Consider the following 57,671-nt stretch of genomic DNA (forward strand, 5'->3'; position numbering starts at 1 on the left):
CTGTCTCCAGCCCGGTCTTTGCCTCGGCCGATAACTGATCGACCGATACCGCCCCATCGAGCGCCCGGTGTTACGACCGCCATCGCAGGTAACGTAACTGAGTGATACGGAAACAGCTCAGGCGTATTTTTCCTGGGAGAAAATCCAAGATAAATGCTAAGCAATTGATTTTAAATGATATTTAAAAGCTGGCACGAGCTATGCTTTCTTAATGGAATAACAACAACAAAAACAGCAAAAAGAAAAACATCTCGACTCTGGTAAAACAAAAACAAAACGGCAGAGAAGTAGCAAACAGATTTTTTTGGACAGGGTGTGCTTTTTCGGGATCAACCCCGACAACCAGTTTTAGAAGAATAAAACTACCTTGAGGTAGCTCGTTCTGGTTGGATCACCTAGTGACAATGGCAGTACCAGCAACCAAAAAAATACGTTTGCCCTTGATCCCTCCTGGGGATCTGATGAAAAGCTTGTCGATCACCAATAAAAACAACAGATCGTTAAACAAAAAAAACAAAGCACGCGTAACTTATTCGAGGGGAGCCTAGGCTCCCCTCAGTGCTTTCTGGCTTCCCCATCTCCAGCAGGGGCAGGCTTTCCTACTCGTCTAATCGGCCCCCCACGTTCTGCACTGCTATTTTGCCGAACAGGCTGGCAACTAAACCTGTGGGCTTACCGAAGCCCTCCTGCACTGCACACAAACGCTCGTTAGCCCGTCGGATCTCTCCAGCGTTGCGTGAAAAACACTCAGTTTGTTGAACCCGCGCGGCGCTGCTACACCGGCTGAGCCGCTTCCGGCGCTCTGACCTGTCAATCAGCATCCAAAACGTTTCAGGTAACACTCCTAGTCGTTACCGATTCAATCCATGGCGCTGATTGGGCCATAAGCTGCCGCTCGAAGCGGTCTATGAAACCTGGGGCTATTCAGATTGATCCTGAGCCGATGATCCACATGCTGATCCTGGGCTATTGCGAATACTCTCGCTCAGCACGCTTGCCCCAGAACAGCGCTGCAACTAAACGCTCAGCCGTGATGGCTCTCTATCAGCGCGTTAAGTCGCTGGCAGCACTTATCCAAGCCCGCATCGGGCAGGTTGGTGACGCCCAGCAGTAGTCCTGATTGCGCCGTGCTTGCTTGCGCATACCACGTGGAAAGCGGCGTCGGCGCCAGGTTGTATTCGGCTGCCTGGTTTGCAATAGCAACGTCATCAATCCCCGCTGGCAGTTTCAGCAGGAGTGCAAGGCCGGCCATGGCATCGGTGGTGCTGGATAGCTGTAGCGACTGGCGCAAGGCTTCAAGGCGACTCCTGTAGGTGCGTTTCATACGCCTTAAATGGCGCAGGTAGTGGCCCTTGCGCAAAAACTCGGCAAGGGCTAATTGCGTGACAATAGAAGAGGCGGGGGCCAGTGCTGCGGCGGCATCGGCAAACCGATTGGCATGTTCTGCGGGCACCACAACAAATCCCATACGCAGCGACGGGCTGATTGTCTTGCTGAATGTACCGACATGAATGACTCGGCCATATCGGTCGAGTGACGCTAGTGCAGGCGCAGCACGACCGGATAATTGCAACTCACTCAGGTAATCGTCCTCGACGATCCAGCTGCCATTTTGCTGGGCCCACTCCAGCAACTCATGGCGCCGCGCCAGCGATAAGGTCATCCCAAGCGGCGCCTGCTGCCCCGCCGTAACGACAGCCAGCCGCGCCTCGGGAGCTTGGCCAATGCCAGTGTTGACGCAAAGCCCTTGGTCGTCCACGTTGACTGCTACGACGCGCAGGCCTGCTATGTTTAACGCCATGCGCGTTAGCGGGTAACAGGGGTCTTCTACCCATGCTGTTGCGCGGGTTAAGCCAAGCGCGTGGATGATCAAACCCAGCGCGCCGGTATAGCCATTGGTGATGATGACTTGAGCGGACGAGCAGTTAATCCCGCGTGCAACTGCTAGATACGCGGCGATTTCGCTACGCAAGGTTAGTTCGCCACGCGGATCGGGATAGCTGACCGACGCACCTATCGCCGCTTGGCGCGAAGCCGCAGAGGTGATTCGGCTCCACAGCTTTGATGGGAATACGTCTTGGGCGGGGACACCCATCTGAAATACCAAGGGCAACTGGCTAAACGGATGGACAAAAAAATTGGGCAGCGGACTGCGAAAACCCTTGCCTTCATTTTGTTTGGCCACGGGCAGTTGATGCACGACGAAAGTTCCTGCGGCGCCTCGCGATACAACCAGTTGCTCATCAGTCAGGCGTTCATACGCGACACGCACCGTGCCCCGAGCGACCCCGAGTTGAGCGCTGAGATCACGCCACGAAGGCAGGCGCGCCCCCGCATATAAGCGGCCGTCGCGGATAGAGGCGCCAATTGCTGCGCTGATTTGCTCGGCAATCGGTGTGCTCGCAGTACGGTTTAACTCTATGCGTAAATCTTCCATGACCTATGGTACAGCATAAAGAGTAAATCTTGGTTCTTTATGCTGAACCTTTAAGGGCGGATCATGGCGCTAATCTCTCCGCAAAACCATTGGCCTGCGTAACACTTGGCTAGCGTGACGATGGGCGCGGAGCTTTTGGGTATCACGATTTAAAGGAGTTTATCCGTGCGGTTTTCTATTTTTTCGACGCGTGCTACGCAGTTAGTCGCATTAGTTGTACTGGCGAGCATTTGCCATTTTTCTTATGCGGACAGCAGTTACGACGCTGAAGGCCAGCGTCGTGCACAAAGCGCAGGCGCCTTGCTGCTCGGTAAGCCGGGGCCGGCAGCTGTATTAAAAACCATTGATGGCCAAGAGATCGATCTGTCGACGCTGTACGGTAAAAAGCCCATCTATTTAAAATTTTGGGCGACGTGGTGCGTGCCCTGCCGCCAGCAGATGCCCGCCTTTGAAAAGACTCAGCAGACGCTGGGTGACAAGATTCAAGTCATTGCTGTCAATACCGGCTTTAGCGATGACAAAGAATCGGTCATTGCCTACCGCAAGGAGCATGGGTTGAGCATGCCAATTGCCATCGATGACGGCAGTTTGGCTGCAGACCTCAATTTGAGAGTTACGCCGCAACATGTGCTGATCAATCGCAGTGGGCACATAAGCTATGTCGGCCACTTGGACGACCAACAACTGCATGATGCACTGCAGAAGCTATTACTGCCCGAGACCGAAACAGCCGCCCCCCCAAGGGATGAGAAATCCGCTGCAGAAGCTCGCTTTGCCGTGGGCGATCAAGTCGCTGGACTGAAAGCAACGACCATGGACGGCGCCAATGTTGACCTTGCCGCAGCGGCCACCGGCAAGCCGCGTGCGTTGGTGTTCTTTGCGCCGTGGTGTGAATGGTATCTAGAAGAGAGCCGTCCGCAGACCTCAAAAGCCTGCGTTAGGGTGCGCAAAGAAGTCGATCACTTGCTCACTCAGGGTGATGTTGAGTGGCTGGGCATATCGTCAGGCTTATGGGCCACTCAGGACGATCTGCAAGACTACCTAAACACCAGCAAAACCAAGCTACCGTTGGCCCTGGATGCCAACGACGAGTTGTTTCGTGCATTCGGTATCCGTGAGATCCCAAGCGTCGTATTGCTCGATGCCAACGGCCGCGTGAACAAGATTCTAGGGCCGCAAGACGCGCAACTGTCCAGCGCAGTACAGGCGTTACGCTAAGCGTTACAACTACGGGGCTGGTGTTCGTGCATCGGCCCTGCATCGTTGTTTACTCACCTAAAATCGAGTTCTCCATGCCCACCTCATCCATCGAGGCACTGCTTATTTGCCTGTGCCTGAGTGTCGCCTCTTTCGTTTCTGCTGCCCCCCAAATGCCCGGAAATGATGAGGTGTTGATTGCTTCAGCGTTAGTCGCCGAAAGCCAGACGCCTGCGCCTGGCACGCACACCACCTTAGCCATTGTCATGGAGCCACAAGACGAATGGCACGGTTACTGGAAACAACCGGGCGATGTGGGTTTTCCACCTAAATTAAGCTGGCGCCTACCCGAAGGCGTGAGTGTGGGGGAGGCAGAATATCCGGTGCCGCAAACGCTGCTTATCGATGGTTTGATGAACCATGTGTACGAGCATCCCTATGCGCTGTTGGTGCCGTTGCAGGTGCCGGCGGGTATGCCCGTTGGCAGCCAATTACCGATTCAGTTGGACATGCAGTATTTGGCCTGCCGCTATGATGCGTGCGTGCCCGAGCGTGCCTCCTTAAATACCAGGCTGACAGTGGGCGATGGAACCAGTGATGCCGCCGTACAACAGCGCTTTGCACAGTGGCGTCAGGCGTTGCCGCGCCCACTCGGTTCAAAGGCCAGCTTCAGCGTGGATAAAGGCATTTTCCGCCTGATGGTGCCGCTGCCGGCGGCGATGGCAATCAAGCAGCCCCATCTCTTCTCCGCTTCTAAGGGCGCGATCAACAATGCCGCCGAGCAACGCTTTGAACGTAAGGGTGACGTGCTGGTGGTTGAAACCGAAGCGGGTGATAAACCAGCAGATTTTTTCAGCGCAACCTTATCCCTCGGTGATGGTTTAGGGCTGGACTTGCAGGCAGGGCCTGCCGCCGTACAAGCCGCCGGAGGAAGCACGTTGAGCGTAACCTTGGTGGCTTTGGCCGGCGCGGTACTGGGTGGCTTGCTGCTTAATCTGATGCCGTGCGTGTTTCCTATCCTCAGTCTAAAGGCGCTGAGCATCGCGCGCTCCAGTAGCAATGCGGCAAGTGCACGCAGCGAGGCAGTCGCCTATTCGCTGGGTGTGATTATGGTGTGCCTATTGTTGGGCGGCATACTCCTGGCTTTACGGGCAGGGGGCGCACAAGTCGGCTGGGCATTTCAGTTGCAAGATCCGCGGGTGATCTTCGTCTTGCTGTTGCTCAGCTGCGCTATCGCTTTCAACCTGACGGGGTTGTTTGAGCTCTCTTCAGTAAGTTCGGGTTCTGGCTTAACTGAACGCAAGGGGGCTGGCGGTGCCTTCTGGACTGGCGCGTTGGCCGCGTTTGTGGCCACCCCATGCACCGGCCCTTTTATGGCTGCAGCGTTGGGCGCGGCGCTGGTGCTTCCGCCTGCGGCGGCCTTGCTGGTTTTTGCCGGTTTGGGCTTGGGCATTGCACTGCCGTTTTTATTGCTCGGGTTTATTCCAGCCTTGCAGCGCTGCTTACCCAAACCCGGTTCGTGGATGCAAACACTGCGCAACATACTTGCAGTGCCCATGTTCTTGACCGCCTTGGCGTTGCTCTGGGTACTTAGCCAGCAAGTGACCGCCAGCGCATTAGTGGCGGTAATCGGCTGCAGCATGCTGTTTGCATTTGGTTTATGGATCACTGGATTACGTCAGCGCGTGTTTAAAAAGGCCGCGTGGATGCCCGCGGTATTGGCCGCCTTGTTGGCGTTTGGGCTTGGGCTTAGCCAGACCCATCAGCAACCAGAACCAACCCCAAACGGCGATCAACTGGCGTTCGATCAAGCCAAGCTATCCAGCTTACGCAAAGCGGACAAACCGGTATTTTTGTACTTCACGGCAGACTGGTGCGTGACCTGTAAAGTGAATGAGCAAGTGGCGATTGATCGTGACGAAACCCATGAAGCCTTCGCTAAAGCGGGTGTGGTGAGCATGCGTGGCGATTGGACCGATGGCGATTCTGAAATCACGGCGTTTCTTGAACAGCATGGCCGTTCCGGTGTGCCGTTTTATCTGTGGTACACACCGGGGAAAAGTGAGCCAACGGTGTTGCCCCAGGTGCTTACGCCCAGTGTGTTTGTAGAGCAACTCGCCAATTAAATTGGCCTGATTGGTCGATGGAGCTTCAATGAAAAATGTTTTAGTGATCAATGCCAGCCCGAACCAACACGGCTCACAAAGTCGCTTGATGACCGAGCGATTTGTGCGCTTATGGATGCAACATAATCCGGCCGACACATTCACCTTTCGTGAGTTGGGCAATGCAGATATCCCGCACGTGAATCAGCAGTGGGTTAAGTCTGCTTTCACCCCAGACGAGGCGAGAAGCGCGGGCGAGAAACAAGCCATCGCGTTGAGTGATGCGCTAGTAAAAGAGCTGCAAAACGCCGACGTGATTGTTTTGGGTAGTCCGATGCATAACCTATCTGTACCTAGCACCTTGAAGGCCTACATCGACCAGATTATTCGTATGAGCATCACGACCACGCTGGTGCCCGGAACACCCAACAGCCCCTATGTGGGGCTGTTGGAAAACAAGAAGGCTTATCTGCTTTTGGTGCGCGGCGGTTATGGCTTTGGCAAAGGAGAAATCTATGAGCACATGGACTTCCAGGAACCGTATCTAAAGGCTGTCCTGCAAATGTTGGGGGTGACAGACGTGACGAGCGTGAAAATGAATCACACCGCCATGAGCGAAGAACAGCGCTCGCGTTCTTACCATCAAGCTCACGCGCAAATTGACGCATTGTTCAACTGAACGATGCGGCCGTAGTCCCCAGCAGATCAGCATCAGTCATCGCATCGAGGCAACAACCTTCTGTCAGGCGCAGGAAAACCACTGCTGCGCTGCTTGATCTTGTAGCAATCGGGTAGTGAGTGCAGGCGATTAGCCTCGTCGTGGGCTTACCAGAATCTCGGCCAGCATCTTTTTAAACTGCCGGCGGACGGTATCAGCCTAGCTTGCGCCATTCCTTCAGTGCCCGCGCATCGAACTCAAGGCTATAGGTCATCCAGCGCAACCTTCACGCACAGGGGAGCTGCCAAGCGCTCGCGCACGGCGGCGATCAAGGCCTCGTCTTCCTCGGTCATCAGTACCGGGCGAAACGGCAGCTGGCCGCGCTCGGCCACATACTGCAAGGCCTGGCGCATCAGTTCGGAAGGGGTAACGCCGAGCCGATCCAACTCGCGGTAAGCGCGAGCTTTTAGATCATCGTCGATGCGGATATTGATGGAAGCCATGGCAACGCCCAACAAGGTAATGACGCACGTCATTACCTTGCTAGTCTGGCGCCTGTTTAGCAACCGCTGACGATCAGAAGTCCAGGTTGGACACCGCCAGGGCATTGGCTTCGATAAACTCGCGGCGTGGCTCCACGGCATCGCCCATCAGGGTGTTGAAGATCTGATCCGCGCCAATGGCGTCCTCGATCGTCACCTTGAGCATGCGTCGCACTTCGGGATCCATGGTGGTTTCCCACAGCTGGTTTGGGTTCATTTCACCGAGACCCTTGTAGCGCTGGATGCTGTGGCGCTTGGTGCTTTCGGTCATCAGCCAGCCCAAGGCGTCCTTGAAGGTGGTAACGGCCTTCTTGCGCTCGCCGCGCTGCACGTAGGCGCCTTCTTCCAGCAGACTGTTCAGTTGGTCGCCCAGGCTGGTGACGGTCTTGTAGTCGTTGCTGGCGAAGAAGTCGCGGTTGAAGGTGATGTAGCTGGAAACTCCGTGGGAAATCAGCTCGACTTGCGGTAACCACAGGTGCCGTTCCTGGTCTTCGTGCAGGCTGGTCTTATACACCAGGCCGGACTTTTCCATACCCTTCAGGCGGGCATCGAGCTGGCCCAACCAGGCGTGCATGGCATCCTTGTCCGCCAACTGTTCCGTACTGACGCGCGGGATGTAGACGAAATGTTCGGTGAGCTCGATCGGGTACAGGCGCGACAAGCGATTGAGGGTTTTCATCACCAGGCGGTAGTCGTTGACCAGGCGCTCCAGCGACTCGCCGGACAAGCCGGGCGCGCTTTCGTTGACGTGCAGGCTGGCGTCTTCCAAGGCCGACTGGGTCATGTATTCCTCCATGGCCTCGTCGTCCTTGATGTACTGCTCCTGCTTGCCCTTCTTGACCTTGTACAGCGGCGGCTGGGCGATATAGATGTAGCCGCGCTCGACCAGCTCCGGCAACTGGCGGAAGAAGAAGGTCAGCAGCAGGGTGCGGATGTGCGAACCGTCGACGTCGGCGTCGGTCATGATGATGATGTTGTGATAACGCAGCTTGTCGATGTTGTACTCATCGCGGCCGATACCACAGCCCAGCGCGGTGATCAGGGTGCCGACTTCCTGGGAGGAAATCATCTTGTCGAAACGGGCTTTCTCGACGTTGAGGATCTTGCCCTTGAGCGGCAGGATGGCCTGGGTCTTGCGGTTGCGGCCCTGCTTGGCAGAACCGCCCGCGGAGTCCCCTTCCACTATGTAGAGTTCGGAAAGGGCTGGGTCTTTTTCCTGGCAGTCGGCCAGTTTGCCCGGCAAGCCGGCGATATCCAGGGCACCTTTGCGCCGGGTCATCTCGCGCGCTTTGCGCGCGGCTTCACGGGCGCGCGCCGCATCGATCATCTTGCCGACCACGGCCTTGGCTTCACCCGGGTTCTCCAGCAGGAAGTCGGAGAAGTACTTGCCCATTTCCTGCTCGACCGCGGTTTTCACCTCGCTGGAGACCAGTTTGTCCTTGGTCTGCGAGCTGAATTTCGGGTCTGGGACTTTCACCGAAATGATCGCGGTCAAACCTTCGCGGGCATCGTCTCCGGTGGTGGCAATCTTGTGCTTCTTGGCCAGACCTTCCTGCTCGATATAGGCATTCAGGTTACGGGTCAGGGCCGAGCGGAAACCCGCCAGGTGAGTACCGCCGTCACGCTGGGGAATGTTATTGGTGAAGCACAGCAGGTTCTCGTTGAAGCTGTCGTTCCACTGCAAGGCCACTTCGACACCGATACCATCCTCACGCTGGGTGGTGAAGTGGAACACCTGGTTGACTGCGGTCTTGTTGACGTTCAGGTATTCGACGAAGGCGCGCAGACCGCCTTCGTACTTGAACAGCTCTTCCTTGCCGCTGCGCTCATCCTTGAGCACGATGCCGACTCCGGAGTTGAGGAACGACAGTTCCCGGAGGCGCTTGGCCAGGATGTCCCAGCTGAAATGAATATTGGCGAAGGTAAGCGCCGAAGGTTTGAAATGAATCTGGGTGCCGCTGGTGTCGGAATCGCCGACGATGCGCATCGGTTCTTGCGGCACGCCATGCACGTAGGTCTGTTCCCAGATGTGGCCGCTGCGGCGCACGGTGAGCAGCAGATGCTCGGAAAGGGCGTTGACCACCGAGACACCCACGCCGTGCAAGCCACCGGATACCTTGTAGGAGTTGTCGTCGAACTTACCGCCCGCGTGCAGCACGGTCATGATGACCTCGGCGGCCGACACACCTTCCTCTTTATGAATATCCACCGGAATGCCGCGGCCATTGTCGCGCACGCTGATGGATTCATCCGGGTGAATGGTGATGGTGATGTCGCTGCAATGACCCGCCAGAGCTTCGTCAATCGAGTTGTCGACCACCTCGAACACCATGTGGTGCAGACCGCTGCCATCATCGGTATCGCCGATGTACATGCCAGGGCGCTTGCGTACGGCATCCAGGCCTTTCAAGACCTTGATGTTAGTGGAGTCGTACGTTTGGTTTTCGCTCATGCTTCACTCCCGGTGGTCGTGGGTCTGGGTGATACGGCCATGTTCCACGTGGAACATGGCGACGGGCGTATCCGTGCGCCAGCCGTCCCTCAACAGTTCATGGTCTACACAGGTGATGAACACCTGGCAGTGCAAATCTTCTAACAAACGGCACAAGGCGCGACGGTGCTGTTCATCCAGTTCTGACGGCAAGTCATCCACCAGATAGATGCATTGGCCGCGCTTGGCCTGATTAACTAAATGGCCCTGAGCAATACGCAGGGCACAAATGACCAACTTCTGCTGGCCTCGCGACAATACCTCTGCGGCACTGTGGGCTGCCAAGCGCAATCTGAGATCCGCCCGCTGCGGGCCTGCTTGGGTGTGGCCAATTTGCTGATCGCGGAGAAGGGAAGTGGCCAGCACCTCGTTTAGCTCGCGCTCTTTATCCCAGCCGCGATAATAACTGAGGGTCAATCCTTCCAGCTCGAGCAGCTCGCTTAGCGTGCGCTCGAAGACCGGTTTCAAGGCCTGGATATAGGCTCTTCGGTAACCATCGATTTCGTCGCTGGCAAGGCATAGCTCACGGTTCCAGGCCGCCTGCGAAGCGGCGTCAAGTGTACCATGCCGCAGCCATGAGTTCCGCTGCCGCAGGGCTTTCTGCAGGCGTTGCCAGGCTGGCATAAAGCGCGGTTCCACGTGGAACACTCCCCAATCGAGAAACTGCCGACGAACCTTGGGCGCCCCCTCGAGCAAGCGAAAACTATCCGGATTGATCAATTGCAGCGGCAGCGCTTCCGCCAGCTGGGCCGCACTGCGCGCATTCTGCCCATCGATGCGAATCTGCAACTCGCCCTGACGGTCACGGGAAATCCCCAGACTGCTTTGCCGACCATCGGCTAATCGCACCTCACCGAAAACCGTACAAGCCAGTTGCTCGTACTGAATCATGGGCAGTAAGCGTGTGCTGCGAAATGAGCGCGCCAAGCCGAGCAGGTGAACGGCCTCCAGGACACTGGTTTTGCCGCTGCCATTGGCGCCGTGAAGGATATTGATACGCGGGGAGGGGGAGAGGGTCACCGGGTGCAAATTGCGCACCGCGGTGACCATGACGCGGGTGAGGGACATTTAGCGGTTACAGACGCATGGGCATAACGACATAGGCGGAATCGTCGTTATCGGCCTCCTGCACCAGGGCACTGCTATTGGAGTCGGACAGAATCAGGCGTACCTGTTCAGTCGTCATCACTCCCAGAACGTCGAGCAGGTAGCTGACATTGAAGCCGATCTCCAACTGATTGCCGTTGTAATCCACGGCAATCTCTTCTTCGGCTTCTTCCTGCTCCGGGTTGTTGGCCTGGATTTTCAGCAGGCCGGCAGCCAGTTGCAAACGAATACCGCGGTACTTTTCATTGGAGAGAATCGCGGTGCGGCTGAACGCCTCGCGCAAGCCCTGGCGATCGGCGACCACCAACTTGTCGCCGCCGCGCGGCAATACGCGCTCGTAATCCGGGAACTTGCCGTCGACCAGTTTCGAGGTGAAGGTAAACTCACCGGTGGTTGCACGAATATGATGCTGGCCCAAAACGATGCTGACATTGGCATCCTGCTCGGTGAGCAGGCGCGCCAACTCGAGAATGCCTTTACGCGGCACTATTACCTGGTGCCGTTCGGTGTGTTCGATGTCGGCTGCCATCGAGCACATGGCCAGGCGGTGACCGTCGGTGGCGACGGCGCGCAGCACACCGGTCTGCACTTCCAGCAACATGCCGTTGAGGTAATAGCGCACGTCTTGTTGCGCCATGGCGAAACTGGTGCGTTCAATCAGGCGGCGCAGCCTGCTCTGGCTCAGGCTGAGGGTCAGCGAACCCGGGCCTTCCTCGACGGTCGGGAAATCATTGGCCGGCAGAGTCGACAAGGTGAAGCGACTACGTCCAGCCTTGACCAGCAATTTCTGCTCGTCGACGCGGATGTCGATCAGCGCATCACTCGGCAAGCTCTTGCAGATGTCCATCAACTTGCGCGCCGGCACCGTGATTTCGCCGGGCTCGGCCGCGTCTTCCAGGCTCACCCGGCCAACCAGTTCGACCTCGAGGTCGGTACCGGTCAGCGACAGTTGCTGGCCTTCGACCACCAGCAGCACATTGGACAACACCGGCAAGGTCTGGCGGCGTTCCACGACGCCGGCGACCAGTTGCAACGGTTTCAACAAGGCTTCGCGTTGAATAGTGAAATGCATGGTCTAGTCCCTTGCCCTAGTGGAGTGGCGTATTCAAGTGGTCAACGTACGCAGCAGGTTTTTGTAATCCTCGCGGATGTCCGCGTCGGATTCTTTAAGTTCAGCAATCTTACGGCAAGCATGCAATACCGTGGTGTGATCGCGGCCGCCGAAGGCGTCACCGATCTCCGGCAGGCTGTGGTTGGTCAATTCCTTCGACAAGGCCATCGCCACTTGCCGCGGCCTTGCCACCGAGCGCGAGCGTCGCTTGGAAAGCAGATCGGAAATTTTGATCTTGTAGTACTCGGCGACCGTACGCTGGATATTGTCGATGCTGACCAATTTGTCTTGCAGCGCCAACAGATCCTTCAGCGATTCGCGAATCAACTCGATGGTGATGTCGCGGCCCATGAAGTGCGAGTGCGCAATCACCCGCTTGAGCGCCCCTTCCAACTCACGCACGTTGGAGCGAATGCGCTGGGCAATGAAGAAGGCCGCATCGTGGGGCAGATCGACTTTGGCCTGATCGGCCTTCTTCATCAGGATCGCCACCCGGGTTTCCAGCTCGGGCGGCTCGACGGCCACCGTCAGCCCCCACCCGAAGCGCGATTTCAGGCGCTCTTCCAGACCTTCAATTTCCTTCGGATAGCGATCGCTGGTGAGAATCACCTGCTGGCCACCTTCAAGCAAGGCATTGAAAGTATGGAAGAATTCTTCCTGAGAGCGCTCTTTCTTGGCAAAAAATTGAATATCGTCGATCAGCAGCGCATCCACCGAGCGGTAGAAACGCTTGAACTCGTTGATCGCATTCAACTGCAGCGCCTTGACCATGTCGGCAACGAAGCGTTCCGAATGCAGGTACACCACCTTGGCATTCGGATTTTTCTGTAGCAGGTGATTGCCCACCGCATGCATCAGGTGGGTCTTGCCCAACCCTACGCCGCCATAGAGAAACAGCGGGTTGTAACCGTGCTTGGGATTGTCTGCCACCTGCCAGGCCGCCGCGCGAGCCAGCTGGTTGGACTTGCCCTCGACGAAATTATCGAAGGTGAAGGTGCGGTTCAGGTAACTGGTGTGCTTGAGCCCACCCTCTACTTGTACCGAGCGCTCGGTGCGCGCAGGGGCGGCCTGGCTGGCAGCCCCCGCCATAGGATCGAAACTGGAGCGCGATGGTTCTGCCTGGGCAGGTGCGACCTTGGGCGCTTGCGCAGGAGTATTGCTCACGACTGGAGCGGGCGCTGCAGCCACTCGTGGAGCGCCGCTGCGTTTACTGCCGATTAATAAGGAGAGTGCCGGCACCATGCCGTTGGTACGTTCGGCGAGCAATTCCAGCAAGCGAGTCAGGTACTTTTCATTGACCCAGTCGAGCACGAAACGATTCGGCGCGTAGACGCGAAGCTCATCGCCTGCGGCTTCGACCTGCAGCGGTCGGATCCAGGTATTGAATTGCTGGGCAGGCAGTTCATCGCGCAGAAGCTCCACGCACTGCTGCCAAAGTTCAACGGACACGGATAACCCCTAAATAGGAAAGCGGCGAGGCAAAAAACAGCCCTCATTGTAGCTGTCGAGGGCTGAGTTATCCACATGTAAAGGCCGCTACGAGGACATGCCGATGGCCATGTATCAGCCCTGGCCGTCATTACTGACCAGCAATTTAACCCTGTGGGTAACCCTGCCTGAACCCAGCGGATAAGCCTGGGCATAACTGGTGCGTGAACCCTGCTGTGGATAACATCGCATTCCATCCCCAGCTTATCCGCTGCCTTCACACAGCCGCCGCACCTCTTCCCGACAGACTTACCCTGCCGTGAAAGTCTCATGAAACCTGGCCTAGAGGCACTTATACACAGAAAGGTGGCTCGCTAATAGTTATTAACATTACAGAAAAGCTTTAAATATTCTCTTCTCTATATTTCTTTATTAACGAAAATGCTGGTTGGAAATTGACCTGACCCTCACGATTCTCTAGAATCGCCGGTCTCTTAAAACGGGGGCCATTCCGGCCCGTAGTCGACAGCCAGGTAACACGCCATGAAACGCACTTTCCAACCCAGCACTATCAAACGCGCTCGCACTCACGGTTTCCGTGCTCGTATGGCCACCAAAAACGGCCGTGCTGTCCTGTCGCGTCGCCGCGCCAAGGGCCGTAAGCGTCTCGCCGTCTAAATATCGGTATTGTGGTGAGTCGAGACTTCAGTCGGGAAAAGCGTCTGCTAACCCCCCGACAATTCAAGGCAGTCTTCGACTCCCCTAGCGGCAAAGTTCCGGGCAAAAATGTCCTGCTGCTGGCGCGCAACAACGAGCTCGATCACCCCCGCCTGGGTTTGGTGATTGGCAAGAAAAGCGTCAAGCTCTCGGTTGAGCGCAATCGTCTGAAGCGTCAGATCCGCGAATCGTTCCGCCTCAACCAGGACAACCTGGTCGGTTGGGACATCGTAGTGGTTGCCCGTAAAGGCCTGGGCGATCTGCAGAATGCCGAACTGGCTCATCAGTTTGGCAAGCTCTGGAAACGCCTGGCACGCAACAAGCCAAGCCCGGAAATTGCTCCCCCGATCGGGATAAGCGACAGCCCCCATGCGTAAACTGGCCTTGGTTCCAATCCAGTTCTACCGCTATGCCATCAGTCCTTTGATGGCCAGCCACTGTCGTTTTTATCCAAGCTGCTCCTGCTACGCGCATGAGGCCATCGAACAACATGGCCTCATGCGTGGTGGCTGGCTGGCATTGCGCCGGCTTGGCCACTGTCACCCGTGGAATCCCGGTGGCTACGACCCGGTTCCCCCCGCGAAAACCTCCCGTTCCTCTTCGATGGCCGAATAATCATGGATATTCAACGCTCGATCCTGATCGTCGCCCTGGCAATCGTGTCCTATATGATGGTTCTCCAATGGAACCAGGACTACGGTCAAGCTGCCCTGCCGACTCAGACTGCAGCAGTCAGCAGTACCGTTCCGAGCTTACCGGACACCACTGCCGGCGCAAAAACTGCCAACGGCGACGACATACCGACCGCAGCGCCTGCCGTCGAACCAGGTTCTATCAGCGTTGCCCCTGTGGCCGTCAGTGAGCAACTGATTCGCGTGAAAACCGACGTACTGGATCTGGCTATCGATCCGCGCGGCGGCGATGTGGTGCAACTGCAATTGCCGCAGTATCCCCGTCGGCAAGACCATCCTGATGTGCCTTTCCAGCTGTTCGATAACGGCGGCGAGCGCACCTACCTGGCGCAAAGCGGCTTGATTGGCACTCACGCGCCGGACAAATCCAGCGGTCGTGCCCTGTGGAGCAGCGACAAGCAAAGTTATGCATTGGCTGAAGGCCAGGACGAACTGCAGGTAGACCTCAAGCTCAGCGAAGACGGCGTCAATTACATCAAGCGCTTCACCTTCAAGCGCGGCCTGAACCCCAAGTGCTCGGGCAAAGAACAACAGCTGAAAAAAACCGGCTGCGTAGACCCTGCGTCTTACCAGATGACCGTCAGCTATCTGATCGACAACCAGAGTGGCCAGGCGTGGAGCGGCAATATGTTCGCTCAGCTCAAGCGCGATAGCAGCGACGACCCCTCGTCGACCACTGCCACGGGCACCGCTACCTACCTCGGCGGCGCGCTCTGGACAACCGAAGAGTCGTACAAAAAAGTGTCGATGAAAGACATCGACAAGCAAGCCTTCAAAGAAACCGTTCAAGGAGGCTGGGTTGCCTGGCTGCAGCATTATTTTGTCACTGCCTGGATTCCTGCAAAAGACAGCAGCAACCAGGTACAGACCCGCAAAGACAGCCAAGGCAATTACATTGTCGGCTTTACCGGCCCGGCCGTTCAGGTTGCTCCCGGCGCCCAAGGCGAAATCAGTGCGATTCTGTATGCCGGCCCGAAACTTCAGGGTCACCTGAAAACCCTGTCCCCCGGGCTGGAGTTGACCGTCGACTACGGCATTCTGTGGTTCCTCGCCCAGCCGATCTTCTGGTTGCTGGAACATATCCACAGCATCCTGGGTAACTGGGGCTGGTCGATCATCGTGCTGACCATCATCATCAAACTGATCTTCTTCCCGCTCTCTGCCGCCAGCTACAAATCGATGGCACGCATGCGGGCCGTCGCGCCGAAACTGGCTGCGCTGAAAGAGCAGTTCGGTGACGACAAGCAGAAGATGTCCCAGGGCATGATGGAGCTGTACAAGAAAGAGAAGATCAACCCGCTGGGCGGCTGCCTGCCGATCCTGGTGCAGATGCCAGTATTCCTCGCCCTGTATTGGACGCTGCTGGAAAGCGTGGAAATGCGCCAGGCACCCTGGATGTTCTGGATTACCGACCTGGCGATCAAGGATCCGTTCTTCATCCTGCCGATCATCATGGGCGCCACCATGTTCATCCAGCAGCAACTCAACCCGACGCCGCCGGATCCGATGCAGGCCAAGGTGATGAAGCTGATGCCGATCATGTTCACCTTCTTCTTCCTCTGGTTCCCGGCCGGCCTGGTGCTGTACTGGGTGGTCAACAACTGCTTGTCGATCGCCCAGCAGTGGTACATTACCCGCAAGATCGAAGCGGCGAGCAAGGCGGCTGCGGCCTGATCAGTCAGGGCGTCTAAGCTCAAGCAAGCCGTACACAAGACGCCCCCATCGTGGGGCGTCTTGCTATCCAGCGTTTGGAGTCCAGCATGTCAGCAGTCCGTGAAACCATTGCCGCCGTCGCGACAGCCCAGGGCCGTGGCGGCGTCGGCATCGTGCGGGTCTCCGGTTCCCTGGCCGGGCAACTGGCCCTGGCGATTTGCCAACGTGAACTGAAACCCCGCTATGCCCATTACGGCCCTTTTTTTGCCGATGCCGAACAGGTGCTGGACGAGGGCCTGGCCCTGTACTTTCCAGGGCCGAATTCCTTTACCGGCGAAGACGTGCTGGAACTGCAGGGGCACGGCGGCCCGGTGGTGCTCGACTTGCTCCTGCGTCGTTGCCTGCAACTCGGCGCTCGCCAGGCCCGTCCCGGCGAGTTCAGCGAGCGTGCATTCCTCAACGACAAACTCGATTTGGCCCAGGCCGAAGCGATTGCCGACCTGATCGAAGCCAGTTCCGCACAGGCTGCACGCAATGCCCTGCGCTCGCTGCAAGGCGAGTTCTCGCGGCGCGTGCATGGCCTGACCGAACGCTTGATCAGCCTGCGGATCTACGTCGAGGCCGCCATCGACTTTCCCGAAGAGGAAATCGACTTTCTCGCCGACGGCCACGTGCTCGACCTGCTGGAGGGCGTGCGCGGCGATCTGGCCGGCGTGCTGCGCGAAGCCGGCCAAGGCGCGCTGCTGCGCGACGGCATGACGGTGGTGATCGCCGGCCGGCCGAATGCCGGCAAATCCAGCCTGCTGAATGCCCTGGCCGGACGCGAAGCGGCCATAGTCACCGAGATCGCCGGCACCACCCGCGACGTGCTGCGTGAACATATCCACATCGATGGCATGCCGTTGCATGTGGTGGATACCGCCGGCTTGCGCGCTACCGAGGATCAGGTGGAGAAGATCGGCGTCGAGCGCGCTCTGAAAGCCATTGGCGAAGCGGATCGTATTCTCCTGGTGGTCGATGCCACCGCCGCCGAAGCCGACGACCCGTTTTCGCTATGGCCGGAGTTTCTCGATCAGCGCCCCGTGCCGGCCAGGGTCACCCTGATCCGCAACAAGGCCGATCTGTCGGGTGAAGCCATTGCCCTGGAAGTCGGCAACGACGGCCATGTGACCATCAGCCTCTCGGCCAGCTCCGGCGATGGCCTGGAGCTGCTGCGCGAGCACCTGAAAGCCTGCATGGGCTATGAGCAGACGGCCGAGAGCAGCTTCAGTGCCCGCAGGCGCCATCTGGAGGCATTACGCCTGGCCGCCAGCCATCTCGAGCATGGCCACACTCAGCTGACCCGGGCTGGGGCCGGTGAGCTGCTCGCCGAAGACCTGCGCCTGGCGCAACAGGCATTGGGCGAGATCACCGGAGCGTTCAGTTCCGACGACCTGCTCGGGCGGATATTCTCCAGCTTCTGTATCGGCAAGTAGGTCTCCAGCAGATTGTATCGGGTGGCGCGGCGCCCCCCTTTTTGCATCCAGACGACCAACCTATCGCCGCTCGGCGCAGGTTGAGCGTAACTATTCTCGGCGCCAAGCAAATCGAGCCATGCGCCGCATCTTCCTGATCGATTAAGGCCATCCCTTCCCTCTCGAAGGCACAATCGCCTGTCCTGTGCCTGCCCATCCTGCGACTTGCATGGCCTGGCCTACCCAAGGTTTTTTCGATTCTGCCATTACAGACGGCTCTGCCCCGAGCAAAACGCTGTCTGAAATTCGGCTATTTCCCCCGTCTAAGCCCTGTGGAAAACCGGGCCTGAGCCTTGCTCATAAGTCGGTGATAAAACTGAGGATAAACGCACCTGTGGATAAGTATCGCTTTCATCCACAGGCTGTCTACGGCTAGCGAACAGGCTAACGGCAGGATCAGCACAGCCTTTTGAAACGCTGTAAGCCGCGTCGCTATTGTCCTCTATCAATCTATCCACAGAAATGCGCGGCATACTTAATAAACATAAAAACAAAGATCTATATAAATTCATTCTTTTATTTTTTATTAACCGACAGCGCTGAGCAGCGCCAGGACGGCTGGCTATTTTTTGTGCAAAAGGCTTCTTTCACAGGGGCTAACTGCCTATACTTGCCGGCTTTCCAGCTTTTCAAAGCCAAAAGCCCCCCATTTCTCAACAGGCACGAGGTGCGTGGTGGATTTCCCTTCCCGTTTTCAGGTGATCGTGATTGGCGGTGGTCATGCCGGCACCGAAGCTGCATTGGCAGCGGCACGCATGGGGGTAACAACCCTGCTGCTGACCCACAACGTGGAAACCCTCGGCCAGATGAGCTGCAATCCGGCCATCGGCGGGATCGGCAAGAGTCATCTGGTCAAGGAAATCGATGCCCTGGGCGGGGCCATGGCGACGGCCACCGACAAGGCTGGCATCCAGTTCCGCGTGCTCAACAGCCGCAAGGGCCCAGCCGTTCGCGCCACTCGGGCCCAGGCCGATCGGGTGTTGTACAAAGCGGCTATTCGGGAAACCCTGGAAAACCAGGCCAACCTGTGGATATTTCAGCAGGCTGCGGATGACCTGATCGTCGAGAACGAACAGGTCAAGGGCGTGGTCACCCAGATGGGCCTGCGTTTTCTCGCCGACTCGGTGGTGCTGACCACCGGCACCTTCCTCGGCGGACTTATCCACATCGGCATGCAGAACTACACCGGCGGCCGCGCCGGCGATCCACCCTCGATTGCCCTGGCCCAGCGCCTGCGCGAATTGCCGCTGCGGGTCGGCCGCCTGAAGACCGGCACCCCCCCGCGCATCGATGGCCGTTCGGTGGATTTTTCGGTGATGACCGAGCAGCCCGGCGATCTGCCCACTCCGCTGATGTCCTTCCTCGGCCGTGCCGAACAGCAGCCGCGGCAGATCAGTTGCTGGATCACCCACACCAACGCCCGTACCCACGAGATCATCGCCGCCAACCTCGACCGTTCGCCGATGTACTCCGGGCTGATCGAAGGCGTCGGGCCGCGCTACTGCCCGTCGATCGAAGACAAGATCCACCGCTTCGCCGACAAGGACAGCCATCAGGTGTTCATCGAGCCGGAAGGCCTGACCACCCACGAGCTCTATCCCAACGGCATCTCCACCTCGCTGCCGTTCGACGTGCAATTGCAGTTGGTGCGCTCGATCCGCGGCATGCAGAACGCCCACATCGTGCGGCCAGGCTACGCCATCGAGTACGACTACTTCGATCCGCGCGATTTGAAATACAGCCTGGAAACCAAGGTCATCGCCGGTCTGTTCTTCGCCGGCCAGATCAACGGCACCACCGGCTACGAAGAAGCCGGCGCCCAGGGTCTGCTGGCTGGTTGCAACGCCGCACTGCGTGCGCAGGGCAAGGACAGCTGGTGTCCGCGCCGCGACGAGGCCTACCTCGGCGTGCTGGTCGACGACCTGATCACCCTGGGTACCCAGGAGCCGTACCGCATGTTCACCTCGCGCGCCGAATACCGGCTGATCCTGCGCGAAGACAACGCCGACCTGCGCCTGACCGAAAAAGGCCGCGAGCTGGGCCTGGTCGATGATCGCCGCTGGGCCGCGTTCGTGACCAAGCGCGAAGCCATCGCCCTGGAAGAGCAGCGCCTGAAAAGCACCTGGGTCCGACCCGGCACGCCCCAGGGCGAGGCGATTGCCGCGCGCTTCGGCACCCCGCTGACCCACGAGTACAACCTGCTCAACCTGTTGTCGCGCCCGGAGATCGATTACCCCGGCCTGGTCGAACTGACCGGCGTCGGTGCACAAGACCCGCAGGTTGCCGAGCAGGTCGAGATCAAGACCAAATACGCCGGCTACATCGACCGCCAGCAGGACGAAATCGCCCGCCTGCGCGCCAGCGAAGACACCCAATTGCCCGCGGACATCGACTACAGCGGGATCTCCGGCCTGTCCAAGGAGATCCAGCACAAGCTCGGCAATGCCCGTCCGCAGACCCTCGGCCAGGCTTCGCGGATTCCGGGAGTGACCCCGGCGGCGATTTCCCTGCTGCTGATCCACCTGAAAAAACGCGGCGCCGGCCGCCAGCTGGAGCAAAGCGCCTGATGTCTGTGGTAACCGCCAAGCACGCCGAAGAACTGGCGCAAGGCGCCCTCGAGCTGGGCGTCGAGGTATCGCCCAAGCAACAAGAACAGCTGCTCGCCTACCTGGCCCTGCTTATCAAGTGGAACAAGGCCTACAACCTCACCGCGGTGCGCGACCCGGACGAAATGGTCTCGCGCCACTTGCTCGACAGCCTGAGCGTGGTGCCTTACGTGCGTGAGGCTGGGGATAACTGGCTGGACGTCGGCAGCGGCGGCGGCATGCCGGGCATTCCCCTGGCCATCCTGTTCCCCGAGCGGCGCTTCACCCTGCTCGACGCCAACGGCAAGAAGACCCGCTTCCTGACCCAGGTGAAGCTGGAGCTGAAACTGGCCAACCTGGAAGTTATCCACAGCCGGGTCGAAGCCTTCACGCCGCAGCAGCCATTCAGCGGTATCGTCTCCCGTGCGTTCAGCTCCCTGGAGGATTTCAGCAACTGGACCCGCCATCTCGGCGATGGCCAGAGCCAGTGGCTGGCCATGAAAGGCGTGCACCCGGACGACGAACTGCAAGCCCTGCCTGCCGACTTCCGTCTGGCCGCCACCCACGTGCTCAAGGTTCCCGGTTGCCAAGGTCAGCGCCATCTGCTGATACTGCGTCGCTCGGTCTAGGGGGAAGGCTACATGGCTAAAGTATTCGCAATCGCCAACCAGAAAGGCGGCGTGGGCAAGACCACCACCTGCATCAATCTGGCGGCCTCGCTGGTGGCGACCAAGCGCCGCGTGCTGCTGATCGACCTCGATCCACAGGGCAACGCGACCATGGGCAGCGGTGTGGATAAACACGCCCTGGAACATTCGATCTACGACGTGCTGATCGGCGAATGCAACCTGGTCGAGGCCATGCAATATGCCGAACACGGCGGTTACCAGTTGCTGCCGGCCAACCGCGACCTGACCGCAGCGGAAGTCAGCCTGCTGGAAATGAAAATGAAGGAGAGTCGCCTGCGTAACGCCCTGGCGCCGATCCGCGAGAACTACGACTACATCCTCATCGACTGCCCGCCGGCGTTGTCGATGCTCACGGTCAATGCCCTGGTGGCCGCCGATGGGGTGATCATCCCCATGCAGTGCGAGTATTTCGCCCTGGAAGGTTTGAGCGACCTGGTCAACAGCATTCAGCGTATCGCCAAGATGCTCAATCCTGCGCTGAAGATCGAAGGCTTGTTGCGGACCATGTACGACCCGCGCATCAGCCTGACCAACGATGTCTCGGCGCAGCTCAAGGAACATTTCCCCGATACGCTGTACCAAACCGTTATCCCACGCAACGTGCGCCTGGCCGAGGCACCCAGCTACGGCATGCCGGCGTTGGTCTACGACAAGCAATCCCGTGGCGCCATTGCCTACCTGGCCTTGGCTGGCGAACTGGTTCGCCGCCAGCGCGCCAGCGCCCACACCGCAACCGCATAAGGAATTCCGCATGGCCGCCAAGAAACGAGGGCTGGGACGAGGCTTGGACGCCCTGCTGGGTGGTACCACCGTCACTGCTCTGCAGGAAGAAGCCGCCCAGGCCGATAGTCGCGAGCTGCAGTACGTGCCACTGGAGCTGATCCAGCGCGGCAAGTACCAGCCACGCCGGGATATGGATGCCACCGCACTGGAGGAACTGGCCCAGTCGATCAAGGCTCAAGGCGTCCTGCAGCCGATCGTGGTGCGGCCGATTGGCCAAGGCCGTTTCGAGATAGTCGCCGGTGAGCGGCGTTGGCGTGCCTGCCAGCAAGCGGGCTTGGACAAGATCCCGGCGATGGTGCGTGATTTGCCCGACGAGGCGGCCATTGCCATGGCGCTGATCGAGAACATCCAGCGCGAAGACCTCAACCCGATCGACGAGGCCGTTGCCTTGCAACGGCTGCAGCAGGAATTCCAGCTGACCCAGCAGCAGGTGGCCGAAGCCGTGGGCAAATCCCGCGTGACCATCAGCAACCTGCTGCGCCTGCTCGCCCTGCCGGACGAGATCAAGACCCTGTTGGCTCATGGCGATCTGGAAATGGGCCATGCCCGTGCCTTGCTCGGTCTACCAGCTGAACAACAGGTCGAAGGGGCGCGACATGTTGTCGCACGCGGACTGACCGTGCGACAAACCGAAGCCCTGGTACGCCAGTGGTTGAACGGCAAACCCAAGGTCGAAGCAGTGGTCAAAGCCGACCCGGACATCAGTCGCCTGGAACAGCGCCTGGCCGAGCGCCTGGGCTCCCCGGTGCAGATCAAGCACGGGCAGAAGGGCAAAGGTCAACTGGTGATTCGCTACAGCTCGTTGGATGAATTGCAGGGCGTTCTGGCCCACATCCGCTGAAACAATTGACCATGTAGCGGCTTCAGCGAAATCACTACCTGGCAGTTGAACCCTGGGGGTTAGCCCCCTATACTTTGCGCGCTTTTGTCGGCACGAAATATGCCAAGTCGTTGATTTGAGGCGGCCGACGCCGTGGGGACTGTGACGATGGTTGTTCGCACGCCAAATCGCCTGCCCTTTCATCGTTTAGCGGTGTTTCCGGTCTTGCTGACCCAGCTGGCTGTACTACTGTTAGCGGCTGCGGCGCTGTACGCCACACGCGGTGTGGTAAGTGGTTATTCGGGATTATGTGGCGGGCTGATTGCCTGGTTACCGAATCTGTACTTTGCCCACAAGGCGTTCCGTTTCAGTGGAGCGCGGGCCGCCCAGGCGATAGTCCGGTCTTTTTACGCCGGTGAAGCGGGCAAATTGATTTTGACGGCAGTGCTGTTTGCATTGACGTTTGCAGGCGTGAAGCCATTGGATGCGCTGGCGGTATTTGGCGTATTCCTGCTGACCCAATTGGTCAACTGGTTCGCGCCCTTGCTGATGAGAAAAAGACTTTCGAGACCTTAAGGCGTTTGAGGCAAACATGGCAGAACAAACCGCTTCGGGCTATATCCAGCACCACTTGCAGAACCTGACTTATGGGCAGCTGCCTAATGGTGATTGGGGCTTTGCCCACACCGCACAAGAAGCCAAAGAAATGGGCTTTTGGGCTTTTCACGTTGACACCCTTGGCTGGTCCGTCGCACTGGGTCTGATTTTCGTACTGCTGTTTCGCATGGCAGCGAAGAAAGCCACCTCTGGCCAACCAGGTGCCCTGCAGAACTTCGTTGAAGTGCTGGTCGGCTTTGTCGATGGTAGCGTGAAAGACAGTTTTCATGGACGCAACCCGGTCATTGCGCCGCTGGCCCTGACTATTTTCGTCTGGGTATTCCTGATGAACGCCATCGACCTGATTCCGGTCGACTGGATCCCGCAGCTGGCGATTATGCTCAGCGGCGATGCACATATTCCGTTCCGCGCCGTTTCCACCACTGACCCGAACGCGACTCTGGGCATGGCCCTGTCGGTGTTTGCGCTGATCATTTTCTACAGCATCAAGGTCAAAGGTATCGGTGGTTTCATTGGCGAATTGACCCTGCACCCCTTCGGCAGCAAAAACCTGTTCGTCCAGGCGCTGCTGATTCCGATCAACTTCCTGCTTGAGTTTGTCACCCTGATCGCTAAGCCGATTTCCCTGGCTCTGCGTCTGTTCGGCAACATGTACGCCGGCGAACTGGTGTTCATCCTGATCGCGGTGATGTTCGGCAGCGGTTTGCTCTGGCTAAGTGCCTTGGGCATTGCCTTGCAGTGGGCGTGGGCGGTATTCCACATCCTGATCATCACCCTGCAAGCGTTCATCTTCATGATGTTGACCATCGTTTACCTATCGATGGCGCACGAAGACAACCACTAAGAGCGCAGCACTCATTCTTATGCCCTCCCCTGCGGGAAAGGCCGATTAAGGGTGCGCTCTGCTCCAGGTGGACGCCCGCAAGGGCAACACAGGCAATGATTTAGCTTTACCGCTTTACCTTAGAAAACCTTAAACCAATACGACATAAAAGTCGGGAGGAAAGATGGAAACTGTAGTTGGTCTGACCGCGATCGCTGTAGCACTGCTGATTGGCCTGGGTGCCCTGGGTACCGCCATTGGTTTCGGCCTGCTGGGCGGCAAGTTCCTGGAAGGCGCTGCGCGTCAGCCGGAAATGGTTCCGATGCTGCAAGTTAAAATGTTCATCGTCGCCGGTCTGCTCGACGCCGTGACCATGATCGGCGTTGGTATCGCACTGTTCTTCACCTTCGCGAACCCCTTCGTTGGTCAAATTGCAGGCTAATCACTCGATTATTCGAGTGGATTGGTTTGACGGACAACGAACGAGCGAGGTGTTGGCGTGAACATTAATGCAACCCTGATTGGCCAGTCCGTTGCCTTCTTCATCTTCGTGCTGTTCTGCATGAAGTTCGTATGGCCTCCGGTCATTACGGCTTTGCAGGAGCGTCAGAAGAAGATTGCAGACGGCCTGGACGCTGCTAGTCGTGCGGCTCGTGACCTGGAGTTGGCCCAAGAGAAAGTGGGTCATCAACTGCGCGAAGCCAAAGGCCAAGCAGCCGAAATCATTGAGCAAGCCAAGAAGCGCGGAACTCAGATCGTCGACGAAGCCCGTGAACAGGCCCGTGTCGAAGCTGACCGCGTGAAGGCTCAGGCTCAGGCCGAGATCGAACAGGAACTGAACAGCGTCAAAGACGCCTTGCGTGCCCAAGTGGGTAGCCTGGCCGTCAGCGGTGCCGAGAAGATCCTGGGCGCATCCATCGACCAAAACGCGCATGCGGAGCTGGTTTCCAAACTGGCAGCCGAAATTTAAGCGAGGGCGCGATCATGGCAGAACTGACCACGCTGGCCCGACCTTACGCCAAGGCTGCTTTCGAGTATGCCCAGGCCCATCAGCAACTGGCCTCTTGGTCAGCCATGCTTGGCCTGGCTGCTGCGGTGTCGCAAGACGACACCATCCAGCGCATGCTCACGGCTCCGCGTCTGACGAGTACAGATAAGTCCACCACCTTCAATGAGGTGTGTGGTGACAAGTTCGATGCCCAGGTACGCAATTTCATCCATATCGTCGCCGAAAACGACCGCCTGGCCCTGTTGCCGGAGATCGTCGAGCTGTTCGAGCTGTACAAAGCCGAACAAGAAAAATCGGTCGATGTGGATGTCACCAGTGCCTTTGCATTGAGCGATGAACAGCAAGACAAACTCGCCAAGGTTCTCAGTGCACGGCTCGGCCGGGAAGTGCGCCTGCATGCTACGGAGGATACCAGCCTGATCGGTGGTGTCGTGATCCGCGCCGGCGACCTGGTTATCGATGGCTCAGTTCGCGGCAAAATCGCGAAGCTGGCCGAAGCATTGAAATCTTGAGTTTGAAGGGGCAGCAGAGCTATGCAGCAACTCAATCCTTCCGAAATAAGTGAAATCATCAAGGGTCGCATCGACAAGCTCGATGTGGCCTCGCAAGCCCGTAACGAAGGCACGGTCGTCAGCGTTTCCGACGGTATCGTGCGCATTCACGGTCTGGCCGACGTTATGTACGGCGAAATGATCGAGTTCCCGGGCGCCGTCTACGGCATGGCGATGAACCTCGAGCGCGACTCTGTCGGCGCCGTGGTTCTCGGTGCCTATCAGTCGTTGGCTGAAGGCATGAGCGCCAAGTGCACCGGCCGCATCCTCGAAGTGCCGGTCGGTCCGGAACTGCTGGGTCGCGTGGTCGATGCCCTGGGTAACCCAGTCGACGGTAAAGGCCCGCTGAACAACGTCGCCAGCGACGCGGTTGAGAAGGTTGCACCGGGCGTGATCTGGCGTAAGTCGGTCGACCAACCGGTACAAACCGGTTACAAGGCCGTCGATGCCATGATCCCGGTTGGCCGTGGCCAGCGCGAGCTGATCATCGGCGACCGTCAGATCGGTAAAACCGCTCTGGCGATCGACGCGATCATCAACCAGAAGAACAGCGGCATTAAGTGCGTGTACGTGGCTATCGGTCAGAAGCAGTCGACCATCGCCAACGTGGTGCGCAAGCTGGAAGAAAACGGCGCCTTGGCTAACACCATCATCGTCGCCGCCAGTGCCTCCGAATCCGCTGCGCTGCAGTTCATCGCACCGTACTCCGGTTGCACCATGGGCGAATACTTCCGCGACCGCGGCGAAGACGCGCTGATCGTGTATGACGATCTGTCCAAGCAAGCCGTGGCTTACCGCCAGATCTCCCTGCTGCTGCGCCGTCCGCCAGGCCGTGAAGCCTACCCGGGCGACGTGTTCTATCTCCACAGCCGTCTGCTGGAGCGCGCCTCGCGCGTGTCCGAAGAGTACGTCGAGAAGTTCACCAATGGCGCCGTGAAGGGCAAGACCGGTTCCTTGACCGCCCTGCCGATCATCGAAACCCAGGCTGGCGACGTTTCCGCGTTCGTTCCGACCAACGTGATCTCGATCACCGACGGTCAGATCTTCCTGGAATCGGCCATGTTCAACTCCGGCATCCGCCCGGCAGTCAACGCCGGTGTTTCGGTTTCCCGCGTCGGTGGTGCCGCTCAGACCAAGATCATCAAGAAGCTTTCCGGTGGTATCCGTACCGCTCTGGCTCAGTACCGTGAATTGGCGGCTTTCGCCCAGTTCGCTTCTGACCTGGACGAAGCCACCCGTAAGCAGCTCGAGCATGGTCAGCGCGTTACCGAGCTGATGAAGCAGAAGCAATACGCGCCGATGTCCATCGCCGACATGTCGCTGTCCCTGTACTCGGCCGAACGTGGCTACCTGCAGGACATCGAAATCGTCAAAATCGGCAGCTTCGAACAAGCTCTGATTGCTTACTTCAACCGCGATCACGCCGACTTGATGGCGAAGATCAACGTGAAGGGTGACTTCAATGACGAAATCGACGCTGGCCTGAAAGCCGGTATCGAGAAGTTCAAGGCCACCCAAACCTGGTAAGCCGCAGCGGAGGTCTGATGACCTCCGCCTGCTAACCCGATAGGTGTCAAATGGCAGGCGCAAAAGAGATTCGCAGCAAGATTGCGAGCATCAAAAGCACGCAAAAGATCACCAGCGCCATGGAAAAGGTAGCTGTCAGCAAGATGCGCAAGGCTCAAATGCGCATGTCTGCCAGCCGTCCTTATGCGGAGCGCATCCGCCAGGTGATTGGTCATCTGGCCAACGCCAACCCGGAATACCGTCACCCATTCATGATCGAGCGCGAAGTCAAGCGCGTCGGCTATGTGGTGGTGAGCAGTGACCGTGGCTTGTGTGGTGGCCTCAATACCAACCTGTTCAAGGCCCTGGTCAAGGACATGTTGGTAAACCGCGAACAAGGTGTAGAGATCGATCTCTGCGTGATTGGCGGCAAGGGTGCGGCATTCTTCCGCAGCTTTGGCGGCAATATCGTTGCTGCGATCAGCCACCTGGGCGAAGAACCGTCGATCAACGATCTGATCGGTAGCGTCAAGGTCATGCTCGATGCGTACCTCGATGGCCGCATCGACCGTTTGTCCGTGGTCTCCAACAAGTTCGTCAACACCATGACGCAACAGCCGGCAGTGGAACAGTTGATTCCCCTGGTGGCCGATTCGGATCAAAAGCTCAAGCATCACTGGGACTATCTCTATGAACCCGATGCCAAGGAGCTGCTGGACGGCTTGATGGTGCGCTACGTGGAGTCGCAGGTGTACCAGGCGGTGGTCGAGAACAACGCGGCTGAACAAGCGGCGCGGATGATCGCGATGAAGAACGCTACCGACAACGCCGGTGATCTGATCAGCGATTTGCAGCTGATCTACAACAAGGCGCGTCAGGCGGCGATCACCCAAGAGATCTCGGAAATCGTTGGCGGCGCTGCCGCGGTCTGATACCGGTTCAAATATTCAGAGGATCCAGCTATGAGTAGCGGACGTATCGTACAAATCATCGGCGCCGTGATCGACGTGGAATTCCCACGCGATCAGGTTCCGAGCATCTACGACGCCTTGAAAGTTCAAGGCGCCGAAACCACCCTGGAAGTTCAGCAGCAGCTGGGCGACGGCGTGGTGCGTACCATTGCGATGGGCTCGACCGAAGGCTTGAAGCGCGGTCTGGACGTCAACAACACTGGCGCAGCCATCTCCGTACCGGTCGGTAAAGCGACCCTGGGCCGGATCATGGACGTGCTGGGCAACCCGATCGACGAAGCCGGTCCGATTGGCGAAGAAGAGCGCTGGGGTATTCACCGCGCTGCGCCTTCTTTCGCCGAGCAAGCGGGCGGCAACGACCTGCTGGAAACCGGGATCAAGGTTATCGACTTGATCTGCCCGTTCGCCAAAGGCGGTAAGGTCGGTCTGTTCGGCGGTGCCGGTGTCGGCAAGACCGTCAACATGATGGAACTGATCCGTAACATCGCCATCGAGCACAGCGGTTATTCCGTGTTCGCCGGTGTGGGCGAGCGTACCCGTGAGGGTAACGACTTCTACCACGAGATGAAGGACTCCAACGTTCTCGACAAGGTAGCCCTGGTCTACGGTCAGATGAACGAGCCACCAGGCAACCGTCTGCGCGTAGCGTTGACCGGCCTGACCATGGCCGAGAAGTTCCGCGACGAAGGTAACGACGTACTGTTGTTCGTCGACAACATCTACCGTTACACCCTGGCCGGTACCGAAGTATCCGCACTGCTCGGCCGTATGCCGTCGGCAGTAGGTTACCAGCCGACCCTGGCCGAAGAGATGGGCATCCTGCAGGAGCGTATCACCTCCACCAAGCAGGGTTCGATCACCTCAATCCAGGCCGTTTACGTACCTGCGGACGACTTGACCGACCCGAGCCCGGCGACCACCTTCGCCCACTTGGACGCCACCGTCGTACTGTCGCGTGACATCGCTTCCCTGGGTATCTACCCGGCGGTCGACCCGCTCGACTCCACTTCGCGTCAGCTCGACCCGAACGTGATCGGTCAAGAGCACTACGACACCGCCCGTGGCGTGCAGTACGTGCTGCAGCGTTACAAGGAACTCAAGGACATCATCGCGATTCTGGGTATGGACGAGCTGTCGGAAGCCGACAAGCAGTTGGTATCCCGTGCGCGTAAGATCCAGCGCTTCCTGTCGCAGCCGTTCTTCGTGGCCGAAGTCTTCACCGGTTCGCCAGGCAAGTACGTTTCCCTGAAGGACACCATCGCTGGTTTCAGCGGTATTCTGAAAGGCGATTACGATCACCTGCCGGAGCAGGCGTTCTACATGGTCGGCGGCATCGAAGAAGCCATCGAGAAAGCGAAGAAACTGTAATCACCCGTGCGCCCGGCGACGGGCGCTTTTGTGAGGCTAGATATGGCTATGACAGTCCATTGCGACATCGTCAGCGCAGAAGGCGAAATCTTCTCCGGTCTGGTCGAGATGGTGATTGCGCACGGCAACCTGGGTGATCTGGGTATCGCTCTGGGGCACGCGCCGCTGATCACCGACCTCAAGCCGGGTCCGATTCGTCTGGTCATGCCGGGTGGCGAAGCCGAGGTGTATTACATCTCCGGTGGTTTCCTGGAAGTACAGCCGAACATGGTCAAGGTTCTTGCCGACACCGTGCAGCGCGCCGCCGACCTCGACGAAGCCTCTGCTCAGGAAGCCGTCAAGGCTGCCGAGAAGGCTCTGCACGAAAAAGGCGCCGAGTTCGACTATGGTTCCGCCGCCGCTCGCCTGGCCGAGGCTGCAGCTCAGCTGCGCACCGTCCAGCAGCTGCGCAAGAAGTTCGGCGGTAGCTGATACCAGGCTAGTCGTTGCACTTCATCGCAAGCGAGTAAAAGGGTAGCCTTGGCTACCCTTTTCTTTGTCCGTATTTTCTGGATCAGTGTCTGCCTATGTCTCTCGATATCGTCATCCTCGCCGCCGGCCAAGGCACCCGCATGCGTTCCGCCTTGCCGAAAGTCCTGCATCCGGTCGCCGGTCAATCCATGCTCGGCCACGTCATCGACCGCGCCCGCCAGTTATCGCCTGCCGGCATCCATGTGGTGATCGGCCATGGCGCGGATCTGGTGCGCGAGCGACTGGCGGCCGACGACCTGAATTTCGTCCTGCAGCGCGAACAACTGGGTACCGGCCATGCCGTGGCCCAGGCCCTGCCTATGCTTTCCGCCGAACGCGTGCTGATTCTCTACGGCGATGTGCCGCTGATCGAAGCCGCTACCCTCGAGCGGTTGTTGGCGAAGGTCGCTGACGAGCAACTGGCGTTGTTGACCGTCGACCTCATCGATCCGACTGGCTACGGGCGCATCGTCCGCGATGCCAACGGTGTGGTGCAGGCGATTGTCGAGCACAAGGACGCCACCCCCGAACAACGGCAGATCTGCGAAGGCAACACCGGCATCCTCGCCGTCCCCGGCAAGCGCCTGGGCGACTGGCTCGGCCGGCTGTCCAACAGCAATGCCCAGGGCGAGTACTACCTCACCGACGTGATCGCCATGGCCGTGGCCGACGGCCTGGTGGTGGCCACCGAGCAGCCGCTGGACGCCATGGAAGTACAGGGCGCCAATGACCGCCTGCAGCTGGCCGAGCTGGAGCGCCACTACCAGCAGCGTGCCGCCCGCAACCTGATGGTTCAGGGCGTGACCCTGCGCGACCCGGCGCGTTTCGACCTGCGCGGCGAGGTGACGGTGGGCCGCGACGTGCTGATCGACATCAACGTGATCCTCGAAGGCCGGGTGGTCATCGAAGACGGTGTGCAGATTGGGCCGAACTGCGTGATCAAGGACAGCACCCTGCGCCAGGGCGCCGTGGTCAAAGCCAACAGCCATCTGGACGGCGCCGAACTGGGCGCGGCCAGCGACTGCGGCCCCTTCGCCCGTTTGCGCCCCGGCAGCGTGCTTGGCGCCAAGGCCCACGTCGGTAACTTCGTCGAACTGAAGAATGCCGTGCTCGGCGCAGGCGCCAAGGCCGGCCATCTGAGTTATTTGGGCGATGCCGAGATCGGCGCCCGCAGCAATATCGGTGCCGGCAGCATCACCTGCAACTACGACGGCGCCAACAAGTTCAAGACCGTGCTCGGCGAAGACGTGTTCATCGGCTCCAACAGCGCCCTGGTGGCGCCCGTCACCCTGGGCGACCGCGTCACCACTGGCGCCGGTTCGGTGATCACCGCCGATGTGCCGGCCGACACCCTGGCGGTCGGCCGTGCCAAGCAGCGCAACGTCGACGGCTGGAAGAGGCCGACCAAGATCAAGAAATAAGGTCGTAGGATGGGTTGAGCGCAGCGATACCCATGCTGCCCAATTGATGGGTTACGCCGCTACGCGTCTAACCCATCCTACAGCCTTTGGTCGTTTTCCCGCTTGACGGAAAAGCTTCATTAGGTTTTGATTCGCGCCATTATCTTTCGAATCGAAACTTAGCATGTCGAAACGCAACACGCCGCAGCGTCGTCACACCATCCTCGCCTTGCTCGCCGAGCAGGGCGAGGTGAGCGTGGATGAGCTGGCCAAGCGTTTCGCCACCTCGGAAGTGACCATCCGCAAGGACCTCGCCGCCCTGGAAAAAAACGGCCTGTTGCTGCGTCGCTACGGCGGCGCGGTGCCGCTGCCGCAGGAGCTGATCGGCGATGCCGGCCAGCCGATTTCCCAGTACAAGCAGGCCATCGCCCGCGCCGGTGTGGCGCGGATCCGCGAGCATGCACGGATCATCATCGACAGCGGCACCACCACGGCGGCGATGATTCCCGAGCTGGGGCACAAGCCCGGCCTGGTGGTGATGACCAACTCGCTGAACGTGGCCCGTGCCCTCAGCGAACTGGAACACGAGCCGGTGCTGCTGATGACCGGCGGCACCTGGGATCCGCATTCGGAATCCTTCCAGGGTCAGGTCGCCGAACAGGTGCTGCGCTCCTACGACTTCGATCAGCTATTCATCGGCGCCGATGGCATCGACCTGGCCCGCGGCACCACCACCTTCAACGAGTTGCTCGGCCTGAGTCGGGTGATGGCCGAGGTGGCCCGCGAAGTGGTGGTGATGGTCGAGAGCGACAAGATCGGCCGCAAGATTCCCAACCTGGAACTGCCCTGGAGCAGCGTCCATACCCTGATCACCGACGAGCGCCTCAGTGCCGAGGTGCGTGAACAACTGACGGCGCGCGGAGTCAACCTGATCTGCGCAGCCGTAGAGCATTAAAAGGAGCAAGACTATGTGTGGCATCGTGGGCGCCGTCGCCGAACGCAACATCACCGCCGTGCTGGTGGAAGGCCTGAAACGTCTGGAATACCGCGGCTACGACAGCGCCGGTGTGGCCCTGCTGAATGACCAGGGCCAACTCGAACGCCGCCGTCGGGTGGGCAAGGTCAGCGAACTGCAGGCCGCGCTGCACGACGAGCCGCTGGCCGGCCGCCTAGGCATCGCCCATACGCGCTGGGCCACCCACGGCGCGCCGAGCGAGCGCAATGCCCACCCGCATTTCTCCGGTAGAGAGCCCGGCCAAGAGCTGGCGGTGGTGCACAACGGCATCATCGAAAACCACGAGCAACTGCGCGCGCAGCTCAAGGGCCTGGGCTACCTGTTCAGCTCCGATACCGATACCGAAGTCATCGTCCACCTGCTCGAGCACACCCTGAAAACTCAGCCAGACCTGACGGCGGCCCTGAAACAGGCGGTCAAGCAACTGCACGGCGCCTACGGCCTGGCGGTGATCAGTGCGCAGCAGCCGGATCGCCTGCTCGCCGCGCGCAGCGGCAGCCCGCTGGTGATCGGCCTGGGCCTGGGCGAGAACTTCCTCGCCTCGGATCAGCTTGCGTTAAGGCAGGTGACCGACCGTTTCATGTACCTGGAAGAGGGCGACATCGCCGAGATCCGCCGCGACGGCGTGCAGATCTGGGATATCGACGGCAAGCCGGTACAGCGCGAAAGCGTGCAGTATCACGAAGGCGCCGAAGCCGCCGACAAGGGTGAGTTCCGCCACTTCATGCTCAAGGAAATCCACGAGCAACCCAAGGTGGTGCAGCGCACTCTGGAAGGTCGCCTGGGCACTAACCAGGTGCTGGTGCAGGCGTTCGGCCCGCAAGCCGCCGAGTTGTTCGCCAAGGTCAAGAACGTGCAGATCGTCGCCTGCGGCACCAGCTATCACGCCGGCATGGTCGCCCGTTACTGGCTGGAAGAACTGGCCGGGATTCCCTGCCAGATCGAGGTGGCCAGCGAGTTCCGCTACCGCAAGGTGGTGGTGCAGCCCGCTACCCTGTTCATCAGCATCTCCCAGTCCGGCGAGACCGCCGACACCCTGGCCGCGCTGCGCAATGCCAAGGCGCTGAGCCCCGAGCAGGGCGGTTACCTGGCCAGCCTGGCGATCTGCAACGTCGGCATCAGCTCCCTGGTGCGCGAGTCCGACCTGTGCCTGCTGACCCAGGCCGGCCCGGAAATCGGCGTGGCTTCGACCAAGGCCTTCACCACCCAGCTGGTCGCGCTGATGCTGCTGTGCCTGTCCCTCGGTCAGGTACGCGGCGCCCTGGATAAACAGTTGGAGGCCGAACTGGTGGACGAACTGCGCCGCCTGCCGACCCGCCTCGACGAGGCCCTGGCCATGGACGCGGTGGTGGAGAAGCTCGCCGAACTGTTCGCCGAGAAGCACCACGCGCTGTTCCTCGGCCGTGGCGCGCAGTACCCGGTGGCCATGGAAGGCGCGCTCAAGCTCAAGGAGATTTCCTATATCCACGCCGAAGCCTATCCGGCCGGCGAACTCAAGCACGGCCCCCTGGCCCTGGTCGACAGCGACATGCCGGTGGTCACGGTGGCGCCGAACAACGAGCTGCTGGAAAAGCTCAAATCCAACCTGCAGGAAGTGCGCGCCCGCGGCGGCGAGCTGATCGTGTTCGCCGATAAGCAGGCCGGCATGAGCAACGGCGAGGGCACCCACGTGGTCAACATGCCGCACATCCACGATGCCCTGGCGCCGATCCTCTACACCATCCCGCTGCAGTTGCTGTCCTACTACGTCGCCGTGTTGAAAGGCACCGACGTCGATCAGCCACGCAACCTGGCGAAGTCGGTGACGGTGGAATAAGTTATCCACAGCTGATCGAAACAATGGATTGAGAAAATAAAAACTGTCGCTGGAAAATAAAAACTGTCGCATCCAGGGCCAGGCTCACTGCCCCTGCGATGCGATAGATGGATGCAGCCGCCTCCCTCATCTGTAATTCACTGAATACAAAATTATGTTTTTGCGAATTCAACCTGAAGAGTCGCTGCGGTCATTTATTGCGCGGAATTTCTATGTAAACAGATACAGCCCCTTAATCGCGGAGCTTAAAAAGGACTCTAATTTCGCAGTCTCGAATTACGAAATTAAAAAAATCGGTAAGGCAATGGGGTGGCTGGGTTGTTATGGATTTAACCGGTTGCTACATAATCATATCTATTACCCTAGGAAAGCATTTCTTCATAAAAACGAAGACCTATCTTATTCTGGGTGGGAATATTGTTCGTCGGGAAGTCAGTTTGAGCTTGCTAAAGAGCCATCTCGATTCTGTCCCGAGTGTGTAAGGGGCGATATTGCATCTTTGGGATTTTCTTATTGGCGAAGAGTACATCATCCGGATATTAAGGTATGTGCCACACATAACGTCTATCTCGAAGAACAATGTCCATTTTGCTTAATGCCATTTTCCTCCAAAAATCATGACTTAGATGTTATGTGGAAAGGGTGTAAAGGATTGCACTTAAGCCATACCCCTTCTAGAAGAAACTACAAATTCACGGAGCTTAAGAAAGCAAGATTCTTTAGAGATATCTTTAGTTTCGATTCAGTGATATCTATCGAGGCTGCACGCCTAGCATTGAGAGAAAGGGCCTGTGAGAGATGGCCATACCTTCGAGAAAAGCTAGTTGCCGCGGAGCAGTGGCATGAATTTATAGATCTTCTCAAAGGCGAATTTGGAGATGATTGGAATCTGGCATGTGGAATATACAATGATGTGATATATGGACTTGCACTAACACTCTATGATGGATTCCAGGATTTTTTAAATCATATTAAATGCTATGACTACAGGCTTCGAAAAGTAGAATCGCTCTGGTCTACTTACGCGACTGGTGAATATCTTGCTGTTCAGTACATACGTGAAGATTATGTGTACGGCGTAGGGCACTGGTCTTGCACTTTTTCCCCAAAAGAAATATCCGATGCCCGCGGTGATTGGTACGGTCGGCCAGTAGAGTACCCTTGTTGTAATCATGTGCCATCACTCTATAAGACTCGACCTCTACGGCCGGACCGTGTTAGGTCGGCGCCTCCGGGTGTTCCTATACTTGCAAGACATCCGTCAGAGTACTGAGGTTAAAACTTAGGTAACTGGACTACCCCAGGGCCTCGTCATGGGGCTGATGAAATAATGGATGTAGCGGACTGGATTATTCAGAAAGAATGGCGTGGTGCAGCCCGCTTTGGTCGAGTCCCGTAAAAACCGAAATGAGCGATGCGTCGAGAGATGCTCAGTCGGCACTACACCAATGGCTGAGATGAGGTGATTGGGATCCGCGGCTAGGTGGCGCTGAAAAAACCTAGGCCAGAAATGAAAAAGGCGATCTCGAAAGATCGCCTTAAACCAAGTTTCGTCACCGGTATAGGATGCCGGGAGAGGAAGCTCTTGGGCAGTAGGCACAGGATAACATCGCGCAGTACCAGGGGGTAGTTCAGCTGTCGGGAGCTGCTTGTTGGCGCTGAGCCACTGGGTACGGTATTGGAGGTTGTACGCTTCAGATTGCCACCGGAAAGCTCTTCAGCTGGGGAGAACCTGTTGCTCTACACCAACGCCAATTGCGGGCGTGAGATCGTAGTTGAGACGGTCGCGTGGAGATTGCTTCCAATTACCAGAAGCTCAATTCAGCCGACTGTACTCATCTTTGAGATGCAGAAACTGAGGAGCAAGAGGCTGGAGTGCTCGTGTCTTGCAGCACTGAGCCTTACCGCAGAAGCAGACCTAATTTCCATGTTTCGGTTATGGCTCAATCGGGTTCATCTCAGGAAGCACCGTGCCTTCACCCCTCTAGAATGGGCTTTTGCCGCCTTTATAGGACTTTATAGTCAATTATAGAGTGATTATAGAATTTGCTTAGGAAAGCCTGATTCACACACGCTTACGGTTCTGGATTCAACTGGCCAGTCTGCTTCCGGCCAGATGCGGCCATTGCCCAGCACCGATAAAGTCCTTGGCGATATGAAGCTTCTCTCTTCTCTAGGGCATCTGTATGCACTTCGATGAATTACTGGCTCGGTCGGCCATGCTTGAGGACCGGCTTTCCGGCTTTTTCGCGCCGCCCTTGGCCAGCGCTTCCAGTCGCCTTCAGGCAACCCAAGCGCTGGCAAGTCTGGGATTTGAGCATGCCCGGAGCCTTAAACATCTGGTAGCAGCAGGGCTATACACCTCTGCTGCTGCGTTGCTGCGAGTACATTACGAATCACTAGTTCGCGCACTTTGGGTGCTATATGTAGCAAAGGATGGACAGGCGGATTTGATGCTCGCTGAGCTCACACATGAGACGGCAAAGCAGGCAAGCAAGATCCCTATGCTCAGCCAAATGTTGGAAGATATTGAGGTCCAAGCTCCACACGCACCGGTAGCTCAGCTGAAGGAGTTTAAGCATTACTCCTGGAGGCCGTTGAGTTCCTACGTGCATGGAGGCATCCATGCAGTTAATCGTCACGGAAGGGGGTTTCCGCCAGAACTGGTCTTAGCAGAGATCAAACACTCGAACGGTCTGCTCGGAATAGCAGGCAATTTGCTTCTGATCCTGAGTGGTGTACCGCCTGAGACAGGAACGATGTCAGGCATCTACACGGAGTTCCAAGACTGCTTCCCCCCAGTTAACCCAACATACAAGCGGACGACCGAGTCGGCTCATTGACGGTCAGAATTGTCAGTTTTCAGGCCGCAACCACCAGAGGGAAGCGGCAGAAGCCGGCCAGAAGCGGGCAGTGATCCTGATGGAAGTCTGTTCCTATTCAGGATCAACCTAGGCTTGGAGTTTTTTTATTTCACAGGGCCGGCGGTGGCAATCTATGACGTGACCCAACAAGGAGTTACACCATGTGGAAACAACCACTCAAACAAGCATTCGGCATCGTAGACAAACGCTTTGCGGGGCACCCCTCAGACCAGGAGCGGGCGCGCGAAGCACGCAAGCTGATTAACAAGGCTGGCATTAGCTGGGACGAGATCGAGGAGGAGATCAGCCGCATTCTGCAAGGCTGCACCGCCGAACACTTGCAGGTCCAGCTCGCCGCAGCGCGCAAGTTTTTCAAATTCTGATATGCAACAGTCCAGGCGCTGCCATGCCTACTTCCGTCTGAATATGGGGCTGGTGCTCTTAGCGGAGAGGCGCCGCGCTGGATTGTTTGGCCATGCACTTAGGCAACAACCACAGTCGGCTGCTGGGTCGCGAAAGGCGTTTCCCGGTCAGAAGCGGTCGTTTCCCTAGCCTCGATCCCAAGCTTGGGCCTACCGAAGCGAATTCCAAAAATGACAGTAATTGCATTGATTAACCCTGAAAGTGATCCACACCTTATCGCTGACTGTCTTATTACCTCTGATGGAAAGGATGGGCGTGAATCAAAGTCGATCTGGGTTCCCTCCTTGGGAGTCGTTCAAACTGATTGGCGAGACATTGATGGGCCTTTCCATTTGGTGCGAATGGCCCGAAAAACTATTGTACTTCCTAACGGTGGGGGAATGCTGGCCTTTGCAGGTGACTGTCGAGCAGCATTCGAATTTTGGGCGGCGCTATCTGACGCAATCAATACAAAGAGCTATTACGACCCTAGTGCCTTGATCGATCGTGAAATGCTGGATCGGGTACTAATCGAAATGGGGACTAAGGCAAAATATTTTCATATTCTGGGTGTTCTACTTGGTGGAGATGGTCAAAAGCATGCATTTATCCATCGATCAGAAATGGTGGTTCAGACAGAAAACTTTGGTACCTGTTATCTGGCTGGAAGTGGAAGTAAGCTACTGCAGACAAAAATACTTCAGGAAGACGTGCGCTTTACGGAAATCGGCGAGTGGTCTTGGGACAAAATATCTCCTACAGAGGAGCTTGCAGAGTCATTGTGCTCTAGCATGCTCTACTATGAATCGGACGCTAGTAATGGGCGAAGGCCGGATACGCCAATACATGAGCGATTTGGTGGGTTCTATGAGTGGTATGGATTTAAATTAGCCGGTGTAAAGCCAATGCCATCGCGACTAGATATAAATCTGTACTGGGAAAACGATAAGCTCTATCTGACCCGCCTGCACTTATCAGAAACCTACATGTCTGGTAATGAGTCGGTCAGTAAATTCAAGAATCCGCAACCTTTGTTAAACGTTCTCACATTTTGCTGCCGCAGCGTCGAAGTGGATATTGCTGATTTAGTTAATTTGGATCTTAAATTTCTATTTAAAAAGGCAGACGGGTTGCTAATTGAGCGCTTCGTAAATTTATACGACACAGTTAGCGCTGCAGAAGACTCTCGCATCTCAGGATGCGCGAATGCCGATGCTCTTGAAGAACACTTTGGAATACCATTTGTAGTTAATAACGTCCGACTAATAGTTACCGTAAATGGCAAGGGCGTTATAAAGGGGGTAAGGAAGAGTGAGAGTTTTAAGCAGCCCGCCATCGTACACTCACAAAATGGCATTGTAAGTGTGGCTCTTGACAAGAATGTCACCCTTATAATCGCAGACATCTTATACAGGAACTTCTAGCAAAGATGAACCAGCAGTTTCTGGTTGCATGTCGTGGGGCGCTTGTTATCGAGCTTACAGCTTCTGACTCGGCTCGCGCTCCAAACATAATCGAGTTCTTCTCGATAGAGTTTATGCTGGTTGCTCTACTGCATTAGAAGTTTTTGACGTGCATCTGCTAGGAGGCACCCGAAGGCTGCATCTAGCACGGCTCCGCGCGGGAGCCTTTCGGTCGGAGGAACAGGCGCTCCCGGTGGTTTGGCCGCAACAAACCGACCTGTTTAAACAACTCGTGATCGGTCAGCAGATTGAAGAACGTATATTGCTCATTTTACTCATCCTTGAGGGCGAAATTAGGGGCTGCACTATTAGAGGCCAGTGCGGCCAGTGCCACTGATGCCCTGATGCCGACGACATGCTGTCCGCGTCATCATCGGCGCTAGGCCTGCTCCGATCATAGTTCCTAGTAGCCATCGTCCAGCCACTAATGCTTGACCAACAACGCCTGCTTTTGGCCGACTCCTGCCTGTCGACAATGGCAGCAGCCGGCTAAAAGGGAACACAGAGAATAAATCTGTCCCTTGTCTGGTTGGTGTTCAATTAGTCGGCAATCAAACCGCGCGTTCTCCACCGCGCACGGACGAAGTCCTCGAAGACATAGTTGCCCTGCAGCGGCAGACCATCTGCGTGATCACAGACAATGATCTGCGGCTTAACGCCGGTTTCCTTGAATGTCGTGTCGCAGAATGTGGCCAGAGTAGTGAACATCTTCGATACAGCGTCTACGTCTTCATCGACCGTCTTGGTGGTCTTCCGATCCCCGCGTAGCTCATCGGCCTTGAAGGCTTCAGAATTGTCGGTGGAGGGGAAGTAGACTTGCGTCGGCTGATCCAAGAAAAGGATCGGCGGCACCTTGCACTTGGGATGCGCGGCGAACTGGTAATGCAGTGCCATGAACAGCGTCAGGTGTGAGTACAGCCAGTTTGCACCGCTGCCCATGGAGCGCAGAAATACCTTTTTTACATGTCCCCCAGCAATGGGCTTTTCATGCCAGAGATCGAAGGTATCGACATCAAACTTCAGAGAGCCATTTTTGTAGGTCTCTTCGAAGTCGAACTGCTTGCCGAACGCCTTCATTTTCTGGTTAATGTCGTTCCCCAGCGCCCAAAGCTTCGACTCGACGTCGAACTGGGCCATCTGCAGATCGTACTTTGCAACCTCCTTTTCCCAGAAGTCGACCATCCCCTTGGCTTCTGACGGTGGGTTCGCAATCCGCTTCTCAATGGCGAGCTCTAACTTGATCTTGGTCTTCTGAGCAGCACCATCCAAGGATTTCGACTTCTCAAGCCGGTCAGCTTCTTGATCAAGCGGCTTCAGTGCCTGCTCGACCAGTGCCAATTCCTTGCGAAGTTTTTTGAGTTCCGCATCGACTGCCCGGCGCTCCTCCCCAAAACCTTCGCGCGCATAGGTGGACACTTTGAGCTCGTCATTCAGCCAGTGAATCGCAGCCGACAACTTGTTCGCCTCATCCTCAGCCACATCCGACTGCGACGCACAAACGGGGCAGACCGCATGTTCAAGGTTGGCGGCCTTAGGGATTGGTAGCGCGGTTACCGAGTTGGCAAAACCTGTAGCCTGCTCAGTAGAGACTTTCAGCAGATAGCGGGTATTGAGCGCTTTTTGAATGCTGGCCATCAATTCAGCTTTGCGGTCGCGCAGTTCGTTACGTCGAGTTTCAAATGCATTGGACAGGCCATCCACTCTGACTGAAACGCCAGTGAGACGCTCCAGTGCTGGTTTAGGCTTCGTCCAGATTTCCTCAGCCGTGAGCTCCGTCAACGGCAGACCGGCCAAAGCCTCATACTCTTTTAGCAGGGTGTCGAACTCGGTGATGTAATCACCCTTGATCTTGTCCTGCTTCGGGATCTGGGCCTTGGCACGCTTGAGTTCGTACATGGCCTCGGTGCGCAGCTTCGCAAGGTCGAAGTAGTCCTCACCAACGATGTCCATGAAGATCTTGAAGTGATCGATGGCCTGATCGCGTTTGCGCTTTTCTTCGAAGCGGTAAAAGACCGCATGCCGGTTAGCCACCAGGTTCTGATGCTGCAGCATGAAAGACGGGAAACTACGAACAGAGGGCGTTGCACTCCATTTGCCAGTCATTTCCTGCTGCAGAGGATCGGTGTCGATGTTCTCCAGGGTGACACCGAAATACCGGCCCAGGCTCTTCAGAAAATCGGCCTTTGGCTGAAAGAAATTCGAGGCAAAGAAGGTGTCCACGTCCTCAATCATAGGAAGCACGTTGTCTACCGCTGGCCCGGAAATCTCCCGCAGAAAGCACCGGTTGCTAGCCGCTGCCCGCCCTACGACAACGGCCATGGTCGCAAAGCGAAGCACGGTGAAGAAGTACTTGGCCCGATCCGTGATGATGCCCTCAGGGATCGTGTCCTCCGAGCTTCCCAGACAGTAATCGAAGATATCAAGGATGGCGCTCTTACCCTTCGAGGACTTACCGGTGATGATGTTGAGACCTGGAGCCAGAGGTACGTGGTGAACGTCATTATCCTTGTCCACAACACCGAGGTAGCTTACGTAACACTTCATAGCGATTTCAGTCCCAACATCCTGTAGATAGAAACAACGTTCTCACCAGAAAGCACCATGGCCAGCTTCTGGCTGTACTTCAGCAACGATTTGTCCGAGTTGATGGATTGCGGCTTCTTGAGTGATCGCACCGACAGCTCGGGTGTGATCTCCAAACTGTTCTCAGCAGTCAGAATCAGCATGGCAGCGTTGGTGATGGGCTTAAACTCCTCCACGCGCATCGCCAGGCCGATAAGCCTCTCAGCATTTGAAGCCATGGTTCGGATCGAGCTGTCACGCCGAGCCCTGTTCAAGAAGGCATGCATAGGTTTGTAGGTGACGATGGGAAGGATCAGATAGCTGAGCAAAATATCCTTCTCAACCGGCTCCCAGTGCTGGTAGAAACTCTGAATGACAGGTGCCAGCGCAAAGGGCGTTCTGTGCAGGGTGTACAGGTGGTCAGAGACTTGCGTGGTCATCACCAGAGCCTCCAGTGAAACTCGTCATCCTCATCCTCAGGTTGTTCTCCTGCAAGCATGTGATAAATGCCATTACGGAACTCGGGCATCGTGTGTTCCAAGCCGCAAAACGAATCGGCGGGTAATCCGTTGCGCATAAGGAAGAACTTCATGGATCTAGTGCTTAGCTCGCTCGAGCAGGTGACTCCAACACAATCCACCATGGCTAGCTCACGCCCATACTGGTGTTGAGTCAGATGATTGCTGAGGTAGAGATCCACCATAGGCTTGAACAGCACACCGTCGGTGTATAGATCGGAGATCGTGGTCTGGGCGACTACCCTGTGCAGCGCCGCCCTCTTCAACTGCTGTTCGCCGCCGATTTCCAGAATTTTCTGCGCAAATCGCATGGGCCGAATTTCTTCAATGTCGATGCTCTTCTTGAGCGCCGCCATGTCCACCGAAGGAAAGGTTTTCGGGTGTTTCATGTACCGGTGTGTTAGCTCTGACAATTTGTCAGTAAAGGCTTGGTACGTGATCTGCCATCCATTGACCACAAGATCCGGGCTGCACATGAATCCCAACAACTCGTGGATGAAGGTCTGGTATTTAGAGGGTCGGATCGGCTTGAGGTGGCGGGTCTCATAGCCCTTCAGGCGCTGCTCCAGTGATTCAGCACCTGTCGTGATCTGCATCCGCTCCAATACTTCCATCAGTGCATCCCGGCGCTTAGGATCCATCACGTACTGTTGAAGCTTCTGAGATTTCGAGGGCTTGGCGGCCCCCTCCTCTAACTCCGGCTCGTTCGATACTTGATGGCCGGCGGTGGCCTGCGAGCCCGCAACGATACGCTCCATGATCGACAGCCGTTCTGCTGCAGAGGCCGCGTTCCATCCCTTGAGCAAGGTTTGCGCACCGAAATCCTGCGTCGTCAGCAGCACCAGGGTCTTGAAGGATGTGCGATCAAAATTCTCATGGAGCCAGTTTTTAAGGGTGTTCCAAAAATTGGCGTGACTGTCGGTGAGGTTGTCAGAGTAAAGCTTGACCTCGGTCTGGGTTTTGCCGGGAACAGTGACATCCCCCATGACTTCAAGCCACAGAGATTCATCGGGCGCTAGGTCGTAGCAGTACTCTACGGCGACGAGCAGCTGATACTGGAGCGCCTTGAATAGCAGAGTTGCGTCGAACGGCAGGGGAGCGGCGCCGGGTAGTGTCGTATTCAAGGATTGCGTCGTATCCATACATATTCCAATGGTGGGAATGCTTCCACGACCAACGACTCGCTAGCAGGCCGAGCATGCGCATCGCCTCGTGATACGTCAGCAAATCAACGCCGGGCACCACCCGGCGTTGGCGAAGAGCACATATCGATATTCCACTACTGTTTATAAATACAGTAATAAATATTCGATATATGCTAGCAGCACTCGCATTCTGTAGTCGCGAAAAGCCATTACTCCTATCCCAAGGAGGATTAGACCTTAGCCTTCCAATGCAGCCAGCTGAGGCAGCGGCGCACCACTGACAGCTTGCGATAGAAATTGTCGGCATCGGCCAGCCAACCTAATCGTTCACCAAGCGCATCCTTTTCCTCAACTACAGTGCGAGACTCCGGTGGCTCCGTCATCCGAGATCCGACCATGCCCCGTTGTGCCACAGTCAGGGCCGCGGTGACGCTCGATCTCCGGGCGGTGGCGACGAAAATACCCACCGTTCAAAAACGGTGCCGGCAGAGTATGAAGCAATACGCTCCCAGCCCGGCGTTGAACACCTGCCAGGTGTTGACCTCTAGCCCTAACTGCTGCAGAACCGAAATCGGTAGTGCCAGCAGGCAAGCGGCAGCGAAAAGAACAGGACAGACAATGATGCCCAGCAAGGCGCTTTTGGTAGAAGGAAAAGCGCCCCACTGGCTGAACATGCGTTGCAGTCGAATCAACATGACTTGTTTTTCTCGCCCCCAACCCAATGTTGAGCAAGCAATGGCACTTTGCCTTAGCTAATCAATGAGGATTAAAACGAATGGCTTGGTATCGCGACATCGAAAACGTTCAAAGAACTGGCGATAAGTACAAAGAGAAATACACTAAAATTTGGAAGCCTGGCCAAAATCCCGATTTCCCCGGCATCTACAAGTGTCAAGTCTGCACCTTTGAGGACGTCATCAATCGGGAGTGCTCTTCGCTGCCTCCATGCAGCAACTGCAAGCCCGGATCTATGACATGGAAACTCTTGGTGCGTGCGATGGATGCCGGTGAGTAGAATCCAGCAAGCATGTAGCTAGGGAGTGGCTACCTGAAGGTAACCCCTACCCCGACAGCGGCCGACAGCTCGGCTGGCTATTTCGAAAGATCTTTAGTCCATGAGCCGCCAGTTTCTGTAGAGCTCCAACGTGATGAGGCACTCCGTTCTAGGCTATGGCGCAAGGCATCAGGGCCCAGGAGAAGCAGGGTCTTGTGCTGATTCTCAGCACTGGGTTTCTGGCCTTGCGTCCAGTACGACCAGCAATTGAAGTAAGGCTTTTCCCTGTCCTCGACGATGTCCGGACGCAAGCGCACGATGTCCGCAGGCTTCGGATGGGCCTTTTCCGTGGCTTGGGTGGGAATGGCATCGTTCAGCTGGGCGAGGAACTCTTTGGGAATCAGGCGGTGCCCACTTGAGCCATCCTCCTTGAGAACCTCCAAGAGATCACCGTACATATCGCCTAGATAATCCCGAATCCTATAGCCTGCCAGGACATCGAATCGGAAGAACCCTCGGGCCTTGCCTCGGGCCGTAAGCGTGAGCACGAAAGGCGTGTCCCGCGTTGAGAACAGGCAATCGAAGCTCGCCGCACCTGTTCTCACCAAAAACTGCTGCATGTCGCTACCGATAGCAATCATGCTGCGGTGAAGTTGCCTCAGCGAGGTCATTTCCATCTGATGAACTCTCCTTAATCAGGGGCTCATGATGATGGAGGGAAAATAGTAAAAGGGGGGCAGATTTATTTGCTGGGATCGCTGGCTGCTTCTGGCCGTGAGCTGTCCTCTGACGTATGGGTATTGCCCATACGACACTCCTATCTCCTACGCGGGTAGTTAGTCGAGTAGGCATTGATTTTGGTCAATGGCACTTTGCCTGCTTACTATGATACCCATGTAATTCCGATCGACTAGCAGAAGGAAATGCAATATGTCCGGTTCAGGCGGTAGCTATCTGGGTCCAGATACCCCCAGCGATTCTTGTGCAACCCTTCGGTTCGACACTCAGCTTGCATCGCCGAAAGCTCAGGTGATTGCAGGGCTGCAGGTCGGTGATGTTCTCGACATTGCCTTTGGGCAAGGTGGCAACCAGGTCGTGGTTGCGTTGTGGAATGGCGTTGAGGCGGGTGGGATAGTCGATCCGCACCTGAACCAACTGCGTAACTGCATGAATCAGGGCGAACAGTTTCAGGCTCGTGTTCTGAGCATCACTGGCGGGCAGGTACGCGTTCGGGTTTACCACGTCTAATTGCGAGCAAGGAGAGCTCCATGATCACTATCGTAGGAGGCGTCTATCGTGAGCGTTGTATGCGCCCGGGTTGGGACGACATCTATGGCTCAGCAGGACGCGCAGCAGCGGCGATAGCTCGGTTTGGTGGGCACGTCGAATTGCATTCCAGCGTGGATAGCTCGACCCAGCTTGTTATGGATGCACGCGCAGCTGCGGAGGGCTTCAAGTTCAATGCTGTACCTGCTCAGGCGGGGGTGACCTTCGAGTACATTCATGGCCTGGCCAACCCAGATATTCGACGCGGTACCCATGCCAGATCGACATTGAAGGTCAGCGGAGAGAAGGTGCTTCGGTTCGGCATGATCGATGGAACTGCGGTAGTGAATGCCGATTTCGCGGTGTTCGATCCTCAGAACGCCGATGAGCCTGAATCCTTCCGTGCTAATGGGTCCTCAGCCAAACACCTGGCACTCGTCCTGAATCGCCACGAAGCAAACCTGCTTCTCCCTGGCTCCAGTGGACTGACTATCCAGCAGATCGCAGTGGCATTGGCCCAGCAGGAAGGCGCAGAAGTAGTCGTCATCAAAATGGGCCCGCTGGGTGCTCTTGTGTACGACAACGGTAAGATCTCCACGGTGCCGGCCTACCGTACCGAGCGCGTATGGAAGATCGGCTCCGGTGACACCTTCGCTGCTCACTTTGCACTGGGGTGGTTGGATAACGGCCTGTCGGCTCAGGATGCCGCCTCGATTGCGTCCATCGCTACCGCCTTCTACTGCGAAACCCAGGGCTTCCCCGACAAGGCTTTGCTGGCTGCATTCAATCCGAAGGCATTGCAGCCCTCTCAGCGATACCGCGATGGCTACGTACCGAAGGTCTATCTTGCTGGCCCGTTCTTCACGCTCGCAGAGCTGTGGATGGTCGGGCAGGCTCGCCGGGATCTAAAGGCTATGGGGCTGAGTGTCTTCTCTCCTTATCACGATGTCGGCCTGGGTTCCGCTGAAGATGTGGTTGAGAAAGACCTGGAAGGTGTCCGCGACTGCGATGTGCTTTTCGCGATTGGTGACGGCCTCGACTCGGGTACTATTTTCGAGATTGGTTACGCTCGAGCGTTGAACAAGCCTGTCGTTTTCTATGCGGAAAATGAGTCCGCCCAGGATAAGAAAATGATGGAGGGCTCCGACTGCGTCATCACTGATGACTACGTCAGCGCTATCTATCAGATGACCTGGGAGGCTGTGGAGCTATGAAGACAGGGTTGTTGTTGTCCGGAGGCATGGACTCCTTGACGCTTGCCTGGTGGAAACGGCCAGACATTGCATTCACCCTCAACTATGGCCAGTTGGCGGCTCAGGCTGAGATCGAGGCTTCACGCACGATCTGCCACGAGCTGAATATTCCTCACCATGTGATCGAGATCGACTGCCGACAACTGGGATCGGGGGACATGGCCGGAACGCAAGCCGACACTCTGGCTCCAGCTTCGGACTGGTGGCCATACCGAAACCAGATGCTGGTCACGCTAGGGGCAATGAAGGCGATTTCGTTTGGCGTAACACACCTATGGCTCGGAACTGTGAAGTCGGATGGCTTTCACAAAGATGGTTCGCCGGAGTTCATGGCTGCGATCAGCCATCTGCTCTCCCTACAGGAGGGCGGTATGGTGGTGGAGGCTCCTGCAATTGAGCTTTCAACGGCTGAACTCGTGCGTCAATCGGGCATTCCAGCTGGGCTCTTGGCCTGGGCACACAGCTGCCATAAATCCCACTTGGCATGCGGAAACTGCCGCGGCTGCAACAAGTACATGGAGGTCTTCCTAGAGGTCGGCTATGACCTGGATCGACCTGGCTGATCCTCTGCCCAGGAGTGCTCCTGAGCGTTACACCCCGATCGAGTGGGCGCTGGGCGAGACCTGCTCACTTCCATCTACCTCGGGTATGCCTGATCGGCCGTTCAGCGAGGTCATAGACGCGCGCGCGTCGCATCGCGAGTTCGGTTTTGTCGATGATCAGCAGCTCGGTGCTTTTTTCTGGCTGGCTTGCAGAACGCGAGGCGTGGGTGCTTCGGAACTTGGTTTCGATCTGGAGCATCGAGCTGCACCGTCCGCAGGTGCGATTCACCCGATCCATGTTGTCGTTAAGCGACCTGGCGATGACCGTTGGTGGTTGTACGTGCCCAGGAGTCACCGGCTCGCAGAGATCAAGCATGCGCCTGCCAAGCTCGCAGGCCTGTTCGATCTCAGCCTGCAGGTTCTGGCAGGTGATCAGGCAATCCGTTTCCTATTCCTGGCCGAGCCTGGTAAGACCCTGGGCAAGTACCAGAATGGCTGCAGCCTGATCTGGCGGGATGCAGGTGCACTGCTTGGAGTGATGGCTCTGGCGGCTACAGCTCAGGGGCTCAACTTCTGCCCGCTAGGTATCACGGGAGAGCCTTGGGCCAGTGGTTTAGCCGATCAGGGCAAGCTGGTCGGGGTTGGTCTTGCGCTTCTTGGTTCGGCCGCGAACAGCTGAGTCGGGATTATGGTGACCCATCCCCATGATGCTATGCACCGTGGAGGGGGACGACATCATTTCTAGCCACATCAGCGCATCAAGCTCGGAGGCTCTGACGCCTAGCCCTTTGCTGAATCGGATGAACTGCTCCTCGAGCTCCAGGTAGTTGCGCTCGACCGTTAGGTTGTCCTCGAAGAACTTACCCAAGAGGCCTGCCCGCAGGATATGGATATCCAAGATGGCCACGTCGTCGGCGTCCAGCCAGTTACGGGCAACCCATGACGCGGTCTTGTAACCGATGCCGGGGATATCCAGCAGCCAGTCACGAAGTTCCTTTCCCGAGGAAAGAGGCGGCCGTTCAGCAGAAAGCTTCTGAAGCGCGGCGCTGAGATAGCGCGCCTTCTGCTTGGCGAACCGGTAGCGGACTTGGCGCCCGTCAACTGCGATGGGCTCCTGCAGCCACTCAAGCAGGACTTCTTCTGCTGGGGGCTTCTCGCCGAAAGCACCACGCTCTCTTAGGTGATGGAAGGCAGCGATGCCGACGTTGGCAGGAATGCCATGGCCACCCAGCAGACAGGCACCGACTTCCTCTTTCAGCGTGGCGCCGAGCTTGTAGTTGATTCGGTTGCCGGTGAGCCGGCGGGCATAAACCTGATACGCCCAATAGGCCGGCGTCGGGAATGCTTCCATAGCACCCCAAGGGACGCCTGGAAGAACCTCTGCCTCTGCTTGGGGGAGCTCGACATTGAAGACCACCTGGTCCATGAAAATAGCGCCAAGTTGCATTAGGCGGCCTCCTCGTCGTTGCCGTAGAGCTCTTGCATCCACTTCAGTAATTCGTGCCGCTCGATGGGATCCAAGCTCTCGATACGAGTGCGAAGTCTGGTTTGGCGGCGCTGAATGGTCTGGCGATCCCGGAAGGTCTCGCCCAGGTATCGGGTGTCGTGCAGTCGACTAGGGGGTGAGAAGTTCATCCACACCACTTCCTCGCGCATCTCTACGTGGGTTTTTGCTGGAAAACTCACTTTCCGCCACCCGACCAACTCTTGGTTGTAGAGATCACAGTCATAGCCCGACAGCATCACATTGCAAGGTAGTTCGACCAAGCAACGCAGTAGGCGGATGTGGTCAGCTTCGGTGTAGTCGCAGCGGTAGACCTTCTCGCGCCGGCGCGTTTCGGGAACGTAGGGCGGATCCACATACACTAGCTCCTCACCTTCGAATGCATAGCCTTCGAGAAAGGACACCGCGTCGACCTGATGGAGCTCGCAGGTTCCGGGGAGCTTAGACTGCCAAAGCTCGATGACCTTGGCGTCGAGATCTAAGCCGATGTTCCGCTGCGCAGCTTTCTTGTTGCGCATGACGGCACCACCACCAAGGTGGGACTCAATGTATGTCTGATGCGGTGGCATCAGGTTGATCAAGCGCTGGTAGCACTTGCCTTTTCCGCCTGGGTATCTCATGCAGTCAGCATCGTCAGAAGTGACGATGATGTCAATGCTTAACGGCCGAACGGGCGATTAGCGTATGCACTATCCGTTGCCGCATAAATGGGTGCCGGGCTGACCTGCGCAAGGCTTATTCCCCGTACGCTTACCTTATCCGCGCGAAAGGATTCGTCCGAGGGGAGCATTGATTGCGTCGAATGAGTTGATGACACCATCCAGGACAAAGTCGAGTGCCCGTCCGTATCCCTGGTGCAGGCTCGCGGTATCGAATCCTTGATCCTGCAGTTTCTGAAGGGACTCCCCCACGGAATTGTGGGCGTCAGCAATCCGAAGATCGTTGGCAACGAAGAGCATTGCCAATCCAGCGTTCCTGTCATCCCAATGTTCTGGCACTTGATTGCTCCTGAATGCGTCCACTGCCTCCTCATCAGCATCCAAGCGTTGGAGGATGTTCAGCAGCGTCTGTAGCAATTTCAAGCTTGCTCGATTAGCAATTTGGGGTCTGGGAACACCGGTCGCTTGCAGGATCTGCTTGAGGAAACCGTTAGGCAGTTTTTGCCACAGCTCATGGATGGACTTGCACCGAGCCAGGAACGCCTGCTGCGTCATCGCTATTGGCGAAACCTGAGCGAGCTTTCCAAGCTGAGGGTAATGCAACCAGCCATTGTGTTTTACTTCGCTGCGCGTGAATCCAATCAAGTCTTCAGCAGACTTCTCTATGCCCAAGGCACCCGCAAGCTTGGACAGATTTTCACCCAAGGCCAGCAGTTGAACCAATAGCCTGTCCACCTTCGAGACGATGTGCTCTTCGCCCAGATCGTGCTGAGCGACGATCGTGGAATCTAGCGCATGAGTATGGGCATGCAGAATTTCTCGGTCCGGCTTTCCCTTGTATAGCTCGCGCAATTGCACCTTGATCAGGTTGCGTCCAACGCGCTCGCAGCCCGAGAACGTCCACTGTCCCAGGTAGGAAGGGTTGCAATGCCAGAAACCGTGTAGGTTGACCGGTGTGGTGGCGTAGAAGCTGTTCTGCTCGTATCGCTCAAGAAATCTGTCGTCGAGATAGATGCTGGCTTCATTGAAAATGTCGTTGGCGCGAGCGCGCGTGACAGCGCCCTGAACACCGGGCCAATGGAGGCCTTCGGCGCTCTGTTCCGGAGATAGCTCGCAGGAAACTGCCTCAACAGTCGCCCACACCTGGAGAAGCAAGCCATCACCGTCCACACGAAGATCACCCTCAAGCCATCCCCCCAGCCCCCCAAGCTCGACTAACGTGCGTCCGTTCATCCATGCGCGTAACTCCGGTGAGTCCTGAAGCATCGTCTTGTAGTAAAACTGGCGGACACCGCGTCCGCCTCGTAACCACAGGTACTTACGCAAGTACTCATTGGACATGAACCATTGGATTTTGCGTGACGCGGTAAAGTGATACTGGGCTGAAATCTCACCCTCCGCGACGCCAAACTCAGGCAACCCAAGATCATCGTAGACCAGGCGCTGCTGTTCATTACCGAAGCAACGTGGGGTGAGTCCCAGCGCCATCCATACCTTTTCTGCCAGGTGATAGGTGTAGAACGATCCATTCCCCCAGGACGCGACGATATAGTCATGTCCACTCACGCTGGGCAAAAAGCCCCTGTCGCTACCCTTGTCACGCAATACTGGGGTCGAATGAGCAACCTGACCGTGGTCACTGTGGAGAATGGGAATTGCTTTTTGACCGTCGTCGGGAACGACAGCCATCAGCATGAACACGGACTCGCATTTCGGTCCGTAGGGGTCGTCTTCCGTGAAACAACTGACTTCCACCCTAAGCGCGGGATCGGTACCGATTGGTTGTAGCAACAGACGCAAACGCTCTGGAAGCAGATTGGCTGGAATGGGAAATGCTGCGAGGTAATCAATCATCTGAACGCGTCCTTGCCTCATCAAGACCAACCCATCATCGGCGCTTCGTGAAGCGAGTACCGATGATGGGTTGGCTGTTTTCTATTTGTTTGAACTCGGGAACCTAGAAATGGTACTTCTCAGAGCGCCTCTTAAATGCCTCCTCCGATCCTTCCATGATATCGAGGATGGCGTCAGCAATTTGCTTGAGATCCGTGCCGCCTTGAGCCAAGACGCGTCCCTTCCCACCTTCTGACATCAGCGCGTAAACAAATTCACTATCCGCGTTGACTGGTAGGTTGGCGTTGTGGGTTGCCAGAATGAGCTGACGCTGAGTTTTGGACTGCCTCAGCAGCGGTACCAGATCCTTGTAGATGAAGCTGGTGTCGACCTCGTCTTCCGGTTGGTCGATGACTATCGGGCCGTCCCCGCGAACCAGCAACAGGTTAAGAATTGCAGTGTTGCGCTGCCCCTCGGACAGCTGGTTGCCCTCAATGCTGCCAATGAGGGTGTGATCCTGTCGATAGAGTTCAATGTCGATCAGATCTGGCACTCGTGATACACGCAACGTGCGCCACTTATCCTGAACGGATGCCAGGTAGGGAGGAAGCTCTGTGCTGAATTGCTGCAGGATGCTCGGCAATCTATTGATGTCCCGCATCACCCAAGCTATGTGTTCCCATGGGTTGGGCTGAGGAGAGGGATCGTTCAGGAAGTTACTGAACAAGTGCTCGCCGATCTCGTCCCATGCTTTCCCGAGTCTTGATCGGCGATCCGGCTCCAGTGCACCCCAGAGCAACATGAATGCTGGTTTGTTAGCCATGGGGGTGATAATGACGCAAATGGTTTTATTAGTTTTCTCCGTGATTTCCAATGCGGTCTGCCGGCGTAATCTGCACTGCTCTTCCCAGATATCGGAAAGCCGGCTCAGCGAATGCTCCAACTCTTCAGGGGTCTTCTCCAGCGCCTTCCACTGCAGCTCTTTGTCTTCCAAGCTTCGTTGCTTGGTTTGTCTGACTCGATCTAGATCCTGGAGTCGGCTGACATCGCTAGGCTGAATACCTTTTGCTGTGCAGGCCGATATGAAGTTGGAGTGAGCAGCGTCCAGATCCGCTGATATCGCGTGCCACTGCTGGTTCTCGGAGAACAGGTTGGCGAAATCGTTACGCATCTCGGCGAGCAGCGCATTCAGTCGCTGCTGATAGATCGCCCGGCGCGTAGCAACCTTGGCAGTCTGCTCGGTAAACCAACCCGAATGTGGCCAGGACTCTGCAACTGCTACTGGGGAGTCTGCCGTGGGGGTAAGACTACCCAGTGTTTTATCAACTGCGTTGACATCTTTTTCGAAGCCATCGCTCATACTCTGGAAGTAGCGCTTGGCGTGGATCGCGCGTTGGTAGGCTGTCGCCTCACCCTGGACGTCCTTGCGTGCTTGCCACTGTCGATCAATCTCGACGAGTTCTTGCTTGAGGCCGTTGAGCTCGTCCTCGATAGCGCCCATCTGATCCTGTGCAGCGAACAGTCTTTTGATGTCCGCAACAACTGTGCGCTCCTCGCCTTGAAGCTTTTCCAGTTCAGCTGCACATATCTCGTCGATTAGTCCGAGCAACTGATATTGCCCACCTGGGGCGGTGAGCTCACTCAATTGTTGCTGGCTATAGAACTGAATCGGCAGATGGCGCAGATAAGCCGAAAGATCGTGCGCAGTTCCCTCTATCAGCGACAGCTCATCGCTGGGTGAGTAGCGCAGCACGTCGACCTGTCCTGGAATGCCTTCCCACTCGACCAGAATCTCTGTGTCGGGAGTGAAGGTCTGTTTTGCCCGCTGAGCTTTGACCTTCGCCTTCTCGGAAAAGGCGCCCGTCTCATCTCGAGCAAACATAATGCGCAAGAGTTCGAGGATGGTCGACTTCCCGGTACCGCGGGCGCCGATTAGTGTATTGAGATTGGGTGAAAAAACGACTTTTTGGTCTTCTAGGTACTTAAGACCTTTCACCGTAATCGACACGATCCTCGGGAAAGTCTCGCGTTCGCTGGGACTCATCTTCTCCAGGCTGATCCTCGAGCCGGAGTCGAGGAAGGCCTGCTTGAGGGCAGCGATAGATGGACGCGAGCATTTGACCCAGGTGTGGCGGTAGCCCAAAGAGTTGGGCTTCGGGTTGTCGTGCTCATCCACTTTCAGCGACTTTGCATCCGAGGATTGAACGTAGGCAGGCTGCTTGCCAGGGCGAGCCCAGTCTCTATTCTTGCCTGTCAAAATGTCAGAAATCTTCTGCCCCAGCGGGTACTGAGTAACCTCTACTGCCAACAGACCCGGTAGTTGGTAATCCGGTCGATTGCTGGGGCGCTGAAGCAGGCCGTCTTCTTGGTCGGCGTGGGCCGCAATCACGATGCCGTTATTGTCGTCTTGCACGATCTTCAGCAGCTTCGCCAAGCTGATCGGAGAGTCATCTCGTCTAAGGGGGGTCGGCAAGCCTCTTTCAAATCGTTGCGATTCTGGAAGGCCCAGCTGAATGAGCACCTTGTTCACCCGCTCGAGCTCACTGGACTTCTTGGCAGGTTCGAACAGGCAAAGCACGTGATAGCCGATATCAACTTCAAAGCCCGGCAAAATGTGGATCATCTCGCGACCCAGCTCGGCAGCGATCGACTTGTTCTGCTCAATCAGATGAGTCAGGAACCAATCTCTCGGATCAGTTTGGCCAGAAAAGTTGTGGTCTGTGATGCCTACTATCTGCAGCTCAAGTTCATGGCACCTTTTGAGAAAAGCCTGGGCCTTACTGCTTATTTCACTCTCGTCGAAGACACCTTCAGCCTTTGTTCTGCGGGGGTTACCTAGTCGCAGGTCGGTGTCGCTCCAGTGCTTGCTGTCTTCAGGTGTCTGAACCTGAAAGTCAGCTTTGAACCATCTCATTCCTTGGTACTGGTCCATCGCAGATCTCTAGAGTGGCTGGTGGTAGAAATAGGTAGCCTAAAGGCCGATCAGGGCAGTCCGCAATATGGGATCAGCAATCCGCTTGTCCAGTACTGCTGATGTAGTCTTCTCGATTCCTGGGCCTATTTCTCCCAGCATGCAAATGCCTGCCTACACTTCTTTCTAGCAGAGCAGATTGCAGCCCCATACGCTCAGGGAGGGCAATGCTTGGAATGTCGGCACCTGTGAACTGAGGTCGCCGGGTTAATCGTGAAGGAGATCATGTGGCACGCATTCGCCAACTAAGTATCAACAACTTCCGCGCCATTCGAGAGCTCGATTGGAATCCAGCGCCTGGTATCAATTGTCTGATTGGCCCAGGCGATAGCGGGAAATCCAGCATCCTCGATGCGATTGACCTCTGTCTTGGAGCGCGAAGAAGCATTTCGTTCGGCGACATGGACTTCCATGCCATGAACGTTGATATCCCCATCACCATCAGTGTGACTCTGGGCAACCTCTCTCCATCGCTGATGGACATCGACGTCTATGGCGATTTCCTGCGCGGTTTCAATCCGGCCACGGGGGTTCTCGAGGATGAGCCCGGTGTGGGGCTGGAAACCGTTATCACGCTGCGCCTGCAAGTCGGTGCCGATCTGGAGCCATCATGGACGCTTTACTCATACCGCGCTGCGCAGCAGCAGCTCGAGCGCTCTCTGCCATGGAAAGAGCGTACGGCCTTAGCACCGGCACGCATTGGTGGTTTTACGAACTCGAACCTGTCTTGGAGCCGCGGATCAGTACTTAACCGTCTAACTGATGAGAGAGTAGAGCTAGGCGCCGAGCTTGCTCGCGCTGCCAGGCAGGCAAGAGAGAACTTTGGTAATCAAGCCACTCAGCATCTAACTGATACCTTGGGCGTTGTTCAACGCACTGCACAACAGCTCGGAATACCAGTAGGAGCGATGCCGAAGGCGCTTCTTGATGCTCACTCTGTATCCATTGGCGAGGGCGCCATTGCGTTGCATAACGAGGCGGGCATTCCACTTCGCTCTCTAGGTACCGGCTCTTCACGTCTATTAGTAGCGGGACTCCAGCGGGCTGCAGCCACAGTCGCGCCTGTTGCTCTGGTCGATGAGGTTGAGCATGGTCTTGAGCCGCATAGGCTGATGCGTTTCCTCGATTCGCTTGGTGCCAAGGACGCAACAGTGCCGTTGCAGGTTTTCATGACGACACACTCTCCTGTTGCTCTACGCGAGCTGTCGGGCAGTCAATTGTTTGTTGTCCGGGCCCACGCCGGACGCCACTATGCGCTACCGGCAGGGAGCTCTGACGAAGTGCAAAGCACTCTGCGGGCTGACCCAGAGGTGTTTCTTGCCAAATCAGTCATCGTCTGTGAGGGGGCCAGCGAAGTTGGTTTCGTCCGAGGGCTAGACCAGATGTGGACCACCCTTGGCGCGACTTCATTCCTCGCCCATGGCGGTAGTTACGCGAATGCTGGCGGGGGTAGCCCGGATAACAGCCTTAAGCGTGGAACTGCGCTTCGTAAGCTTGGTTATCGTGTGCTGGTTTTTGTGGATGCGGACAAGCCAGCGGCTGAGGGGGTTATGGAGGCGTTCTTGGCTGTGGGGGGTGAGATCCTAACCTGGCGAGAGGGTCTAACCCTGGAGGATGAGATCTTCCGTTCCCTCAGTGAAACCGCACTCGACGCACTTCTGGTAAAAGCAGAAGAGGTCGTTGGTGCTGATCTGATGGATGAAAACATCCGAACCAGATCCAACGGGCAGGCGACGCTTGCAAGCATCCGGGCAGCCAGGCTCGTTTCAGGGTATCCGCGGGCCACGCGAGAGTTACTAGGCTCCGCCTCCCGCATCCGCAATAAAGGGTGGTTCAAGTCGCTGACCACCTACCAGGAGATGGCGAAAAATATCATTGGCCCGGATTTGGCCAACGCTGACCCTGATTTCAGAGCCAAAGTGGATCAGCTATGGATCTTCACAAGTGCCCCCTGAAATCGACCTCCTAACCATCGAGCGAGGATCGGTAACCGCCCCGGCAGGTTGTGGGAAGACTCAGCTGATAGCGGACACCCTCGTCGCACATACGCAGGATAAGCCCGTCCTCATCCTGACTCATACGAATGCAGGCGTTGCGGCTCTCCGTGCCCGCCTTAAGCGCGCCGGCGTTCAAAATACCGCGTACCGGGTATCCACCATCGATGGCTTCTCGATGCGCCTGATCAGCAAATTCCCCGCGCGTAGCAGGCACAACCCACAGATCCTTCAACTCAACAATCCCAGGGCGGACTATCCTGCAATTCGAGAAGCCGCCCGGCAGCTCTTGAACTCAGGTCATCTCGCACAACCAATCCGGGCTACCTACGCGAGGTTGCTGGTGGATGAGTACCAAGACTGCAATCTTCCTCAGCATGGAATCGTGACTGGGTTAGCCCAGCTGCTGCCTACCTGCGTTCTCGGCGACCCGATGCAGGCGATCTTCGGCTTCACAGACCCGTTAGTAAATTGGGCGGCAGATGTGCTGGCCCAGTTCCCGGTGGCCGGCGAATTGAGGACGCCCTGGCGTTGGCGCTTGGCTGGTACTGAGGATCTGGGGCAGTGGCTGCTCGCAATGCGATTGCAACTCCAAGCTGGGCTGCCGGTGGATCTCCGTACAGGTCCTCCACAGGTGCGATGGGTCGAGCTTTTTGCTGGAACCGAAGACGAGCAGCGTCGACAAGCGGCTAGAGCGGTTGCTCCGAACGCTAATGGTACCGTTCTCGTTATCGGGGATTCGATAAACGTAGCTGGCCGACTCCAGCTTACTAGCCAAACACCTGGTGCCATGGCTGTAGAGGCTGTTGATCTTCGTGATCTGGTCAGCTTCGCCAGACAATTTGATCTTCGTTCAGCAGATCCTTTGTCGCAGCTGATTGGGTTCGCTTCGAATGTGATGACAGGGGTAGGAGCGGCCAACCTGCAAGCTAGAGTTGCTAGCCTTCGAGCAGGTCGAGCCAGAACAGCTCCAACCCCAGCTGAAGCTGAGTGCGTTGCCTTTGCCGCGGGGCCAACGATGGGCTTGGCGCTACGAGTACTAAGCGCGCTTGCTGATCAGCCTGGCGCTCGTGTGTATCGAACAGAAATTTTGCACTGTTGCCGTTCTGCTATGCAGGCCGCAATGAACGGTACAACCGACTTCGTGACTGCGGCCATTGAGGCCCGTGAGCGCAACCGGCATCAAGGTCGCCCGCTGGGCCGACGAGCTGTAGGCAGTACGCTGTTACTTAAGGGGCTTGAGGCGGATGTTTCCGTGATTCTGCAGCCGGAGAGGATGTCAGCCCAGAATCTCTACGTCGCCCTTACTCGCGGTGCAAGGCAGATTGTTGTGTGTTCCCCAACGCCGATTCTCGCTCCAGTTTGACAGTTGCTGCGATACCACTGCAGCAAGATAAGGTTTGGTTGCGAGTGGATACCATGACCGCTCCATGCTTGCAGACCACGGATCTCAGTACATCCAGGATGTCTTTGGTAACAGCTAGGCGATTGCTCGAGAGGCGGGAACCCGAAATAAAAAGGGCTCCGAAAAGAGCCCTGATTAGCAGCTAGGTAGCTTACTACTGGAGCCAGCTGTTGACGGTGT

Annotated in this window: 50 protein-coding genes and 1 pseudogene (1 of these 51 running past the window's edge); 34 read left to right on the plus strand and 17 right to left on the minus strand. The window is 57.0% G+C overall.

All coding sequences use genetic code 11. The features are described 5' to 3' along the window. Positions 1-1,024: 1,024 nt before the first annotated feature. A complete protein-coding gene (locus P8H27_RS19020) occupies positions 1,025-2,437 on the minus strand; it encodes a PLP-dependent aminotransferase family protein (protein ID WP_289639295.1) in 1,413 nt (470 codons plus the stop codon). Positions 2,438-2,602: 165 nt separating this feature from the next. On the opposite strand from P8H27_RS19020, the gene P8H27_RS19025 reads away from it, so the two are divergent. The 3 genes from P8H27_RS19025 (at position 2,603) to P8H27_RS19035 (ending at position 6,418) form a co-directional block, all read left to right on the plus strand. Then, positions 2,603-3,655, plus strand: a complete 1,053-nt coding sequence (locus P8H27_RS19025) for a TlpA disulfide reductase family protein (RefSeq protein ID WP_289639296.1) — start codon at positions 2,603-2,605, stop codon at positions 3,653-3,655. A gap of 74 nt (positions 3,656-3,729) precedes the next feature. Next, a complete protein-coding gene (locus P8H27_RS19030; RefSeq protein ID WP_289639297.1) occupies positions 3,730-5,760 on the plus strand; it encodes a protein-disulfide reductase DsbD in 2,031 nt (676 codons plus the stop codon). 28 nt (positions 5,761-5,788) lie between these two features. Beyond that, positions 5,789-6,418: an FMN-dependent NADH-azoreductase gene (locus P8H27_RS19035; RefSeq protein WP_289639298.1), complete on the plus strand. Its 630-nt coding sequence runs from the start codon at positions 5,789-5,791 to the stop codon at positions 6,416-6,418. Between the two features lie 74 nt (positions 6,419-6,492). Here the strand turns inward: P8H27_RS19035 and P8H27_RS19040 are convergent. From P8H27_RS19040 to dnaA, 6 genes and pseudogenes are all read right to left on the minus strand, one after another. Then, positions 6,493-6,671 (minus strand): annotated as a pseudogene (locus P8H27_RS19040) (type II toxin-antitoxin system RelE/ParE family toxin); the annotation flags it as partial. Further along, positions 6,661-6,900: a type II toxin-antitoxin system RelB/DinJ family antitoxin gene (locus P8H27_RS19045; RefSeq protein WP_289639300.1), complete on the minus strand. Its 240-nt coding sequence runs from the start codon at positions 6,898-6,900 to the stop codon at positions 6,661-6,663. The gene P8H27_RS19045 and the pseudogene P8H27_RS19040, both read right to left, overlap by 11 nt. Before the next feature lie 73 nt (positions 6,901-6,973). After that, positions 6,974-9,391 carry a DNA topoisomerase (ATP-hydrolyzing) subunit B gene (gene gyrB / locus P8H27_RS19050; protein WP_289639301.1) on the minus strand — a complete coding sequence of 806 codons (2,418 nt, stop codon included), beginning with the start codon at positions 9,389-9,391 and terminating at the stop codon, positions 6,974-6,976. 3 nt (positions 9,392-9,394) lie between these two features. Next, on the minus strand, positions 9,395-10,498 hold the full coding sequence (recF, locus tag P8H27_RS19055) for a DNA replication/repair protein RecF (RefSeq protein WP_289639302.1): 1,104 nt from the start codon (positions 10,496-10,498) through the stop codon (positions 9,395-9,397). Between the two features lie 7 nt (positions 10,499-10,505). Beyond that, the gene (gene dnaN / locus P8H27_RS19060) at positions 10,506-11,609 is read right to left on the minus strand and encodes a DNA polymerase III subunit beta (RefSeq protein WP_289639303.1); all 1,104 of its coding nucleotides are present in this window, start codon (positions 11,607-11,609) and stop codon (positions 10,506-10,508) included. A 33-nt stretch (positions 11,610-11,642) separates the two neighbouring features. Next, a complete protein-coding gene (gene dnaA, locus P8H27_RS19065) occupies positions 11,643-13,097 on the minus strand; it encodes a chromosomal replication initiator protein DnaA (RefSeq protein WP_289639304.1) in 1,455 nt (484 codons plus the stop codon). Positions 13,098-13,619: 522 nt separating this feature from the next. Between dnaA and rpmH the strand changes: the two genes are divergently transcribed. From rpmH to P8H27_RS19185, 25 genes are all read left to right on the plus strand, one after another. Further along, a complete protein-coding gene (gene rpmH, locus P8H27_RS19070; protein ID WP_002551315.1) occupies positions 13,620-13,754 on the plus strand; it encodes a 50S ribosomal protein L34 in 135 nt (44 codons plus the stop codon). Positions 13,755-13,765: 11 nt separating this feature from the next. Beyond that, complete coding sequence (rnpA, locus tag P8H27_RS19075) at positions 13,766-14,170, plus strand: ribonuclease P protein component (protein WP_289639309.1); 405 nt, start codon at positions 13,766-13,768, stop codon at positions 14,168-14,170. Further along, complete coding sequence (gene yidD, locus P8H27_RS19080; protein WP_289639310.1) at positions 14,163-14,408, plus strand: membrane protein insertion efficiency factor YidD; 246 nt, start codon at positions 14,163-14,165, stop codon at positions 14,406-14,408. Before rnpA ends, yidD begins: the two co-directional genes overlap by 8 nt. Positions 14,409-14,410: 2 nt before the next feature. Further along, complete coding sequence (gene yidC, locus P8H27_RS19085; RefSeq protein WP_289639311.1) at positions 14,411-16,159, plus strand: membrane protein insertase YidC; 1,749 nt, start codon at positions 14,411-14,413, stop codon at positions 16,157-16,159. Between the two features lie 86 nt (positions 16,160-16,245). Next, entirely contained in the window at positions 16,246-17,613 is a 1,368-nt protein-coding gene (mnmE, locus tag P8H27_RS19090) for a tRNA uridine-5-carboxymethylaminomethyl(34) synthesis GTPase MnmE (protein WP_289639312.1), read from the plus strand. 713 nt (positions 17,614-18,326) lie between these two features. Beyond that, on the plus strand, positions 18,327-20,219 hold the full coding sequence (mnmG, locus tag P8H27_RS19095) for a tRNA uridine-5-carboxymethylaminomethyl(34) synthesis enzyme MnmG (RefSeq protein WP_289639313.1): 1,893 nt from the start codon (positions 18,327-18,329) through the stop codon (positions 20,217-20,219). Further along, on the plus strand, positions 20,219-20,866 hold the full coding sequence (gene rsmG, locus P8H27_RS19100) for a 16S rRNA (guanine(527)-N(7))-methyltransferase RsmG (protein ID WP_289639314.1): 648 nt from the start codon (positions 20,219-20,221) through the stop codon (positions 20,864-20,866). Before mnmG ends, rsmG begins: the two co-directional genes overlap by 1 nt. A gap of 12 nt (positions 20,867-20,878) precedes the next feature. Then, positions 20,879-21,667 carry a ParA family protein gene (locus P8H27_RS19105; RefSeq protein WP_289639315.1) on the plus strand — a complete coding sequence of 263 codons (789 nt, stop codon included), beginning with the start codon at positions 20,879-20,881 and terminating at the stop codon, positions 21,665-21,667. Positions 21,668-21,677: 10 nt separating this feature from the next. Beyond that, entirely contained in the window at positions 21,678-22,550 is an 873-nt protein-coding gene (locus P8H27_RS19110) for a ParB/RepB/Spo0J family partition protein (protein ID WP_289639316.1), read from the plus strand. A gap of 147 nt (positions 22,551-22,697) precedes the next feature. Further along, positions 22,698-23,105 (plus strand): F0F1 ATP synthase subunit I, encoded by a 408-nt coding sequence (locus tag P8H27_RS19115; protein ID WP_289639317.1) that lies wholly within the window; start codon positions 22,698-22,700, stop codon positions 23,103-23,105. Between the two features lie 16 nt (positions 23,106-23,121). After that, a complete protein-coding gene (atpB, locus tag P8H27_RS19120) occupies positions 23,122-23,991 on the plus strand; it encodes a F0F1 ATP synthase subunit A (protein WP_289639318.1) in 870 nt (289 codons plus the stop codon). Positions 23,992-24,154: 163 nt separating this feature from the next. Further along, positions 24,155-24,412, plus strand: coding sequence for a F0F1 ATP synthase subunit C (atpE, locus tag P8H27_RS19125; RefSeq protein ID WP_003097235.1), 258 nt, complete (start codon positions 24,155-24,157; stop codon positions 24,410-24,412). 57 nt (positions 24,413-24,469) lie between these two features. After that, positions 24,470-24,940: a F0F1 ATP synthase subunit B gene (locus P8H27_RS19130; protein WP_289639319.1), complete on the plus strand. Its 471-nt coding sequence runs from the start codon at positions 24,470-24,472 to the stop codon at positions 24,938-24,940. Positions 24,941-24,954: 14 nt separating this feature from the next. Next, positions 24,955-25,491 (plus strand): F0F1 ATP synthase subunit delta, encoded by a 537-nt coding sequence (locus P8H27_RS19135; RefSeq protein ID WP_289639320.1) that lies wholly within the window; start codon positions 24,955-24,957, stop codon positions 25,489-25,491. A 21-nt stretch (positions 25,492-25,512) separates the two neighbouring features. Beyond that, a complete protein-coding gene (atpA, locus tag P8H27_RS19140; RefSeq protein WP_289639321.1) occupies positions 25,513-27,057 on the plus strand; it encodes a F0F1 ATP synthase subunit alpha in 1,545 nt (514 codons plus the stop codon). Positions 27,058-27,107: 50 nt separating this feature from the next. Next, complete coding sequence (gene atpG, locus P8H27_RS19145; RefSeq protein WP_289639322.1) at positions 27,108-27,968, plus strand: F0F1 ATP synthase subunit gamma; 861 nt, start codon at positions 27,108-27,110, stop codon at positions 27,966-27,968. A 30-nt stretch (positions 27,969-27,998) separates the two neighbouring features. Further along, a complete protein-coding gene (gene atpD, locus P8H27_RS19150) occupies positions 27,999-29,375 on the plus strand; it encodes a F0F1 ATP synthase subunit beta (protein ID WP_289639323.1) in 1,377 nt (458 codons plus the stop codon). A gap of 42 nt (positions 29,376-29,417) precedes the next feature. Beyond that, positions 29,418-29,846, plus strand: a complete 429-nt coding sequence (locus tag P8H27_RS19155; protein ID WP_090504842.1) for a F0F1 ATP synthase subunit epsilon — start codon at positions 29,418-29,420, stop codon at positions 29,844-29,846. Positions 29,847-29,941: 95 nt separating this feature from the next. After that, entirely contained in the window at positions 29,942-31,306 is a 1,365-nt protein-coding gene (glmU, locus tag P8H27_RS19160) for a bifunctional UDP-N-acetylglucosamine diphosphorylase/glucosamine-1-phosphate N-acetyltransferase GlmU (RefSeq protein WP_289639324.1), read from the plus strand. A gap of 163 nt (positions 31,307-31,469) precedes the next feature. Then, on the plus strand, positions 31,470-32,240 hold the full coding sequence (locus P8H27_RS19165; RefSeq protein ID WP_289639325.1) for a DeoR/GlpR family DNA-binding transcription regulator: 771 nt from the start codon (positions 31,470-31,472) through the stop codon (positions 32,238-32,240). A 13-nt stretch (positions 32,241-32,253) separates the two neighbouring features. Then, the gene (gene glmS, locus P8H27_RS19170) at positions 32,254-34,116 is read left to right on the plus strand and encodes a glutamine--fructose-6-phosphate transaminase (isomerizing) (protein WP_289639326.1); all 1,863 of its coding nucleotides are present in this window, start codon (positions 32,254-32,256) and stop codon (positions 34,114-34,116) included. A 154-nt stretch (positions 34,117-34,270) separates the two neighbouring features. Further along, complete coding sequence (locus P8H27_RS20795; protein WP_374761373.1) at positions 34,271-35,389, plus strand: TniQ family protein; 1,119 nt, start codon at positions 34,271-34,273, stop codon at positions 35,387-35,389. A 913-nt stretch (positions 35,390-36,302) separates the two neighbouring features. Further along, on the plus strand, positions 36,303-36,959 hold the full coding sequence (locus P8H27_RS19175) for a DUF6988 family protein (protein WP_289639327.1): 657 nt from the start codon (positions 36,303-36,305) through the stop codon (positions 36,957-36,959). A gap of 182 nt (positions 36,960-37,141) precedes the next feature. Beyond that, entirely contained in the window at positions 37,142-37,363 is a 222-nt protein-coding gene (locus P8H27_RS19180; RefSeq protein WP_289639328.1) for a hypothetical protein, read from the plus strand. Between the two features lie 210 nt (positions 37,364-37,573). Then, entirely contained in the window at positions 37,574-38,806 is a 1,233-nt protein-coding gene (locus P8H27_RS19185; RefSeq protein WP_289639329.1) for a hypothetical protein, read from the plus strand. Positions 38,807-39,385: 579 nt separating this feature from the next. Here P8H27_RS19185 and P8H27_RS19190 read toward each other — a convergent pair. From P8H27_RS19190 to P8H27_RS19210, 5 genes are all read right to left on the minus strand, one after another. Continuing rightward, entirely contained in the window at positions 39,386-41,389 is a 2,004-nt protein-coding gene (locus P8H27_RS19190; RefSeq protein WP_289639330.1) for a DUF3732 domain-containing protein, read from the minus strand. Beyond that, positions 41,386-41,847: a three component ABC system middle component gene (locus P8H27_RS19195; protein ID WP_289639331.1), complete on the minus strand. Its 462-nt coding sequence runs from the start codon at positions 41,845-41,847 to the stop codon at positions 41,386-41,388. Before P8H27_RS19195 ends, P8H27_RS19190 begins: the two co-directional genes overlap by 4 nt. Beyond that, on the minus strand, positions 41,847-43,067 hold the full coding sequence (locus tag P8H27_RS19200; protein WP_289639332.1) for a hypothetical protein: 1,221 nt from the start codon (positions 43,065-43,067) through the stop codon (positions 41,847-41,849). Before P8H27_RS19200 ends, P8H27_RS19195 begins: the two co-directional genes overlap by 1 nt. Positions 43,068-43,540: 473 nt before the next feature. Then, positions 43,541-43,765 carry a hypothetical protein gene (locus P8H27_RS19205; protein ID WP_289639333.1) on the minus strand — a complete coding sequence of 75 codons (225 nt, stop codon included), beginning with the start codon at positions 43,763-43,765 and terminating at the stop codon, positions 43,541-43,543. Between the two features lie 397 nt (positions 43,766-44,162). Beyond that, the gene (locus tag P8H27_RS19210; RefSeq protein WP_289639334.1) at positions 44,163-44,741 is read right to left on the minus strand and encodes a DUF6037 family protein; all 579 of its coding nucleotides are present in this window, start codon (positions 44,739-44,741) and stop codon (positions 44,163-44,165) included. A 253-nt stretch (positions 44,742-44,994) separates the two neighbouring features. On the opposite strand from P8H27_RS19210, the gene P8H27_RS19215 reads away from it, so the two are divergent. From P8H27_RS19215 to P8H27_RS19230, 4 genes are read left to right on the plus strand one after another with little or no spacing between them, the layout of a single operon-like run. Continuing rightward, positions 44,995-45,312: a hypothetical protein gene (locus P8H27_RS19215; RefSeq protein ID WP_289639335.1), complete on the plus strand. Its 318-nt coding sequence runs from the start codon at positions 44,995-44,997 to the stop codon at positions 45,310-45,312. A 20-nt stretch (positions 45,313-45,332) separates the two neighbouring features. After that, positions 45,333-46,544, plus strand: a complete 1,212-nt coding sequence (locus P8H27_RS19220) for a PfkB family carbohydrate kinase (protein ID WP_289639336.1) — start codon at positions 45,333-45,335, stop codon at positions 46,542-46,544. After that, positions 46,541-47,146: a 7-cyano-7-deazaguanine synthase gene (locus P8H27_RS19225; RefSeq protein ID WP_289639337.1), complete on the plus strand. Its 606-nt coding sequence runs from the start codon at positions 46,541-46,543 to the stop codon at positions 47,144-47,146. Before P8H27_RS19220 ends, P8H27_RS19225 begins: the two co-directional genes overlap by 4 nt. Next, complete coding sequence (locus P8H27_RS19230; RefSeq protein WP_289639338.1) at positions 47,124-47,804, plus strand: nitroreductase family protein; 681 nt, start codon at positions 47,124-47,126, stop codon at positions 47,802-47,804. The genes P8H27_RS19225 and P8H27_RS19230 overlap by 23 nt, the downstream gene beginning before the upstream one ends. Here P8H27_RS19230 and P8H27_RS19235 read toward each other — a convergent pair. The 4 genes from P8H27_RS19235 to P8H27_RS19250 all read right to left on the minus strand — a co-directional run bounded on the left by P8H27_RS19235 (position 47,739) and on the right by P8H27_RS19250 (position 54,053). Further along, complete coding sequence (locus tag P8H27_RS19235; RefSeq protein WP_206418952.1) at positions 47,739-48,572, minus strand: 8-oxoguanine DNA glycosylase; 834 nt, start codon at positions 48,570-48,572, stop codon at positions 47,739-47,741. The genes P8H27_RS19230 and P8H27_RS19235 overlap by 66 nt on opposite strands. Further along, a complete protein-coding gene (locus tag P8H27_RS19240) occupies positions 48,572-49,249 on the minus strand; it encodes a DNA adenine methylase (RefSeq protein WP_289639339.1) in 678 nt (225 codons plus the stop codon). The genes P8H27_RS19235 and P8H27_RS19240 overlap by 1 nt, the downstream gene beginning before the upstream one ends. 135 nt (positions 49,250-49,384) lie before the next feature. Beyond that, positions 49,385-51,142 (minus strand): hypothetical protein, encoded by a 1,758-nt coding sequence (locus P8H27_RS19245; RefSeq protein ID WP_289639340.1) that lies wholly within the window; start codon positions 51,140-51,142, stop codon positions 49,385-49,387. 103 nt (positions 51,143-51,245) lie between these two features. Next, positions 51,246-54,053, minus strand: a complete 2,808-nt coding sequence (locus tag P8H27_RS19250) for a TrlF family AAA-like ATPase (protein ID WP_289639341.1) — start codon at positions 54,051-54,053, stop codon at positions 51,246-51,248. 266 nt (positions 54,054-54,319) lie between these two features. Between P8H27_RS19250 and P8H27_RS19255 the strand changes: the two genes are divergently transcribed. Both P8H27_RS19255 and P8H27_RS19260 read left to right on the plus strand, forming a co-directional pair. Continuing rightward, entirely contained in the window at positions 54,320-56,047 is a 1,728-nt protein-coding gene (locus tag P8H27_RS19255) for an ATP-dependent endonuclease (RefSeq protein ID WP_289639342.1), read from the plus strand. Continuing rightward, a complete protein-coding gene (locus tag P8H27_RS19260; protein ID WP_289639343.1) occupies positions 56,037-57,452 on the plus strand; it encodes a UvrD-helicase domain-containing protein in 1,416 nt (471 codons plus the stop codon). The genes P8H27_RS19255 and P8H27_RS19260 overlap by 11 nt, the downstream gene beginning before the upstream one ends. Before the next feature lie 193 nt (positions 57,453-57,645). On the opposite strand, the gene P8H27_RS19265 is transcribed toward P8H27_RS19260, so the two are convergent. After that, positions 57,646-57,671, minus strand: partial view of a histone-like nucleoid-structuring protein, MvaT/MvaU family gene (locus P8H27_RS19265; RefSeq protein WP_289639344.1) — the final stretch only. Its footprint extends 331 nt past the window's final position; the window shows 26 of its 357 coding nt (coding positions 332-357); its start codon lies beyond the right edge, outside the window — the gene reads right to left on this strand; it ends in the stop codon at positions 57,646-57,648.

The sequence above is a fragment of the Pseudomonas sp. sp1636 genome (assembly GCF_030376615.1).
Lineage (GTDB): Bacteria > Pseudomonadota > Gammaproteobacteria > Pseudomonadales > Pseudomonadaceae > Aquipseudomonas.

Bases quoted from the DNA above. Each gene is read 5' to 3' on its own strand.
- P8H27_RS19020 (WP_289639295.1), bottom strand. From the start codon at position 2,437: ATGGAAGATTTACGCATAGAGTTAAACCGTACTGCGAGCACACCGATT.
- P8H27_RS19030 (WP_289639297.1), top strand. From the start codon at position 3,730: ATGCCCACCTCATCCATCGAGGCACTGCTTATTTGCCTGTGCCTGAGT.
- P8H27_RS19035 (WP_289639298.1), top strand. From the start codon at position 5,789: ATGAAAAATGTTTTAGTGATCAATGCCAGCCCGAACCAACACGGCTCA.
- P8H27_RS19045 (WP_289639300.1), bottom strand. From the start codon at position 6,900: ATGGCTTCCATCAATATCCGCATCGACGATGATCTAAAAGCTCGCGCT.
- gyrB (WP_289639301.1), bottom strand. From the start codon at position 9,391: ATGAGCGAAAACCAAACGTACGACTCCACTAACATCAAGGTCTTGAAA.
- recF (WP_289639302.1), bottom strand. From the start codon at position 10,498: ATGTCCCTCACCCGCGTCATGGTCACCGCGGTGCGCAATTTGCACCCG.
- dnaN (WP_289639303.1), bottom strand. From the start codon at position 11,609: ATGCATTTCACTATTCAACGCGAAGCCTTGTTGAAACCGTTGCAACTG.
- rpmH (WP_002551315.1), top strand. From the start codon at position 13,620: ATGAAACGCACTTTCCAACCCAGCACTATCAAACGCGCTCGCACTCAC.
- yidD (WP_289639310.1), top strand. From the start codon at position 14,163: ATGCGTAAACTGGCCTTGGTTCCAATCCAGTTCTACCGCTATGCCATC.
- yidC (WP_289639311.1), top strand. From the start codon at position 14,411: ATGGATATTCAACGCTCGATCCTGATCGTCGCCCTGGCAATCGTGTCC.
- mnmE (WP_289639312.1), top strand. From the start codon at position 16,246: ATGTCAGCAGTCCGTGAAACCATTGCCGCCGTCGCGACAGCCCAGGGC.
- rsmG (WP_289639314.1), top strand. From the start codon at position 20,219: ATGTCTGTGGTAACCGCCAAGCACGCCGAAGAACTGGCGCAAGGCGCC.
- P8H27_RS19105 (WP_289639315.1), top strand. From the start codon at position 20,879: ATGGCTAAAGTATTCGCAATCGCCAACCAGAAAGGCGGCGTGGGCAAG.
- P8H27_RS19110 (WP_289639316.1), top strand. From the start codon at position 21,678: ATGGCCGCCAAGAAACGAGGGCTGGGACGAGGCTTGGACGCCCTGCTG.
- P8H27_RS19115 (WP_289639317.1), top strand. From the start codon at position 22,698: ATGGTTGTTCGCACGCCAAATCGCCTGCCCTTTCATCGTTTAGCGGTG.
- atpB (WP_289639318.1), top strand. From the start codon at position 23,122: ATGGCAGAACAAACCGCTTCGGGCTATATCCAGCACCACTTGCAGAAC.
- atpE (WP_003097235.1), top strand. From the start codon at position 24,155: ATGGAAACTGTAGTTGGTCTGACCGCGATCGCTGTAGCACTGCTGATT.
- P8H27_RS19135 (WP_289639320.1), top strand. From the start codon at position 24,955: ATGGCAGAACTGACCACGCTGGCCCGACCTTACGCCAAGGCTGCTTTC.
- atpA (WP_289639321.1), top strand. From the start codon at position 25,513: ATGCAGCAACTCAATCCTTCCGAAATAAGTGAAATCATCAAGGGTCGC.
- atpG (WP_289639322.1), top strand. From the start codon at position 27,108: ATGGCAGGCGCAAAAGAGATTCGCAGCAAGATTGCGAGCATCAAAAGC.
- atpD (WP_289639323.1), top strand. From the start codon at position 27,999: ATGAGTAGCGGACGTATCGTACAAATCATCGGCGCCGTGATCGACGTG.
- P8H27_RS19155 (WP_090504842.1), top strand. From the start codon at position 29,418: ATGGCTATGACAGTCCATTGCGACATCGTCAGCGCAGAAGGCGAAATC.
- glmU (WP_289639324.1), top strand. From the start codon at position 29,942: ATGTCTCTCGATATCGTCATCCTCGCCGCCGGCCAAGGCACCCGCATG.
- P8H27_RS19165 (WP_289639325.1), top strand. From the start codon at position 31,470: ATGTCGAAACGCAACACGCCGCAGCGTCGTCACACCATCCTCGCCTTG.
- glmS (WP_289639326.1), top strand. From the start codon at position 32,254: ATGTGTGGCATCGTGGGCGCCGTCGCCGAACGCAACATCACCGCCGTG.
- P8H27_RS20795 (WP_374761373.1), top strand. From the start codon at position 34,271: ATGTTTTTGCGAATTCAACCTGAAGAGTCGCTGCGGTCATTTATTGCG.
- P8H27_RS19175 (WP_289639327.1), top strand. From the start codon at position 36,303: ATGCACTTCGATGAATTACTGGCTCGGTCGGCCATGCTTGAGGACCGG.
- P8H27_RS19180 (WP_289639328.1), top strand. From the start codon at position 37,142: ATGTGGAAACAACCACTCAAACAAGCATTCGGCATCGTAGACAAACGC.
- P8H27_RS19185 (WP_289639329.1), top strand. From the start codon at position 37,574: ATGACAGTAATTGCATTGATTAACCCTGAAAGTGATCCACACCTTATC.
- P8H27_RS19190 (WP_289639330.1), bottom strand. From the start codon at position 41,389: ATGAAGTGTTACGTAAGCTACCTCGGTGTTGTGGACAAGGATAATGAC.
- P8H27_RS19195 (WP_289639331.1), bottom strand. From the start codon at position 41,847: ATGACCACGCAAGTCTCTGACCACCTGTACACCCTGCACAGAACGCCC.
- P8H27_RS19200 (WP_289639332.1), bottom strand. From the start codon at position 43,067: ATGGATACGACGCAATCCTTGAATACGACACTACCCGGCGCCGCTCCC.
- P8H27_RS19205 (WP_289639333.1), bottom strand. From the start codon at position 43,765: ATGTTGATTCGACTGCAACGCATGTTCAGCCAGTGGGGCGCTTTTCCT.
- P8H27_RS19210 (WP_289639334.1), bottom strand. From the start codon at position 44,741: ATGGAAATGACCTCGCTGAGGCAACTTCACCGCAGCATGATTGCTATC.
- P8H27_RS19215 (WP_289639335.1), top strand. From the start codon at position 44,995: ATGTCCGGTTCAGGCGGTAGCTATCTGGGTCCAGATACCCCCAGCGAT.
- P8H27_RS19220 (WP_289639336.1), top strand. From the start codon at position 45,333: ATGATCACTATCGTAGGAGGCGTCTATCGTGAGCGTTGTATGCGCCCG.
- P8H27_RS19225 (WP_289639337.1), top strand. From the start codon at position 46,541: ATGAAGACAGGGTTGTTGTTGTCCGGAGGCATGGACTCCTTGACGCTT.
- P8H27_RS19230 (WP_289639338.1), top strand. From the start codon at position 47,124: ATGACCTGGATCGACCTGGCTGATCCTCTGCCCAGGAGTGCTCCTGAG.
- P8H27_RS19235 (WP_206418952.1), bottom strand. From the start codon at position 48,572: ATGCAACTTGGCGCTATTTTCATGGACCAGGTGGTCTTCAATGTCGAG.
- P8H27_RS19240 (WP_289639339.1), bottom strand. From the start codon at position 49,249: ATGAGATACCCAGGCGGAAAAGGCAAGTGCTACCAGCGCTTGATCAAC.
- P8H27_RS19245 (WP_289639340.1), bottom strand. From the start codon at position 51,142: ATGATTGATTACCTCGCAGCATTTCCCATTCCAGCCAATCTGCTTCCA.
- P8H27_RS19250 (WP_289639341.1), bottom strand. From the start codon at position 54,053: ATGGACCAGTACCAAGGAATGAGATGGTTCAAAGCTGACTTTCAGGTT.